Genomic DNA, 57,671 nt, shown 5'->3' with positions numbered 1-57,671 from the left:
GGCTGGGCACCGGAGACCCTGCTCGACAGCTACCACGACGAACGGCACGCCGCCGCACTGGAGAACATCGACGTCACCGGCACCACCATGCGTTTCCTCGTCCCCCAGGACGAAACGCAATGGCGCAGCCGCCGTCGCATGCTCGAAGCCGCGGCCACCGAGCCGGAACTTCAGTCCAAAATAGACTCAGGCCGGTTCGCCGAACCGTTCTGGTACCCCGGTTCGCCCCTCACCACCCCCGATCCGGTCCGTCCCTTCGCCGGGAGGCCACCGCGCGGCCAGACGCCCTCACCAGGACCAGGAATCCTCATCCCGGACGCCCGCATATCCCCCGCAGGCAGGCTACGCGAACTGGTCCGTGACGGTTTGCTCATCCTCACAACGGAAAGCGTCGACAGGGCCGCTGTCGCCACGGCGGTCGAAGAGATCACTGAGGCACCGCAACGCGTGATCAGCCTCGCCGACATCGATCTCGACCCGGCCGTCCTCGGCGCCAAGGACGGCGAGGTGTGGCTGATCCGACCGGACGGCTACGTCGCCGCGGTCCTCCTCAGCCCGGCCCCGCAGGCCATCGCCGCGGCTGTCCGCCGTTCACTCGGGTTTCCCCAGGTCGCGAGCGTGGACAGGGTAGCGTGACGGAGACTTCCGGCCAACCAGACGCGGGCACCAGCACCGTTATGCGCCATCGCAGGATGCGCTGCACGGCAGCCACCCGATCCGCCTGGGACAGACGTGCTCCGCGTCCTCCCACTGGAGCCTGGGTGAGTAGCCGCCTCGTGTTCGACCCGTCCGCCAAAGGCTGTGACGAACAGATGCGGCAACGGCCCGGAAAATCCCCCGGAACTCAGTTCCGTAGGACGGCCTGGATCTCGAGGCTGATCGCGATCCTGTCGCCGACCGCGACACCGCCTGTGTCCATCGGGGTGGCCAGGTCGATGCCGAAGTCGCCGCGGCTGACCTGCGCGGTCGCGGAGAATCCGGCCCGCACGCCGCCGAACGGGTCCGGGCCGAACCCGTTGAGCTCAATGGCCAGCGGGACGTAGCGGGTGACGCCGTGCAGCGTCAGGTCACCGTCGACGACCCAGCCCTCGTCGGCCTGGCGCACGCCGGTGGAGCGGTAGGTCATCGTCGGGTACTTCTCGACCTCGAAGTAGTCAGCGGAACGCAGGTGGGCGTTGCGCCGCTCGTTGCCGGTCTCGATGGACGCCAGGTCGATCGACGCGGTGACCGACGAGGACAGCGGGTCCTCGCCCGTGACGATCGTGACGTCGAACTTGGTGAAGCGGCCACGCACCTTGCTGATCATGAGGTGCCGGACGGTGAAGGCGACCTCGGAGTTGTCCAGTTCGGCCGTCCAGGTGCCGGTCAGGTAGCCAGGGATCGCGAGTGCTGAATTCATGGTCATATCCAGGCGACGAACAAACGCCCGCCGTGGGGACGAGCCGATCAGAATTCTTCGAGTCGCTGTGTGAGGAACCGTTGCTCGGGGGTCGATGTGGCCAGGTCGAGCGCCCGGCTGTACGCCGCTCGGGCCTCGTCATCGCGGCCGAGACGTCGCAGCAGCTCGCCGCGCGCTGAGTGGAAGTAGAGGTAGCCGTCCAGGTCGAGACGGTCGATGGCCTGCAGCCCCGCATCGGGGTCGCCGGCCTGGGCGAGCGCGACGGCGCGGTTGAGCTCGACCACCGCCGAGCCGGTGAGTTCGACCAGCCGCCGGTACAGCTCGGCGACCTGCGGCCAGTCGATCTCCTCGGATGTCTGCAGGGACGCGATCGCGGCCTGCAGGACGTAGGCGCCGCGACCGCCCAGCGCGATCGCCTTGTCAAGCACCGCCTGTCCGGCCTCGATCTGGTGCGTGTCCCACAACGAACGGTCCTGGTCTTCGAGCAGCACGAGGTCCTCGCCGGAGAACCTGGCCCGCCGCCGGGCGTGATGGATCATCATCAACGCGAGCAGCCCGCGTACCTCCGGCTCGTCCGGCATGAGCGCGGCGAGCACCTGCCCCAGCCGGATGGCTTCGGCACCGAGGTCGACCCGGCCGCCGTAGCCCTCGTTGTAGATCAGGTAGATGACGGCCAGCACGGCGTCGACACGCTCGGGAAGCAGGTGGGCGGCGGGAACCGCGAACGGGATCCCGGTCGCTTTGATCTTGGTCTTGGCACGGGTCAGGCGGCGTTTCATCGTCTCCTCGGAGACCAGGAACGCCCTGGCGATCTCAGCGGTCTGCAAGCCGCCGAGGGCCCGCAGCGTGAGCGCCACCTGGCCGTCCAGCGGCAACGCCGGATGGCAGCAGGTGAAGATCAGCTCGAGCCGTTCGTCCTTGATGACAGTGTCGTCGAACTCGTCCATGGTGGCCTCGGGCACCGGCAGCAGGTGGATCTTCTCGGCCAGGGTGCGTTCCCGGCGGATCCGGTCGATCGCCCGGTTACGGGCCGTGGTCACGAGCCAGGCTCCCGGATTGGCCGGCTCGCCCGACACAGGCCAGCGCTCGGCCGCGATCGTGAACGCCTCCTGCGCGGCTTCCTCGGCCTTGTCGAAGTCGCCGAGGAACCCGACCAGCGAGGCCAGCACCCGGCCCCACTCGTCCCGGAAGACCTCCGCCAGCGCGGTCAGGGCTGGACCACCGGCCTGACCTCGACCGTGCCGCCGTGCCGTGCGGCCGGGATACGTGCGGCCAGTTCGATGGCCTCGTCCAGATTGGCCGCCTCGATCAGGTACAACCCGCCGAGCACCTCCTTGGTGTCCGCGAACGGGCCGTCGGTCATCAGCGTCCGGCCGCCGACCACACGCACGCTGGTGGCCGTCTCGGCGGGCTGCAACTGCGCACTGCCGATGCAGCGGTCATCGTCGGCCAACGCCCGATACTCGACCTGCGCCGCCGAGCGTTCCGAGTCGGGCAGCGTGTCCAGATAGCCGGGATCGGTGTAGATCATCAGGGCGTACTGCATGCAAACCTCCTGGACAAGTGGCTTTCGGCTACATGACGAACGAGCAGCCACGCAAGGGACACCAGGACCACGACAATTCTGCGACACGATGGGGAAGGCACCTCAACACGGGCCCAGCACAGTCGGCGCCATGACGCACGTTCAGTTGTCTACCGCGCGCCGGACGCATCTGCCCGCCTTGGACGGGTTGCGGGGTGTCGCGATCCTCGGGGTGCTGCTGTTTCACACCGGCTCCCTGCCCGGTGGTTTCCTCGGGGTGGACCTGTTCTTCGCCTTGTCGGGTTACCTCATCACCGATTTGCTGCTGCGTGAGATCGGCACGACCGGCACGGTATCGCTGGTCGCCTTCTGGGGCAGACGAATCCGCCGGCTGGTGCCCGCGTTGGCGGCCATGCTCGCCGGTGTCGCCGTGCTGGTCTGGGCGATAGGGCCGCCGGACATGGTGCGGACGACGCTCGCGGACGGCCCGTGGGTGCAGCTGAACCTGGTCAACTGGCATCTGCTCGCGGAGTCGGCGAGTTACTGGGACCAGTTCGGACCGGCCCGCGTATTCGGGCACCTGTGGAGCATCGCGGTCGAGGAACAGTTCTACTTGGTATGGCCGGTGCTCCTGCTGCTCATCGGCCGCACCGGGCACCGCGGGGTCGCTCTCACCGCCGCCTTGGCCTCAGTCGCCTCGTTGGTGTTGATGATCGCGCTCGTCACCTCGGCGGATCCGACCCGGGTCTACACCGGCACCGACACCCGAGCGTTCTCGCTGTTGCTGGGCGCCGCAGTCACCACCCAGCCAGTGCGTGCCATGCTCGCGGGCCGATGGACAGGTGCTGTGGCGGCGTTGCTGGCGGCTGGAATCGGCACGGCATGGTTCCTCGCCGATGGAGTGAATTCGTTGTGGCTGTTCACCGGCGGGCTTTTCGGCCACTCGCTGGCTTCCGCCTTGCTGATCGGGCTTTGCGTGCAGGCACCGGAAGGATCGCTGCTCACCAGAGTCCTTGCCTGGCAACCACTGCGGTGGTTCGGGTTGATCTCCTACAGTCTGTATTTGTGGCACTGGCCCGTTTTCGTGCTGCTCTCCGCCCACAGCGTCTGGGTCCAGTGGGCCGTGTCGATCGCCTTGGCAGCGCTGTCGAAGTACCTCGTCGAAGACCCGATCCGGTTCCGCGCCAAGTGGGCCAGAGGGCGAAGCGGGTTGTTCGCGTTCATCGCGCTCATGATCGCTCTCGCCGTGCTGTGGCTGGCACTGCCCGCTCCGGCCCCGGTCACGATCGACATCACCGAACTCACTTGATCAGCGGGCAGGTCCGAAGTTTGTCCGACTCCGGGGTGGGCTGCACGAATTGGAGCTGCACCTTCGTGCTCTTCGATCCGCCACCCTGGACGTGGACACCCAGCGCCGTGCACGCCATCTGGTCGATGCCCAACGGGGTCACGTCCTGGATCGTCAACGGCACCAGGATGTTGATCACGTCCGGGGTGGTGGTCACCACGACCTGTGTCGTCGTGTTCGGCGTGATCTCCGTGTGCAGGCCCGAGCGGCCAGGGCCCGTCAGCAGCAAGGACATCGCCTCTGTGATCGAGCCCAGACGCCCCCTTGCACGTGGCTGCGCCCGCAGTTCGCCACGCGCGTCGACGAAATACAGCGTCACCCCAGGCGCCACACCTGTCGGCGCTTCGCCGCCGTCGGTCACACCGGAAGGCTGGACACCACAGCCGGCAAGCAGCAAAACCGCTGCCACCAAACAGATCCGTTTCACAAACCCTCCCGCGGCAGCCGCAGCACGAACCGTGCACCGCCACCGCTGACGTTGCCCGCGGTGAGGTCGCCGCCATGCAGACGGGCATTCTCCAGCGCGATCGCCAGCCCTAGCCCGCTGCCCGGGGTGCGGGTGCGTGCGGCGTCGGCCTTGTAAAACCGGTCGAACACGTGCGGCAACGCACGCTCGGACAGGCCGGGTCCGTTGTCGGTGACCTCGATCCACACCTGCTCACGGGACACGGAGACGCGCACACGCACTGGCGGTCCGCCGTGCCGCAGGGCGTTTCCGGCCAGATTGGCCACGATGACGTCCAGCCTGCGCCGGTCCAGCCGCAACCGGATCCCGTCCGGGGCCACCAGTTCGACCTGGTCCAGCCAGCCCCGGGCACGCAGGCAGTCCCGCACGGCACCGGCCACGTCGACCTCCTCCACCCGCAGCCGCGCCGTACCGGCGTCGAAGCGGGACACCTCCATCAGGTCCTCCACGAGCCGGACCAGCCGATGGGTTTCGGTGATCGCCAGCTGCGCGGACTCCCGGGCGTCCGGTTCCATCTCGTCGGTCACCACCGCCAGCACCTCCACCACCGCCGTCAACGTGCTCAGCGGGGTGCGCAGCTCGTGGGAGACATCGGCGGCGAACCTCCGGGCGTCGGCTTGCATCCGCTGCATGGCCGCCATCGACGTCTGCACCGACTCGGCCATCTCATTGATGGTGACGGTCAGTTCGGCCAACTCGTCGGCGCCTTGTGGTGACGACCGCGCGCCGAGATCACCAGCGGCCAACCGGCGCGCGGTGTCACGGAGCCTCCGTACCGGGCGTAGCACGCTGCCCGCGGCCAACAGTGCCAGCACCACTGCCAGCGGCAACGCCAACGCGGCGGTGATGACCGCGGACCTGGTGAGGCCGTTGATCTGCTGCTCGACATCGGTGAGGTCGTGCACGGAGTACACCTCGATGCCGGAGGCAGTGCGGGTGCCGTCGGGCGCGGTGATCGTGATGGGCGTGCCGATCAGCAGCCATGGTTTGTCGTTGGCAGTGACTCGCTGCGTGACGAGCCGATTCTGGGAACGTACGGTCGCGCGCAGCGCATCGGTGACCAGGTCGGTTCCCGCGCCGGACACGGACCGCGAATTCTCGTAGGTGACCAGCGTGTTCGCGCCCACGGCCACGCGCACCCGGTCGAGTGCTGCCTGGTCCGGCGGGTACTTCAGCTCGGGGGTGATCGCGCTGATCTGGCTGGTGACGGTCTCGGTGAGCCGCTGTTGAGCCGAGGTGACCAGCGCGGTGCTCGCCGATTCGGCACTCGACCAAGCCGCCGCAGCCGCGCCGAGCACAGTCACCGACACGAAGGCGAGCAGCAAGCGACCGCGCAGCCCGGTCATACCGGTCCGAAGCGGTAGCCGAATCCACGCACGGTCTGCACGTACTCCGGGGTCGCCGGATTGGCCTCGATCTTTGCCCGCAGCCGTTGCACACAGTTGTCGACCAGCCGGGAATCACCGAGGTAGTCGTGCTCCCACACCTCTTCCAGCAGCTGTTGCCGGCTGAACACCCGGCCCGGTGCCCTCGACAAGGTCAGCAACAGCCGTAGCTCGGTCGGCGTCAGCATCACCTGCTCGCCATTCGACGACACCGTCAGAGCCGTGGTGTCGATGTGCAGGTCACGGTGCACCCGCATGCCGTCTGGGCCGCTCGTGCTGCGGCGCAAGACCGCGCGGATGCGCGCGTCCAGCACGGTGGGCTGTGCCGGTTTGATGACGTAGTCGTCCGCGCCCGCCTCCAGGCCGCCGACGACGTCGAAATCGTCGCCACGCGCGGTCAGCATGATCACAGGTGTCTCGCCGGACGCCCGGATGCGCCGGCACACCTCGAAACCGTCGATGCCGGGCAGCATCAGATCGAGCACCACCAGGTCAGGCGTGGCCGATCGGAACTGGCGCAGGCCGTCCTCGCCGGTGTCCGCGGTGCGGACGTCATGGCCGTGCCTGCCCAGCGCGAGCTGAAGCCCACGCCTGACCAGTGGATCGTCCTCAATGAGCAGAATCGCCGCCACCCGTCCAGTATCAACAAGGACAGCCGTGCCGGCCGGTCTTGCGACACAACCAGGACATGGCAGCGCAGATGCTGGGACACGGCAGCGGCACCGTCGAAGCCATGATCAAAACACGAAGTCTCGCCCTCGGCCTGCTGCTGCTGACCGCGGCGTGTTCCAGCCCGTCCACGGCCGCCGGGCCCGGACTGTCCACAGTGCTCTTCCTGGGTGACTCCATCGCGGCGGGCGAGGCGTTGCCGCTGGCTGCGGCGTTCAAGGCCAGTGGGACGGGGTTCCAGTCCATCGCCTCCGAGGGCGGCGGGAACGTCGTCGGACCGTTCTCCGACGAGAACTGGAAGAAGCTGCCCGAGCAGATCACCTCCGCCAAACCGGCCGTGGTCGTCTACCAGATCACCACCTACGACTGGGGCAACCAGCAGGAACAGCGTGCCGCCTACGACAAGCTGCTCACCACGGTGACCGGGGCAGGCGCGAAACTGGTCTTCGTCACCGCGCCACCGATCAGGCCCGACGACTTCTACCGGCCGCACATGGCCGACCTGGACCGCACTGCCGAAGTCGCCCGAACGGTCGCGGCAGGTTCTTCCGGCAAAGCCGGCGTGCTCGACGCCAACGCGGTCTGGGGCAGTACCTACCAGCAGACCAAGGACGGCAAAGCCGACCGCAGCGCCGACGGCATCCACACCTGCCCCCAGGGAGCCGCACGCTTCACAAACTGGCTGCTCGGCGAGCTGGCGAAGCAGTTCACCGGCTTCACCCCCGCGCCCGCACAGGACTGGGCCAACACCGGCTGGTCCGCTGACCAGCACTTCAAAGGCTGCTGATCAGCGGACCGGGGGTCGCTCAGCAGACGAGGTAGGCGCGGATCACGGTCTGGTCCACGGCAGTGCCGTCTTCAGCGGTGGCGACGACCCGTAGCGACACGGCCTGTTTCGACCGTAGTTCGGTGGGCAGTACGAGCCAGCGGCCGTGAACCTGCGTGGCCTTGAACTCCCGCCAGGTGGTGCCGTCGTCCGTCGACCCGAATACCTTGACCGTCTTCGCCTTCGCGCTTATCCAGAAAGGCACGTTGGCCGGGGCCGCGTTGTACTGGTCTACTGGCACGTCGTAGCCGACCTCCTGCAGAGCCACCGGGGTCTCGGCGGAGGTGCGCTCCGAACGGAACCGCCAGGTTGACGTGATCTCCGTGGACACGCGCCAGTACGGTTCGGCACGTTTCGCGGTCACGGCCAGCTCGTAGGTTCCCGCCGCCGCGGGCAGGCGTTCGAAGTAGCCGAACCCCGGCTGTGACGAAGCACCGATCACCGCTCCGTCCCGGCGCAGGGTGGTCGTTCCGCTGTCGGCGAGCAGATCGGGTGCCATCGGTCCAAAGTGGCCAGGACCGGACATCATCGGGATGCCCACGCGCAAAGTGTCCCCGGCCCGGCCGACAACCGGCCGCTGCGAGTCCAGTCGTGGCGCGAACACCCCTCGGTGGTGGGCGATCCGGTACGTACGACCCCGCTCGTAGACGACCGGGCTCGTGCGCTGGAGTCCGCCTTCGACGCTGCTGCCCAAGCTGGCCCAGTGCTGCCACTCGCCTGGCGTGTAGTACTCCACCCTGCGCATGGGAACCTGGGTCGGAATCGACTGCACGCCAACAAAGCCGATCACCGGTGTGGCCGGCAGCGACGCGCTGCTGCCGATGCCGGCCACACCGGCCGCCGCGTACTCAGTGTCCACTGTGCTCAGATCACGCCTGGTGGCCCGGTAGGTCCGACCGGCCGGAAGGCCACTGTCATCGGTGAACATGAGGTGGTAGACGAACGGACTGGCGCCCTGGTCCCGCACCCGGGCGGCGATGCCCGCACCGGTCAGCCGATCGAACTCCCAGCCCGCGACAAGCACCGGAATAGTGGACGCTTCCGAGAGGAAGATCCCGAATCGTTGCGGCGGATACACAACTGCTTTCGCGCCCGCCGCGGTCACGGCGGCAACCTGAAGCGTCGGATCGTCCTTCTCGCCCACGCGCAGCAGGACGATCTTGCCGCGCAGGTCCAGCCTCGCGATCTCTTCCGGTGTGCCCATTCCGCCGTCCACCACGGGTGCGGTCAGATCCTGCGCCCGGGCACTGTTGATGGCGTAGTCGACGGGAACTTCGAACCGTCCCGTCGTGACGAGTGAAACCTGTGGCCGCGCCCAGGTCGAGTGCGTGTAGTAGCGCAACTGCGGGTGCCGCGCGGGAATGGAGGAATACGGCAGCGGAGCCGGGTAGTCCACCTCGATCGCCGCGCTCCCGCCGTTGGTGAACACCATGCCCGTACCGTCGGCGCGCCTGATCTGCCTCGCCTCAGGTTCGCCGTCGACGGCTATGTTCACAGGCTGGGACTTGCGGGCGTCCAGCACCACTTCGGTAGCCGCGTTCACCTCGATATCCGGCTGGGCGGCGTTGATCACAGCCTTGGCACGGAACTGGTCATCCCGTTCGACGATGCTGCCCACAAGCGTGTACTTGCCCTTCGGCACACGGACAGTCGAGCCATCCGGCCCCACGACAGGGAAGTTGACGAAGCTGCCGTCCGAGTTGCCCAGAATCAGGTTCGGCAGACTGGCTGGTGTCCCGTCCCTGCCTAGGGTCCTGATGTGCAGGTTGTGGTGCTCGCCCTCGATGCTCGTCCCCAGAAGCACGCGCGGCCCGGGACGGCCGTCCACTCTCGACGAGACAGTGCCACCGAACAGACCCGGACGGCCTACGGACGGCGTGAGCGTGACGGTGACCTGTGCCGTTCCCCCGCCGGGAATCGTCAGTGATGAAGGGCTGATCGCGAACAGGCCGGCAGGCGCGTCCGTGACCTCGGTTGTGAGGCCCATTGTGAGCGGTGTGCTGCCGTTGTTCCTGTAGGTAATGGTCTTCTGCTGGACGGGCTGGCTGCTCGGCGGCCACGACAGCATGCCGAAGTTCACTGCGGCGACGTCCGGCAGGACCTGCGCGGACATCGCGGCGGGAACGTCCACAATGCCGCTTCCGAGCGCATAGACAGGCTGTCCGGCAGCAGGTTTGGCATTGGCGACGAGAGCGGACTTGAGTTCTCCCGCGCGCCAGCCGGGATTGCGCTGGGCGAGCAAGGCTGCAGCACCCGCGACATGTGGGGTCGCCATCGATGTTCCGGACAATGTTGTGTACGAGCCACTCCCGGCAGTGCCGGCCGCTCTGGCTGCCGTGATCGCGGTCCCCGGCGCAGCGATCTCCGGCTTGACGGCGTCGTCACCGATGCGCGGTCCGCGACTGGAGAAGTCGCTCAACGCGCCTTCCTTCGTCACGCTGCCCACAGCCAACGCCGCGTCCGCCGCTGCCGGTGCGCTGATCGAGCGATCCCGGCCGAAGTTGCCGGCGGCTACCACGAACAGGGCACCGGTCTTGGCAGTCAACTCGTTCACGGCTTGGCTGAGCGGATCCGTACCGTCGGACACGAAGTCGCTGCCGAGGCTCATGTTCACCACCCGCGCCCCGGAGTTCGCCGCCCACTCCATTCCGGCGATGATCGACGACGACATGCCCGAGCCGTCGTCCCCGAGCACCTTGCCGACCAGCAGGCTCGCCTCCGGCGCCACCCCGGTGTACTGGCCACCCCGCCCAGCGATCGTCGAGGCGACGTGCGTGCCGTGCCCGTGATGGTCCACGACGTCGGCATCACCCGCTTCGGTGAAGCCCTTGGCCTCGGTCACACCTGCGAGATCCGGATGAGTGGGGTCATAACCGGTGTCGAGCACAGCGATCTTGACACCGCTGCCCCGCACACCGCTCGCCCAGGCCTGCGGCGCGCCGATCATCGGCACACTGCGGTCCAGGGATGCCTTGACTTTCGCGTCCAGCCAGACCCGTTCCCCGGCCCGCACCGGCCACTTCTTATCCTTTTTGGACAGTTTGGTGGCGGCCAGACCGGACTTGCGCTGCGGGGAAGACACCAGCAACGGCAGATCCGCCCGCCGGGCGTCGTCGTACCCCTGGGCGATCAACCCGGAGACATCGAACAGCTTGCGGTCAAGCTGCCCCGAACCAAGCGCGGGCAACGCGTCGTCCGGGATGACCTGCACCCGGCCCTGCGCGTACTGGCGGTGGAAGACCATCCGCTCCCGGCCCGGAGCCGGAACGACATTGACCGCCGTCTGCCCACCCGCCGGAGTCAGGGTGACACGATCACCCGTGATGAGGGTGACCGTCGAACTTCGACCGGCCGCCGGGTCCACCGAGGGCGCCGCCGACGCCGAACCCGGATGACCGGCAGCCAGGAACACGGCCAGCACGGCCGCCACATTGCGTAACTTCACACCCTGCTTGTTTCCGCATCCCCGCAAAGCGCTGCCTAAGCCGGAGTAGCCTTGCTCGCCGGGCGTCACCTGAGTTTCCGTGGGGGAATCGTGAGCGACATATCCGTGACCACGAGGACGGCCAGTCCCGCCAGGGCAATCGGCGCCACCGTGGGATTCGCCGCCGTCGTCTGCGTCCTGTCACGGCTCCTGCTCGCGGGGCACGCGTTCGACCGAGTCTGGGCCGAAGACGGCGCCGTCTTCCTGGTCGACGCCCGCACGCACGGGTTCGGCTCCCTCATCGCCGAATACAGCGGATACGCGCATCTCGTACCCAGAATTCTCGCCCTCATCGGCTCCTGGTTACCCCTGGCCTACTATGCCTTGTTCACTGTCACCGTCTCAGCCGTCGTCGTCGGCTTACTTGCCTGGTACGTCTACGCCAGCGCACGACACACCACATCCAGCCCCACCTGGGCCCTCATCGCCGCACTGGCCCTGGCACTCGCGCCCGCCTACCGGGCCGAAGCACTCGGCAACCTCGCCAACCTGCAATGGTTCCTCTTACCCGCCGCGGCATGGGCGGTCATCGACACCCGCCGCACCCGCATCGCGCCCCTCGTCATCCTCGCCGCCGCAACCACCAGCCCACTAACAATCCTGTTGCTACCAGCCCTCTTGCTCACGCATGGCCGTACCGCCTTGCGCACCCCAGCAACCCTCGCCCTGGCCGCAGGACTCGGATTCCAAGCCGTCGTCCGGTTCGCCGGCATCCACTCCGTGGCCAATCCGGCACCCCGCTCCCCTGGCGTCTACCCAGCCATGGCCACCGAGATCCTCGAAAGCGTGGGCAGCACCCCCTGGGCACCCGCCATAGCTGGCATCATCCTCATCGTCCTCTGCCTCGCCGCATGGTTCGTCGGCGCACGAAAGAACCTGCCGGCAACCGCTTTTGTCGTCACATCAGCGTTATTCGTCGCAGTACCGACAGTCCTGAACGGCTCCGCGCAACCCCGCTACGTCGCCTGCGGCTTCGTCGCCCTTGTCTGGGCCGCCTGCCTCGCCGCCCCAGCACTCCGCCGCACCTTCGCCACCGGCCTGGCAGTCATCCTCGCGGCATCAGCTCTCCTCACATTCACCGCAGACCCCTACCGCGTATCCGGCCCCTCCTGGACCAGCGAAATCAACTCCCCTTGCGGCCCCGGCAAAACCCACCAAGCCGACCTCAGCCCCCAAGACTGGGGCGCTATCCCCCTACCCTGTTGATCACATCAGGTTGAGCGGCACGTCCCCCTCGGAACACGCAGTCAGTATCGCCGCTGCCGGAATTCGGCCATCAACCGGGCCGCGAGTTCTTCCGCCACTTCATCCGGGTGCCGAATGAACTGCTCTCCGGGCAACGAATCGTCAGGCAGAACACGAACCTCATTCCTCATACCAAGGCCGGATGCGCGATTGCGTGGCATGCGCTGCACACTGTCCTCGGTGACCATGATGGCCGGCTGAATACCGATGACCGGAACGATTCCCGGTGCGGGAGTCAGGTCGATTGCCGCAAGGATCTCCAGCAGCCGGCGGATCCGGGAGACGAGATCTGCCGGATCCAGCACTGCACCCATGCTGTCGCGTGGCAACGGCGTCCACCCGGACATCTGGCCGGAACGCAGCACCGCGATCCCGGCCGGGGAGGTTTCATATTCGGTGGTGTGGACCGCAGCACCCACTCCTGTCTGCCCTGACCACAGCTTTTCTGTGCCGTTGAACAGACCTAGGGTTCTCCCAAGCGAGTCAAGTTCGTCCGGCAACCGCTCCAAACGACGAACCTCAAGGCGTCGTGATGCATCCGCGGGAACCAGGTGCACTTCCAGGGCAGCCGGCCCAGAGTCCGCACCTCGGGCGAGATCCGAGCGCCACTGCACGTCCACCGGGGCGTCCAGAACCACCCAATCGAGACCTTGACTGCCAGCTGGCTTTCCGATCAGTTCCGCGACGAAGTCCATGGCGAAACCCGCGGCGTTCCGCGCAGCGACCAGCTGCGATCCCTTGCTGTCGGCCAAGTACTTGTTTCCGTCAGCACGGTCGCTGATTCCCCGGACAGTCAGGGTGGGCAGGCCTCGGTTGAAGTGAGCGGCCTGCGCGGTTCCCGCACTCTCCATTTCGATCGCCGCCGCGTCGTTGTAGTTGCGACGCAACTGATCCGCGAGCGGAGTCGTCTGCGAGTTCAGCACCACCTCGCCCGCGGCGATCGCTCTGAAGTGGACCTTTCCCTCGGCCTGGCGGTCGCGATTGACGAGCCGGGCAAGCTGGTCCAGCTCGTGCGAGACCTCCCACGCCCGCGGCCGGGCGTAGAACCCGTCGGCTTCGTCGAGGCCACCGTGGTAGGCGTAGATCTTCGTGCCGACAACAACATCGCCGAGTTCGATGTCCGTTGCCAAGGCGCCTGCGATCCCGACGAACAACAGGGCACGCGGATCGAATTCGGCGATCGCACGCTCGGCGAGCACGGCCGCGGACGCATTGCCCTGGCCCGTCACAGCAAGAACGATCTCCCCGCCACCGCCGGGCAGCCGCCCCACTTCGAACTGGGTACCGGCGTGATGCACGTGCCTGCGGATCTCCGTCAGGTGCGCGCGAACCGCGTTGTACTCGACGTCCAGGGCAGTCAGCACCACCACTGTCTGGTTTCCGTTCTTACGCATTCGGCGCGTCAGCCATTCCCTGCTTGATCAACCCGTTCGCCGAACACGCCGCCTCACACGCCGCCAGGTCCCAGTCGGTGTACGCGAGGAAATACACGACGCGCAGCCGAGTCTCCGGGACGGCCATGAAGTAGTCGACCGCGGCGGCGAGAAGTGTTTCAGCCGTCGACATCAGGTCGCCGCCGCCGTCACCGGTACCCAGCAGTGGGAACAGGATCGTCTCGACCGGCGGGGTCAACTGCATCCGGTCGGCGGCGGCCAGGGCGTTGGTCAGGCACCGGCCGATCTCCCTGACCTGCCGGTATCCGGCTCCTGGTTCGCCCTGGACGGACGCGACATGGATGATCTGGCGGACTGCGTTGCGGCTCAGCTCGCCCGGATCGGTGGTGATCACGGTCCCGGCCGGGACCGGCCGACGGCCGGCGATCTTGCGGTCGAGCTCGTCGGCGATGTGGTCGTCGACCACCTGGCCGAGGTCGTCGCGCCGCGAACCCTCGTACCGGATGATGCTGGAGATCGAGTGCTCCTCCACCCGGGCCATCCGCATCGCGGTGTTCTCCGAGTTCACCCAGACGTCCGCGCACCGCGCCCGGCGGATGTCCCCGGTGACCACACCGATCCTGCGCTCCGGCGGATCGGGCAGGCGAGGCAGCCGGTAGAGGTGGATGTGGCTGGACGGCAACGGTGTCGCATGTCCGGAACCGGTGACCGGACTGTCCGGCTCAGCCGGTGCGGAGGTCTCCGTCAGCCGCCGGTGGGCCGCCTGCCACTCGGCGATGTCGACTTCCGGCGCGTCGCCGCCGGCCAGCCGGACACACGCGGCCAGAAACGTGCGGACGAACTGCCATGACGGCGCGGAAACACCGCTGACCTTGTCACTGATCGTGGACCGGGGATACGGATCACCAAGCCTGGCGGTCATCCTTTCGATGTCCCGGATCGACGGGTTTCCGCATGACGCCTGAAGCAGGCGCAGCCGTGCCGCGAATTCCGGGACCTGCCCTCTTCGCTGTCGGGGTGCGGGTTCCGAGGCCACCCCACCAGCTTATGCCGCGCCGCTGAGCATCGGCGACCGGCCCGTCCGGGCATGTCCGGAAATGTGGCCGGACGTCGGCCCGGACAGCGACATTTTCCTTACACGTTCCCCACCCGGAAGGGAACACCGAAGAAATCCTCACCGGACGGACTTCATTCTCCGGTAAGGCGGGCGCAGCCCTCGAAATGGCTGGCAACGCGAAATTCCCCACCGGACTCAATGGCGGCGTGGGTACCGCCATGCCTGAAAGAGGACACCATCATGCAGACGGCCATCTTTTCCCGGATCACTTTCATGGACACCGTCGCACAGCGCGTGCGGGCCGCTCTCTTCGTCGCCGCGGCCGTGGCGGTCACCGCTGTGAACCTCCTGTCGGGCACCGCGACAAGCGCCCCGATCGACTCGTTCGACACCACGGAGATCGCGTTCGTCGTGCACGACGCGACGGTCAAGCCGGTTGCTGTGCGCTGCCCGAGCATCGGCTGCTAGCAATCCACTGACAAAGGGAGGGCCGGCGACCCCGGTCCTCCCTTCTCCATGTGCTCAGTGCAATGTTTCCAGGTCCGCGCGCACCTGATCGGCCTGGGGATGCCTGAGATGCTCGAGCAGGGCCAGCGCACTCTCCCAGGACGTGCGGGCAGTGTCCACATCGCCCACGGCACGGCATGCGTTTCCCAAGTGTGTCAACGCGACCGCCTGCTCGTAGCGGCTGCCCTGCTCGCGGTAGAGGGACAATCCCTTCCGATAGGCCGCGATCGCCTCGGCATGGTCACCGAGATGTTCGTGCGCGAACCCGATGCTGTCCCATGTCGCCGCCTCACCGACGCGATCGCCGAGCGAGTGCTGCACATCAAGCGCCTCATAGCAATGCGCAAGCGCTTCCCGGTGGTCGCCCAGCTGGCCGAGGTACCAGCCGATGTCGTTGAGTGCCGCGGCCTGACCGGCCAGGTGACCGCAGCTTCGGTACACCTCGAGCGCTGAGACGGCATGCCTGTGTGCTTCGGCCAGATCCCTTTCCTGCCAGTACGCCCACGCCAGTTCCAGATGGACATGAGCCAGCGCCGGAAGGTCATTGCTTTGCCGGTGCAATTCCAATGCCTCTTGCAGATGCTCGTGGGCGTCCCCGAATGCACCGAGCCGCACACACGCGTGCGCGACATTGCTCCGCATCAACGCCTGCGCGCTCGGATCATTCAACTGCTGGGCGGCGGTCAATGCGATACCTCCGCTCGCGGCCAGGTCGTGCCAGTGCCCGCCGCGTTGCAGGAACGTGGTCAGGCTCCACACGATCTGCCAGGCGTACCGGGACTGGCCCCAGCGGGCCGCTTCGGCGGCAACCGCCTGCAGGACAAGATGTTCGGCGGTCAGCCAGGCCAATGCCTGTTCGACATCGTCGAGTTGCACCGGCCGGACGTCATCGTCAGCGGACGGGGAGACAGCCCGATCGCGGTGCGGCGCCAGCAGCCGGTCCGCAGCGCAGGCCGTCGAAAGGTAGTGGCCGAACATCCGCCGGACCGCGTCGAACCGGTCGCTCGCGGTGTCAAGCTTGTTCGACAAGTCGAGTGAGTAGGACCGCAACAGGTCATGCAGCTCGAACCGATCGTTGGCGTACTGCTCGACCAGGTTCGCGCGGACGAGATGGCTCAGCACCCGACGTGCCACGATCACGTCGACACCGGCCAGGCTCGCCGCCGCGGCCACGGACAAGTCAGGGCCGGGATGCAACCCCAGCAGACGGAACATCCGTGCGTGTGGTTCATCCAGCCCGCGATACGACCACGAGAACACCGTGCGGACGCTGGCATCCGGGTCACCGGCCTCCAGCGCGTCCAGCCGGGTGTTCTCGTCACGCAGTTCGGCGGCCAGGGCACTCAGCGGCAGGCGCGGGTTGAGCGCCGCTCTGGCGGCCACAATGGACAGAGCAAGCGGCAGGCCGCCGCAGTATGCGACCAGTTCCGTCACCGCGTCCAGTTCGGCTGCCAGCCGTTGCGGGCCCAGATGCCCGGCCAGCAAGGACTCCGCCTCGGTCCGGCCGAGCGTGCCCAGGGTGAACGGGGACGCTCCCTCCTGCATCACCAGACCTGGCATCTGCACGCGGGTCGTGATCACGACAAAGCAGCTCGTACCGCCCGGAAGCAGCGGCCGGACCTGGTTGATGTCCTTGGCGTTGTCCAGCACGACCAGCACGCGCCGGTCGGCCATCAGCGTCCGGTACAGCGCGGCCTGAGCCTGCACACTTGCCGGGACCTTCTCGGCGGGGACCTCGAACGCGTCCAGGAATCCCCGGATGGCCTCGGCCGGGTGCATCGGCGTCCCGGCCGGGTCGAAGCCGCGGAGATTCACATACAGCTGCCCGTCGGGAAACCAGTCGGCCACCTGGCGCGCCCAGTGCACGGCAAGAGTCGTCTTGCCGATCCCCGCGGTGCCGTCGATGGCGGAGATCACGACCGCGCCGGTGTTGTGCACGACTTCGTCCAACATTTCGGTGAGCTGCCGCAATTCGTTCTGCCTGCCGACGAAATGCCGGCTGTGCGCGGGCAACTGACGCGGCACGGACGCGGTCTGGGGCTCGACGAGCCGGCTCTCCCGGACCGGATACGGGTGATCCGGCAGGCTGATCCACCCGACTCCAGTGGTCTCTTTGACCGTGACCTGAACCGGGCGGTACGAACCGGGAACCGCCGCCTGGCTCTGGCGCACCACGTCCTCGTAGAACCACGAGGACGTGATCAGCGCGAGCACACCGGGCGACGAGGCCAACGCCTTGCGCAATGGCGGCGCTTCGACCAGACGAAACGCCATGTTGACCGCCGCGCCGACGACGCCGTGCGGGTCGTAGTGCAGCTCCCCGGCGTGCAGTGCCATCCGCAGCCGAATCCATTCCTGGGGCGCGTGAGTTTTGTTGTGAGTCTGCAGGGCTTTCGCAAGTTCTCGCGGCAAGTTCGCCACGAACAGCGCTTTGGGCACATCCGGCGACGCGGTGACAAGCACGCCGTCACCACAGTCTTCCCGGTGGCAGTCCGCCTCGGGAATCCCGGCGTCGCGCAGGGCAGCGTCCAGCGCCCGGTAGACGCCCGCCCGCACGACCAGACGGTTCTCATTCGTCCGGCCCGCGTCGTTGAATCGCTCGACATCCACCACCAGAATCGTCCGGTGAACTGCCAGCGAGGTATTTCCCACCGCGCCCCGACTCCCTTGCTCAGCCGACAGCTTGGATGGTAACCGTCATCGCGGGCAGGATTTGGTACGCCGGGGCGACGATTTGAAGAAACCCGGTTCCCCGATCACCCGGGAATTGCCCACTGGCCGGGCAGCCAGGTGGCCCGGCCGCTACAGTCGGCGCCAGGCAACGACAACCGGCGACAGAAACAGCGGTGCCGCACGATGGGCTGGTTCACCGGCTTACGAAACAGGCGGCGCGCTGAGCAGCTTGTCGAACGCGCGGCCACGGCCTACTGGGCAGGCGGCCTCGACGAGGCAAGCGCGGACCTGACGGCCGCGCTGAACCTGCTCAGGCCAACCGGCCTGGACTCGCCCGGCTCGGCGGCGTGCCTGAACTGGCTCGGCCGGATCGCCACGGACCGCGGCCGGTTCGACGATGCCGAAACACTGCTACGTCAGTCCTACTTCGACCAGGCGCCGGCCGCCGCCCCGCCTGACGATCACATCACCATCGCGACATGCCTGAACAATCTGGCGATCATCCAGGCGGAGCAGGGCGACCTCGACGAGCAGTGGCGCCTGCTGACCCGCTCACTGGCACACTGCGAGGCCGGCCAGTTGGTCGTGCCGGGCATGAAAGTCCTGGCCAACATGGGCGCCAACCTGCTGGACGCCGGGCAGCCGGGTGACGCTCTCGGCTTGTTCGAACAGACGCTGCAGATTGCGCGAGCCGTCGCCGACGGATCGCCCATGGTCGCCGACCAGCACGGAAACCTGTGCCGTGCGCTCATCGCCCTGGGTGGTCTGGACCGTGCGCTCGAACATGCCCAGCTGGCTGTCGAGCTACACGAGCAAGCGCATCCCGGTTCGGCGGATCACGGCCGGATGCTGTCCGAGCGCGCGACGGTCCACCACCACCGGGGCGACCTGGCGAAGGCATTGGCCGATCACCGGCAGGCACTGCGAACCCACGAGGCCGTGGACGGCAGTGACGTCGCAGTCGCCATCGACCTCAACAACATCGGCACGGTACTGCGTGCCCAAGGAGACACCGACGCGGGCCTGACCCATTTCCAGGCCGCGCTTCAGATCGACCGGGCCATCGCGCCGCGGTCCCCGGCGACCGCCACCGATCTGTCCAATTTGGGCACACTGCACGCGGTCACAGGCGATCTGGCGACCGCCGCCCGACTGCACGCGGAGGCACTGGACATCAACCAGGAATGCGCGCCCGCATCCCCCTGTTCTTCGCTGGGGCGGACTGCGTGCTGCTCACCTTGTGGCCGGTGCTCGATCGGCCGACAGTCCGCGTCATGGCAGCGCTCTACCGCAACCTCGCCGCCGGTATGACCCCGGCCGAAGCGCTCGCCACGGCCAAGTCCGCGGTCCGCGGTCCGCGGTCCGCAAGAGCCATCCACGTCAGTACGCGGACCCGCGGACGTGGGCGCCGTTCGTCGTCATCGGCGCCGGTTGACCAAAGCCACCGAAAGTACTGTCAGCGCTCGATGTTCCAGATCCGGATGGTCATGTCGGCGCCACCGGCGGCGATCCGCTTGCCTTCGGGGTCGAACACCACGGAGTCCAGTTTGCCGGAGGCGCCGATCAGCACACCGCGCACTCGCCGGGACGCCACGTCCCAGAGCTGGATGATGTTGCCAAGGCCCCAGGCCGCGATCGTCTTGCCGTCCGGGCTGAACAGCACCGAGGTGAGGGTGACGTCCTTGGTCCGGTCGAAGGCCACCTGGCTTTCCCCGGTGGCCACCTCGTAGAGCCGCAGGCTGCGGGTCCCGTCGGCATCCGGGACCGCGAGCGTCTTCCCGTCGGGGGAAAACGTCACGTCGCTGCCGGTCGCGTCGGTGATGGTGCGGACCGTCCGGCCGGTCGCGGGGTCGGACAACCGGATTTCCTTGCCCTTGCCGGGGTTCGCGAGCAGTTTGCCGTCCGGGCTGAACACCACGTTGCGGAATCCGTTGCCGTCGGGCAGCCCGATCTTGACCTGGCGGCTCGCCACATCCCACAGCTTGACATCGCCGCCGTGGCTCACGCCGGCCACTGTCTTGCCGTCCGGGCTGAAGGCCAGGGACTTCATGATGGAACGGCTCTGCGGCAGCGGGCCGACGACCTGCCGGCTCGCCACGTCCCACAACCTGGTGCTGTCACCGAGGAAGTTGCCGCCCGCGGCCAGCAGCTTGCCGTCGGGGCTGAACGCCACCGCATTCGCCGAGGCCCCACCGGTGGCCGGTGGGCCTACGAGAGTGGCCAGCAGTTTCCCGTTCGCCGGGTCCCACAGCCGGGTTACCGGCCCGTCGCGGTTGAGGTCGCCGTCGCCGCTCGCGAGCAGCTTGCCGTCCGGGCTGAACGCCACGGATGTGATCGGGTTCTTGTGCCCGGCCAACTGGATGTGCTCAGTGAACTCGACAGGCTGGTCGGGCACGACCGGGGCGCTCTGCTCGGCCACACCGCTCTTGCCCGGACCGCCGTTGGAGTTGGCGTTCGGGTTGGCGACGTTCGAGTTCGCCGGGGTCGAATTCGAGGCATTGCCGGACGGCCGCCCGTTGTCGTCTGAATTATTCAAGATGAACCACACGGAGGAAGCGCCGATCGCCGCGAGCGCACCGCCGCCGGCGAGCAGCATCGTGCGCCGGCGCGTGCCACCTCGGCCGGTCTGCGGACCGCCGGCGGGCAGCATGACAGCGGGCGGGTACCCGGCCGCCTGATGTCTCTCTGTGGCCGCGCCGATATCGCCACCGGCCAGGAGATTTGCTGCCTGGTCGACAGTCACGCGCTCGGCCGGCTCCTTGCGCAGCAGGGCGTTGAGCAGCCCGGTCAGGCGGCCGGCACGCACGGGCGGCCGTGGCTCCTTGGTGAGCAACGCCGCCAACGTCGTCACGAAGTCGGTGCCTTCGAAGGGAGGTCTGCCTTCCAACGCCGCGTAAAGCGTGGCGCCCAACGACCACAGGTCGGACGCAGGCGTGACGGGCGCTCCAGTCCCCTGCTCGGGAGCCATGTACGCAGGCGTACCCACGATCACGCCCGAGGACGTCAACTGGACGTCGCCCATCAGCCGGGCGATCCCGAAGTCGGTGATCACCACCCGGTCGCCGGACAGCAACACGTTGGCGGGCTTGAGATCGCGATGCACGATCCCGGCCTGGTGGGCCACCCGCAGCGCGCCGAGCATCGCCATCCCGATGCGGGCGACCCGTTCCACGGGAAGACCACCCTGCGACTTGATGACGTCGTCCAGCGATCCGCCCCGCACCAGCTCCATCACGATCATCGGGGCGCCGTTGTACTCCACGACATCGTGGACAGTCACGATGCCCGGATGGTTGAGCCGGCCGGCTGCCTGCGCCTCACGCATCGCGCGCTGGCAGAGCATCACCCGCTGTTCTTCGTCGAGCCCGGGTGGCAGCAGCAGTTCCTTGATGGCCACCTCGCGGCCGATGAGTTCGTCATGGCCGAGCCAGACCCGGCCCATTCCTCCGGCACCGATCGCCTGCACCAAACGGTATCTTTGGGCGACCAGCCTTCCCGTCGCGTCGGTCACGGGGGCGGAGTTTAGGACCGGGCAACCACGATCTCGGCAAATCTCCCCAACGTCTGCCCCATCGTGCCGACGGAAGGGCAACTGCCCTTCGCCCAAGCCCGCGATCCCTGAATTTTACTAGCCCCCGCAGCGGCCTGTGAAGACGTCGGCTTTGCCGTCGCCGGTGAAATCAGCGATGGCAAGACTGTTCGCGGGACAGGACGCCGTGCGCAACCGGGTCCACGAAGTCCTGCCGCCCGAGGAGAAATACCAGGTGGTGCCGTCGGAACGGAACACATCGGTCCACCCGTCGCCGTCCAGGTCGCCGAACTTCAGGGACGAGGCCGCGGTGCCCGAGACCGCCAACGGCTGCCAGGCGCCGCTGCCGCCGGGCGAGAACTGCCAGCGGCCGCTGATCATGGCGAACACGTCGGTCTTCTTGTCGCCGTCGAAGTCGCCGAAGCCCAAAGACTCCACCGGCAGGTCCGAGCCGGCCAGCGGCGCCCACGAGGCACGTCCACCCGACGAGTAGAGCCACTTGCCGCCACTGTCGACCTTGAACACGTCGGTCTTGCCGTCCGCGTCGAAGTCACCGAACCGCAGGTCGGCCAGTGGCACGCCGGATGTTGCCAGCGGCTGCCACGAAGTGGTCGCGCCGGAGGAGAACTTCCACTGTTCACCGTCCACTGTGAACACATCCGACCGGCCGTCCCCGTCGAAGTCACCGAAGCGCAGGTTGTTCCTGGTAGTGCCGGCCAGCGCGCCGGGAACCCACCGGCCGGTGCCGCCCGGGGAGTAGTACCAGCGGGCACCCGTCGCGCGGAAAACATCCGTCTTGCCATCTCCGTCGAAGTCCCCGAAGCCGACCTCGGAGGTGTCGAAGGTGTACGGCGCGAGCGCGGTCCACGCGGCCGTTCCCCCATCTGACAGTTGCCACGCCACCGGTTTCGGTGAGCCGTGACAGACGGCCGTCGTGGTGTTGTAGGTGTTCGATCCGACGTTGAGGTTGCCGGTGAAGAGCGTCTGCTGGACGGCCGCGCCCGCCGAGCTGTGCGCGAAGCAGTTGCCGGAGACGTAGGCACCGGTGGCGGGCTTTCCCCGGACCTTGACCGCGGCTTCCACCTTGGACCGGAAGGTGTTGTGCTTGATGTGGATGACGTCGCCCGCGTACGGCGCGCCGTTGCCCAGCGCCTCGTCTTCGCCATGCATGTCGAACCCATGGCCTTTGGCGTTGTCGACCACCAGGTTGTACCTGGCTTCGTAGCGCAGAGTGCGGATGCCGTTGCCTGCAATGGCATGACGGTTCTGCGTGAAGGTGTTGTACTCGATGACCGCGCTCGAATTGTCGACCAGCACGATGCCGTAACCGAGGCCGGTCCGGCGGTTGTGGTGGACGTTGTTGCGGCTGTACCGGGCCTCGATGGTGTCACGGAGGACGACGGCGCCGTGCGACCAAGCGGAGAGCTCGTTGTTGTCCACAGTCAGATCTGACGCGGCGACCGCCTCGATCCCACGCGAATTGTCGTACTGGTAGGCGTTGTCCCTGATCTCCGAGTCCGGACCGCGCAGCCGCAGGCCGGTGATCCGGGTACCGCTGCCTGTCACCCTGAACTGCGCCCACGACTCGTTGTCCCCGAGGTCGAGCTCGGTGTTGTACAGCAGTGCGCCCGACGATCCGTTCGTGCCGCGGTCACTGGCGAGGGTCACCCCAGCGGGGATGGCTATTCGCTTGTGGCCGGTCAGGTTGATCGACGCCCCGCCCGCGACGAACACCGTGTCACCCGCGGTCGCGGCAGCCAGAGCCGCGATCAGCTCGTCCCGCGTATCGACCGTGACTGTGGCGGCCTGCGCCGGACTCGCGAGCGTGCCGATCGTCAGCAGCGCCGAACAGAAGACGCCAACGATTCGCATACATTTCCCCTCAGCTGGAAAGAACTCACGACATGTAACACGATGCCAACTGGATCGCACAACCATCTGAATGAGACTGTCACCGGACACGAACACTCGATCGTGTCACCCACTGCGCTCGAACGGACACAGTGACCGGGTGGTACGTCGACCTGGTCCGCGACACCGTGGTCGTGACGACGTACGGCGACGAAACCGCGGCTGCCGCCCTGGCCGGCACGTCCAACCTGATCCAGGTGGAACGCTCCGCCCAACGTCGAGGGGACCGGCGGCAAACTCCGCAGGGTCGAAGCCACGTCCTTTCCCGGCAACGACTACGGCATCATCCGCGTCACCAGTGACCGTGCGGACTCCACAGCCAGGATCTCCCGTCACGGCGACGGCGACGACGTGTTCGTCGAAGGCAGCGAAGCCGTCCCCGTCAACGGCCGTATCTGCCGCTCCGGCCAGACAACCGGCTGGCATTGCGGCGTCGTGACCACGTTCAAGCAAACCGTCAACTACGGAGACGGCGACATAGTCCGCGGCCTGACCCGCACCACAGTCTGTGCGGAACCCGGCGACTCAGGCGGCCCGTACGTCTCCGCCCCATCCAGCAAACGCCGCGTCCACGCCCAGGGCATGACCTCCGGCGGCTCAGGCAACTGTGACGAGGGAGGCGTCACCTTCTTCCAGCCCGTCAAGGAAGTCCTCAACGACTACGACCTGAAGCTCTACACCGACGACTGACCTTCACGACGACCGTCGTGGGTGGTCCGGACGGGACCACCCACGACGGTCGGCTATGCCTGCTGACTCACGACCTCGGCGAGTCCGCTCAGGGCCTGCGGCAACGGGTTCTGGTGCAGCACGCCGAGGCGTTGGGTGGCACGGGTGAGCGCGACATAGAGCTCGGCCGCGCCGCGTGGGCCGTCGGCCAGGATCCGTTCTGGTTCCACGACGAGGACAGCGTCGAACTCCAGGCCTTTGGTCTCCGACGCCGCAACCGTGCCGGGCACGTCCGGCGGCCCGATGACGACGCTGGTGCCTTCGCGACCGGCTTCGTCCCGGACGAATTCCTCAATGGCAGCAGGAAGTTCGTCCGCGGTGACCCGCTTGGACCACGGCTGGACGCCGCACGCGCGGACCGACTCCGGCGGCTGGACGCCGGGCGCGAACTCGGCGAGCAGCGCGGCGGCGACGGTCATGATCTCCGCCGGGGTGCGGTAGTTCACCGTCAGCGACCGGTAGACCCAGCGGCCGGGCACGTACGGCTCCATCATCGTGCCCCACGATGTCGCTCCGGCCGCCGAGCGGCGCTGGGCGAGATCGCCGACCACCGTGAAGGACCGGTTCGGGCAGCGCCGCATCAGCACTCGCCAGTCCATTTCGGACAGTTCTTGGGCCTCGTCGACCACGATGTGCCGGTAGGTCCAGTCCCGGTCCGCCATGGCGCGCTCGACGAGGTCACGGGTGTCGTGCTCGACGAAGCGGTCGGCGAGTTCCTGGGCGTAGATCAGGTTCTCGGCGTGCAGCAGGACGTCCTCGTCCATTTCCTCGCGGTCCAGCTTCATGATGTCCATGACGCCGGCGGCGTACTCGGCCTCGGCCTTCCGCTCCTGCTCAGCCGTCTGCTCCGCAGCCTTGTCAGCCGCCTTGTCACGGCCCAGCAGGTCGACCAGCTCGTCGAGCAGCGGTACGTCCGAGACCGTCCAAGCTTCGCCGTCGGCACGCCACAAAGCCTGGTCGGCGCCTGCTGCCCGCAGCCGTTCCTCGGATGTGTACAGCGGTGCCAGCAGTGTTTCCGGCGTCAGGATCGGCCAGAGTTCGTCGAGCGCGGCAGTGAACCTCTCGTCGTTCGCCAACTCCATGAGCAGGTCCGCCCGCATATCCTCCCATGCCTCACGGTCCTTGCGGGTCAGCCAGCCCTTGCCGATACGAGCAATCGCCCGTTCGGTGAGCACATACGTGACGATCTCGGTGAACACCGCACGGGCTTCGTTGTGCGGCAACCCACTCGCGCGCGCCTCCTCCCTGGCCCACTCCGCGGTCTCGGCGTCGATCCGTACCGTCACGTCCTTCAGTTCGAACGGCAGCGGCTCCTCCGGCAACCGCTGCCGATCGGCGATCGCCGCCTTGAGCATGTCCAGGACCTTCAACGAACCCTTGAACCGCGTGACCTCAGGGGTGTCCTCGGCGGTGACGTGCAGACCGGGCACAAGATCGCCCGGGGTCATGAAGACCACGTCGGACTCGCCCAGCGACGGCAGAACACGGCCGATGTGGTTCAGGAACGCCGGGTTGGGCCCGACCACGAGCACACCGTGGCGTTCCATCCGTTCCCGCTGGGTGTAGAGCAGGTAGGCGACGCGGTGCAGCGCCACCACGGTCTTCCCGGTGCCCGGACCGCCCTCGATCACCAGCACTCCCGGGTGATCGAGCCGGATGATCTCGTCCTGTTCGGCCTGGATCGTCGCCACGATGTCGCGCATGCCCTCGCCGCGAGGTGCGTTGACGGCCGCGAGCAGGGCGGCTTCGCCTCGCTCACCCGCGCCGGGACGGCCGAACACCTCGTCGGTGAAATCGACGACCTGACGCCCACGCGTGAGGAACTGACGCCGCCGGCTCATATTCTCCGGGTGCGCGCCGGTGGCGACGTAGAAGGCGCGCGACGCCGGCGCCCGCCAGTCGAGCAACACCGGTTCGTACTCGTTCTCCTCGTCGAAAATCCCGATCCGGCCGATGTAGGAATGTTCTCCCGTAAGGGTGTCCAACCGGCCGAAGCACAGCCCGTTGTCCGCCACGTCCAGCCGCTTGGCCTCCCTGGCCAGCGCGCGTACCTCGACGTCCCGTTCCATGGGCGCCATGCCCTTGCCCCCCAGCGCCGTGTCGAACTCGGCCTTCACTCGTGCACGCTGGGCATCGAGCCGCGTGTAGAGCCCGGCAACGTAGCCCTGCTCGGCCCGCAATTCGTCTTCGTACCCCTGAGTTGACACATGCCCCTCACAGCGTTTATTCTGGTATTAGGTTCGGCGAGTCCTCCATTGGATTATGGAAGGCGCGCCGATTTTTTATTGTCCCCCTCTTGTCAATCCCCCTCGTAAAACAGGCCTGTTCCAGGCCTTGAGCCGGTTTCGGTTCTGCGCGAAAGCGGGTGCCGCTCGCGCGCCGGGTTCTCGTGGATCGACGAAGACGCCCGCACCGACGCGCTGGGAGGCTCGAGTTCTTCGCACCGTGGACGTGATCCCGACAAGGAGAAACGTGATCGGAACAGTACTCAGACGCCTCAGCATGTCGATCGCCACGACCGCCCTCGTCGCCGCCTCGATCGTGACCGGAGGTTCGGCCGCCGCTGCCCAGCCGGTGGCCTCGCCGCAGGTCGCGGTCCAGGACGTGGGTGTCGCCGCCAGCCACCGCACCTGGGCGTGCACGGTCCCGTCCGGCTACACCTGGTCGGCCGTGCGAGCCAATCCCAACTGCGGGTTCCGCTATGAGTATTTCCTGCTCGACGCCGTGAACGTCAATCTGACCGGCCTGTGGGCCTGCGCGATCCCATCCGGCTACTCGTACACCGCCTCACGCCAGGGCACCAACTGCTCCGCCTCGCCCGGCTCCTCCCCCTACGAATACCGGCTCGTGCGACTCTGAGACACCGGAGAAGCCCTTCGCCGACAGGTGAAGGGCTTCTTTCATGCGTCCTTCAGCGGCCGCCCAGCACGCGTGACACGACCGTGCTCAGGATCCGGATCCCGTGGGTGCTGGCCGGATCGATCCCGGCCAGTTCCTGGACCCGTTGGAGCCGGTAGTCCAGGCTCCGGGGGTGGATGCACAGCGCCGCGGCCGCCCGTGGCCGGTTCAAGTCGTTGCGGTAGTACGCATCCAAGGTGTCCACCAGAACGGGACCGTCGGTCAGGCGCTGCGCGAGACTGTGCAGCCACCGGTCGATTTCGGGCAGTTCGGCGGCGCCGAGCTCGATGAACACGTCGGCCGCGGTGTACAGGTGACTGGGCGCGGTCTCGGCCCGTGTCAGCAGGCTGACCCGCCTTGCCAGCGCGAAGGCCTCGGCGAGTGCCGAAGCCGGGCCTTCGGCCGTGCCCACGGAGAACGGCCGCCCAATGATCTCAGCGAAATCACTGATCACCTTCGTGGCGTTCGTCTGCTGCTCGACCGGGACCAGCGCCACGAACTCGTCCTGCCCGAACCAGGTCGCCGGAACGCCGTACCGGCGCCAGACGGTATGGACGACCTCGGCCGCCGTTTCGACGTCCACGTCCGGGATTCGGGCAACGATCACCTGGTAGGACTCGGGCACGGCGATGCCCAGGTCCCGGCCGTTGGCCAGAGCGGCCGTCTCGCCCCCGAGCACCATCTCGGTGTACTGCCGGACCTGGGCGATGACCGGCAGGAAATGCTTCTGCCCCTTCAGGAAACCCAGGGTGTACGCCTGCTGGGCGATCGCTCCCTGCGGTCCCAGCCAGCCGAGCATCTGCATGGTCACGGGCAGGTCGTTGGGGCCGGACGCTTCCTGGATCTCGTTGAGCGTCGCACTGGCGTGCAACGTAAGCACACGACGCAGGACCGTCCGGGACATCCCGGTCTCACCACGTCGTTCCCCGGTGGCAGATACCACCGCGAGATCGTCGTCGGTCAGGGGCTCGTTGCCTGCGACGAGCTCGAGGGTGCGGCGCCGGATGAACACCGCGAAATCAAGCATGCCAGCGTATTCGCGCGGGTCGCCTGCAGCCGCGGCGTACTCCGGCTGGTCGTCCGCGCAGACCTCGACGACTCGTTTGGCGTTGGCGGGGATCTGTTTTGCCAGCAGACCGAGCAGATCGCTCACAGCGTTTCCCATCCGGCGAGGACACGGGTCACGGCGGTGCTCAGGATCCGGACACCCCGCACCGAAAGCGGATCCAGCCCGGTGAGGTCGTGGACACGTCGCAGCCGGTACTCCAGGGTCCGGGGATGGATGCCCAGCAGCGCGGCCGTCTGTGTCCTGGCCATGTCGTTGCGGTACAAGGCGTCGAGAGTCGCCACGAGGTCCGGGCCGGCGGCGAGCCGGTCGGCCACCTCACGTAACCACCGGTCGACCGGTGGCAGGCGCGCGGCGCTGATCTCGGGGAACAGATCGGTCAGGTAGTGCACGGCGCTCGGCGCGGACCTGACCGGCGCGGCCCAGCTGACCTGCCGTGCTCGCGCGAACGTCTCGGCCAGCTCACCGATCCGGCCTCGCGCGGCACCGACCGCGCACGGAAGTCCCACGCGGTCACCGAAATCCTGGACAACACCAAGATCTTGCGACCCGCCGTCCGGCACCAGCGCGACGAACTCGCCAGGTTCCTCCCAGCGCAGCGGTATCCAGTGGCGGCTCAGCAAATCCTGGAGAACATCCGTGCGATCCGGGTGTCCCGCAGGTATCCGCACAACCGTCACAACCCATTCGCCAGAAAGGCTCATCGCCAGACTGGCGGCCATGTCCGCGGCCACCGGATCGTCGGTGAGCAACATGTGCGCGAACTGCTGGACGCGATCCACGACTGGCAGAAACGCTTCCTGTCCGGCGAGGAATCCCCGTGTGTAAGCGGTTTGCGCGGCCAGTCCCAGCGGCGGCAACCAGGCCAGCGTGTGCATGACATCGTCAAGGTCGTGCGGATTGGCCGCCTCGTGCACCTCTTTCAAGGTGAGCGAGGTATGGATCTGCAGGGCGTGGCGCTGGGAAGCCAGCGAGAGGCCCCGTTCGGCACGACTGCGTCCGGCCGCCTCGACAAATGCCAGATCCACGTCGGTGAACGCCTTGTTCTCGGTCACGACGGCGACTGTCCGTTTCCGTATGAATACCGCGAAGTCCATCATCGCCGCCCGGGCCCGGGAATCGTCCGCGATCTTGCGGAAATCGGGAAGAGTCTGCGTGTAGACATCCAGCGCACGCCTGCTGTTTTCGTCAACGCGACCTCGCCACAGGGTGAAGAGATCAGCCACGTCATCTCCCTCGCCAGAGGTTCACCCAGAAGGACATCGTGCTGGGAGAACCTGGCAGGGAGTACCGCCAGGAGGACCATCGGCAGGTCGCCCGTTGGCGGGATGTCCTGCCGATGGCCGCTGGAAATGTCCGTTTCCCTACGTGACAACGGGTTCCGTCACAAGGATCACGCGATCAGCCGGCTCGCAACCGCCAGCCTTCGACTCTCGTCGGCGCGTTGGTGGCCTGCGGGTAGTAGCCCCACTCCTCGCATCGCTGGCCGGGGCCAGGCGACCAGCCACTGTACTGCCAGGCCTCGATCGCGTAGGTCACGTAATACCCTTCGACACCATATTCCGCGATCACCCGGCTCCGTGCCGGCACGACTGTCGAGACCTGGACGCCGATCTGAGTCGTACGGCTCGCCTCGATACTCGAACTGACCTTGGTCGTGAGGTATTCGCCCACCTTCGCGTCGACACCGACTGAGGCGGAAATCCTGAACGTCTGCTGAATCGACGAACTGACGGTGTAGGTGGCCGGACTGTCCAGCTGATTGTCGAGCAGCCTGCCGTCACTGACCATGAATATCGGGGTGACGCTGTAGGTCGTGTACCGATAGCCTTCCCATCGGTATCCGGCCCTGCCCAGGGAACGAACGACCCTCCATTCGGTAATCGTGTCAGGGCAGGGAACAATCGCGCCGGCACTCGCGACACCCGGCACAAGCACGACCAGCAAGGTGGAGAACACGCTGGTGATCGCGGTGAGCACGCCGAAACGCGCCCGCCACCGTCTGGCGCCTGAACCGTGGCGCACCACTCTCATCTGGACTCCAATCGACGCGGGGATCGAAGCCTCCCAACACACGGGAGCGGCGTCTTCGTCGATCCGCGAGAATCCGGCGCGAGCCTTGCCCCTGTTTTCGTAACGAACCGAAAGCCGCACGATCAGTGGATTCGGCGGCCATGGACGTCGGGGATGCCGGACTTCCGCCAGAAGTAGGTGTTCACCTGATCCCGCCATTCGGTCGCGCACCGTAACTGCTCGTTGAGCAGGCCGGTGACCCGGTCGAATGTCGCCGCTGGGACGTCCCCTTCAAGGGTGGCCCAGATTTCGGTCATGTGTGCCACTTCGTCGCGACCGGCGAAGTGGCTGTCGTAGATGTGCTGGATGACAGTGATTCCCGAGTGCAGGACATGGGTGTAGGGCACGTGATGGAAGAACAGCAGCAGTTCGTCCGGGCACATGTCGAGTGATTCGTAGATGTCACACCATGGCTTCGGATACTGACCGGTGAAGCCGGTTCCGGTCGCTCGCGTGCGGTCCACACCGACGCCGTCACGGTCAGCGAAATGGTAGGTCCCCCAAGGGGAGTACTCGTAGCCGTCGATGTCCGGGCCGTAGTGGGTTCCAGTGCGGACCATGAACCCGATGCCCAGCGGAGCTGTGTATCGCTCGTACGTATGCCACGAGTCGTCCATCAGTTCGTGCAATGCCTTGCGCACGGTCTGCGCATTCTCGAACGTCAGGGTGATCCACTCGTCGAGCACCTGCTCCGGCGTCAACCGTTCGTCCCACGCCAACCGGCCAAAGCCATACAAGTTCGCCTGTGCCAATGGGTGTCCAGTCCAGAACTCGTCCTCGCCTACATTGGACACCGCGACTATTCCGTCCACAGTGCACGAATTGAGGACCTCGCTCCACTGCGGAACCAGGTAGCACACATGTTTCTGCTGCCCGGTGTACTCCTGCGTCACCTGCAGTTCGACCGCCAGCCGGGTCTGCGGCATCGCGCTGAGCACAGGTGAGACCGGCTCACGGGCCTGGAAGTCGATCGGCCCGAACTTCACCTGCAGCACGACATTCTCGTCGAAGGTCCCGTCCAGCGGGACGAAGTGGTCGTACGCGGCCCGAGCGCGATCGGTCGACCTGTCGCGCCAATCCTGGCGATGGTTGTAGACGAACGCGCGCCAGAACACGATACCGCCGAACGGAGCAAGCGCTCGCGCTAGAAGATTCGCGCCATCGGCATGGTTGCGATCGTAGGCGAACGGCCCCGGCTGCCCCTCGGAGTCCGCCTTGACGATGTAGCCACCGAAATCGGGGATCGCGGCATAGACCTCGGCCGTGGTCCGGGCCCACCAGTCCTGGACGGCCGGATCGAGAGGATCGGCCGTGGGCAGGCCGCCGAGTGTCATCGGCGCGGCAAAACTCACCGAAAGATGCACCCTGATCCCGTGCGGCCGGAAAACATCGGCGAGCCGGGCCACGTCGGGCAACAGATCGGTGAGCAGCCGTGCCTCGGTGCGATGGACATTGACATTGTTCAGGCCCACCCGATTGATCCCGATTGATCCGAGCAGCCGTGCGTATGCACCGACCCGGGTGAGATCTGTCCGCACGACGCCGTTGTCATAGAAGATGGAACCGCCTGCGTACCCGCGCTCGACCTGCCCCATCACAGGGTGAACGTCGATGTTGTCCCAGTGGTCGAGCATACGGATCGGCTGACGCGGCGCGTGCCGTTGCGGCGCCAGAACACCTGAAAAAGCTGCTTCTCCCTGCCGGACAACATGATGAAAGCCGTAGAGCAGGCCAGCACCGCCGGTCGCACGGACGGTCGTGGTCGTCCCGGAACGCTCGACAGTGAACTTCTCCCCCACGTCACCCTCGCACACGAGGTCAAGATCCACCGGCCCTTCAGACACCAACACGCCGCCCGCGGCCGCAACCTCCCCGCGCACTGTGTCCACGAGCAGGCCGTCACCGACAATCCGCACGCGGCGAGCACCGACGGATCGGAACACGAATGCCGGCAACCAGGCCGGATCCACTGTAGACATCATCGGCAACGAACCACGAGAACATCCGCCGGTTCGAGCACCAACTCGTCCCCTGCGCTCAGATCCCGGCCGCTGAGCAGGTCATCTCCATCCACAGGGGACCTTGTGACGCGGGTTGCGCCTGTGTGATTGAGGACGAACAGGTATCGAGTCCCATCCGGGGAGACGCGTTCGACCGCCTCGACATCTCGGACATCAGCGAGCGGACCTGTCAGGTCGTGTTCGTCAAGTACCGTACGGATGATCGCTTCCACTCCGTCGTCATCGAGGAGAGTCCCGACATACCAAGCACTTCCCTGCCCTCGCCGAGCCCTGGTGACTGCGGGGGTACCAGCGTAGAAGTCGGCGCTATAGGTGCCGTGTACTTCCGTGGCCTCGTCGGGGATGATCACCTCGAAGACATGCCTGGAATCGGACACGCGCCCATCGGCGAGGGTCACCGGGTTGGTCACATCGGGTTGCTGGGCGTCAGTTTCCTCGACGCGAAGGCCGAGCAATGCAGCGAATGGACCGGGGACGTCGACGAGGAAAGCGTTGTCGTCCTCGTCGACCCGGCCGGAAAGCGCTGTGGTCACGAAAGAACCGCCACTCTCGACGAGCGCGGTCACCCGGTCCGCGAAGTCTCCCTTGACCATATGCAGCAATGGGGCGACAACGACGTCATATCCGGAGAGATCCGCGGTCACGGGGACAACATCGACCAAAGCGTTTGCCTGCCACAGGGTGCGGTGGTAAGCCGTCAGAACATTGATGTACCCGACGTTGCGGTTTGGACCATCGGACATTTCCAAAGCCCACCAACTGTCCCAGTCAACCAGCAGCGCCACACGAGCCGGTGTGCGGGCGCCCAGCAACATGTCGCCGACCTGATGGAACTCCCCGCCCAACGCTGCGACTTCCCGGAATACGCGGGTGTCGGTGCGCCCCGCATGGTCCAGCACGGCGCCGTGGTACTTCTCGCAAGCTCCACGAGCCTGACGCATCTGGAAGTACAGGACCGCGTCGGCCCCATGCGCAACCGACTGCCACGACCACAACCGCAATACGCCCGGTCGTTTGACCGAGTTGACATCGCGGCACGCGGTCACTGACGGAGTCTGTTCCATCACCCAGAAAGGGTCTCCGCCGCGAAGTCCGCGCACCAGCCCATGCGCCAAGGCCATCCGTGCGGCGGTACGGGACGCTGACGGATCTTCGGGTGGATAGTTGTCCCACGAAACGAAGTCCAGATGCGATGCCCAGCGGTGGTAGTCGATCGGCTGGTACAGCCCCATGAAGTTGGTCGTCACCGGGGTGTGCGGGACGTGCCCGCGAATCGCCGCCTTCTCCGCCACGAACCCATCGAGCAACGCGTCGGACATGAACCGCTTGTAGTCCAAGGTGATACCTTGGAACGCCGTGTGGCCTGGGCCGCGCCAGTGCTCGGAGAGCGCTGTCGGCGGCTGGATCTGGTCCCAGTCTGTGAACGTGTGCGACCAGAATGTGGTGTTCCACGCGGCGTTGAGCCGGTCGAAGCCGTCATAACGCTTCTTCAGCCAGTCACGAAACGCGGCAGCGCACTGCGGGCAATAGCACGCGCCGCCGTACTCGTTGCCGACGTGCCATGCGACGATCGCCGGAATGTCTCCGTACCGTTGCGCCAACTTGTCGGCCAGCTCGACCGCGAGCCTGCGGAAGTCTGGATTGGACGGACACGCGTTGTGCCGCTGGCCGTACACGTGCCGTCGTCCCTCGAAGTCCACCCGGCATGCTTCGGGATACTTGTGGGCCAGCCACGGTGGCATGGCCCCGCTGGGTGTAGCAAGCACGATGTTCTTGCCTTCGGCTGCCGCGCGTTCCACTGTCGCGTCCAGCATGGTGAAGTCGTACCGGTCCTCCGCGGGTTGCAAGTGCGCCCACGCGAACACGCCGACTGTCAGTGTGTTGATGTTCGCCAGCTCGAACGCGGCGTAGTCCTGATCCCACACTTCCCGAGGCCACTGCTCAGGGTTGTAGTCGCCGCCATAGCCGATGGACTTCATGCGGTGAACCTTTCGGTGGCGTCCCGCAACACCGGCTCGGCATTGCGCAGCAGGGCGAGGGTCATGGGAGAGGCGAGCGCGACGAGCATCCAGTCCGACCCGAGGTAGACGATTCCGCCAGAGCACACCAGAAGCGACAACACGCCTAGCGATCTAGCCGGACTTGCCGCGAGATAGTAGGCAGCAAGCCTCGCGATGTCCCGGGTGCGCAACGACAGCGTCGATGACAGCACCAATGCGTGCGAGGACCAGACCAAGACGCCTATCGCGATCACGATCAGCATGAGGCCGTACCCGGTGGGCACACCGGCCAGGCCCATGTTCGCCAGCGTGAAGCCGATGACCGTGAGCAACAGCAAGGCTGGTAGCCACCAACGCAGGGCATCCAGCCAGTTGAGCCGGTACCCACGCCAGAAGTGCCCGGCCGGAGACAGATCCCGATCAGTGAGGAACACCCGCCACGCGAAGACAGCAGCCGACAAGGCAGGCGCCACCGGCACGAAGCACAATCCGATGAGCAGCGCGTTTCCCGTTCCCCCGGCCAGGAACACAATCAGCACCAGTCCAGGACCGGCGGTCAGCAGCAACAACCCTTCAATGGCCACGAACCAGTACACGACCGAGGCGACGCGGGACAGAAACCCGGAGCCGATCTCGGACGCCGGATCAGATCGAGCCGGCACGGTCACCACCTCGCCACGAGCCGGTCATCCGAGACACCCAGCAACCGCCGGTCGTCCAACCCGGCATGCTCTTCGGTGTGCACTGGCAGCACCTCCACAAACGTCACCTCATGCCTCGCGAGCACAAGATCCAGCGCGACCATTCCATCCACTATGGACAGGCTTTGATGAGAGGCCACCGGCCGGGCACAGTCCCTCAGCAGATCGAACGTCTTCGTGTCAGGCGAACGCGGCCGTCCGAGCTCACGCCAGGCTGCGAACGCGTTGCCGTCGTGCTCGTTCACGCGCTCCCGGCGAACGAACGCACGCGGGCCAGACATCGGGACCGACAGCTTCACGCTGTGCCGGTCCTCCGCGTCTGGAGCGTCAGTTCCGCCAACCGGTTGCCACGCAAGGACCGTGACTCGGCCGTTGTCATCTTCGCAGACGAGATGGTCGTCGCCGCGTGCAAGGACCTGGCTGCCCATCCGTGCCATGAACGTGTAGAGGTGATACGCGGGTTTCGGGATCTGCCGGTGGGTCAGCAGACCGAAACCGCCGTGGAACACCGAGGTCGGCACGTTCTCCTCTTCGAAGACATCGCAGAACGTCCAGTAGGAGTAGGAGTCGACCAGGTCCGCACCGCCGACAAGCACAGGAGCCAGGTACGCAGCCTGGTAGGCAGTATCGTGGATCGCGTTGTCCGGTCGGTAGGAACTGTTGAACTCTGTGATATGCACAGGCAACGAGGCGAGTGCCGTGCTCGCCAGATATTTCCGAGGTGCCGCGAACTGGTCCAGAAGAGACTGAGGCGAAGCAAGCGTTTGGTAGGTGCCGAACGGCACATGCTGCGCTGGGCCAGACGCGTAGGCATGCCTGCTCACAAAGTCGACCGGCACATCGCGCCGGGCCACAAACTCCGCGAACGGCTCCCACCACTCGTCCGCACCCGGCGACAGCGACGGACCACCGACCTGCAACTGCGCGTCCACATCCTTGACAGCTCGGGCACTGGTCTCGTAGAGCCGAAAATACGCCTTTTGGTCAGCGTTCTTCCAGAACTGCGGCAGGTTCGGCTCATTCCACACCTCGATCGGCCACGTCCGCACCTCCTCGATCCCATACCGATCGACAAGATGCCGAACCACAGCACTCACCAGCGCCGCCCACTCACCCCAGTCCCGCGGCGGCGTGATGTTCCCCTTCCACCAGAAGACCGTCTCCGGCCCCGAGGCAAGCGCCGTCGGCATGAACCCAAGCTCGACGAACGGCCGGATCCCCAGCTCCAGGAACCGGTCGAAAACCTGGTCCACATAGGTGAACGAGTACCGCACATGCGCCTTGCTGTCCACAACAGACTGCCGGTACACCCCCATGTCGTCGGACAACAGCCCATGACCGCGGACATACCGGAAGCCGATATCCTTCTGCATCATCGCCAGCGACTCAAGGTAGTCCGCACGCAGGGCAAGGTTCAGCCTTCCCGTGCCCACACAGTAACGCCAGGAGTCAGACAGAATCTCGCTCACAGGCAATACACTCCACATCTACCAGGGCCTCCCGGCTTCCCACCGGACGAACCCGCTTCGACCTGGCCCAACCGTACGAACGGCACCACTCACAAATCTCGTTATCCACAGTCCGCTTCTTCCCAGCAACCAGGACCAGGTTCGCCACCAGGGCCACCAACCCGGCACGCCAGACCTTCAAACTCGGCAACCGGGCTCGCGTCCCGCTCAGGGCCGCTGACTGGAGCCGTCGGGTTTTGGTGTCGGTGATCTGTCTCGTGTCTGTGTTCACGCGACGGGGCCCTGTCTGTGGCTGGCTTTCGTGGTGAGGCGGGGGCTGGGGCCGGTCGCTCTGGCGGCGGGAGTGCGACCGGCCCGGCTTTCCTTTTCAGCCGTTCTTTTCTTTGTAGCGCTTGTGTGCGCCGTTGACCATTTCCATGTATTGAGGCATTCCCTTTGAGTCCAGTTCTTTTACGTAGGCGTCCCAGGTGGACAGGTCGCGCTTGCCTAGGATGAACTGGAGGGTGTTCTGTTGGACGTAGTCCTTCAGTGGGGCTTCCCAGAGGGTGGCTTTCTCGCGTTCGGCTTCGTTGAAGGGGGCGGGCGGCGGGAGTGGGACCACCTTTTTTGAGGCCATTTCTTCTTGGAACGTCACCTCTTCGGGGGTGTACATCGACCTGTACAGCTCTGTGCTTCCGCCGTAGGCGAAGACTCCGCCTTGGAAGCCGAAGTCTCTCTGCAGATTTTTGGGGGCGCCTGCGTTCATGCCGCCGAAGGCTATGTCGGACTTGAGGGTTCGTTTGCCTGCTGCGTCCTTGTCGTAGGTGACGCCTGGGACTCCCCATTTTGCGAACTCCATGCCTTCGGGGGAGTACCAGAGCCAGTCGATGAACTGCATCATCGCGACGAACTTGTCGTTCTGCAGGGCTTTGGCCGAGATCATCAGGCCGTTGTCCATCCGCGTTCCCCTCATGATGTCGCCCTTGGGGCCGGCTGGGACGCGGATCTTGGCCACTGTGGCGCCAGGGATCTTGGTGATGTTGGGCCGGTAGTCGTTGGCTATGTTCTGCGCGTTGCTGCTGATCGCGTAGGATTTGCCGCTGGCGAACTTCTGTTTGGCCTGGTCATCCTTCTGGGTGAAGCTCTCCGGGTCCATCAGGCCTTCGGCCACCAGCTTGTGGAAATACTCTATGAGCTGCCTGTACTCCGGGGTTGTGCCGGTGAAGTCGAAGGACTGCTTGTTCTCGTTCCAGCTGATGTTCTTGACGTAGCCCCAGTTGTCTCCGCCGTATGTGCCGAAGCCCTGTCCTACTTGATTGAGGATGCTCTTGCCTTCGAAGCGGTCGGAGAACGGGTAGACGTCCGGGTGCGCGGCCTTGATCGCCTTCAGCACTGTGTAGAACTCGTCCCAGGTTTTCGGGGCGGACAGGCCCAGGCGGGTCAGTTCGTCGGTACGGAACGCCACCGTGTAGTCCGGCTGGACTGTCTCAAGTACGCCGGGCAGGACATAGAACTTGCCGTCGTCCTGGCGCAGCGTGTTGAGTTCGGGCTGCAGCTTCCACTTCTCGATCTTGTCCTTGAGGTTGGGCATCAGGTCGATGTAGTCGCTGACCGGGAGGATCGCGCCGGAGGCGACAAAGGCCTCCTCCTGACCGGGGTAGGTCTTGGAGATGATCATCGGCGCGTTGCCTGAGCTGATGAGCAGGCCGCGCTTCTGGTCGTAGTCGCTGTAGGGCACGACCGTCGGCTCGATTTTCACGTTGGTGCGCTTGGTGATCTCCGACCACAGCAGCCAGTCGTTCTTGATCGGGTAGTGCGCCTGGTCGAGGTAGAGCAGGCTGACATTGATCGGTTCGGTCGCCTTGAACTGGCTTCCCGCCTTGTAGTCCGACATGGCCGCGACCCGTTTGCCGTCGAGATTGACGCCGCTTTCCGCCGAACCGTCGTCGCTGCACGCCGTTAACCCGGCGACGAGGCTGCCGGCCGCGAGGGCCAGCAGCACGCGCTTGCATTTCCTCATCATGCTCTCCTCAGTCGTCAACGTGCGGCGCGCTACTGCTTGACCGCGCCGAGCATCACGCCGGACACGAAATAGCGCTGGATGAACGGGTAGACCATGACGATCGGCAGCACTGTGAGCACCATCGTCACCGCCTTGATGTTGGCCGAGATGTGCACGGAGTCGGTCTCCACGGCACCGACGGATGTCGCGGAAGTGGCACCGTAGATCAGGTTCCGCAGGTACACCGTCACCGGGAACATGTCCGCCCGGTCGAGGTAGAGGAACGCGGAGAACCACGAGTTCCAGTTCGCGACCGCGTAGAACAGGATCATCGTCGCGAGCACGGCCTTGGACAACGGGAGCACGATCCGCAGCAGGATCCCGTAGCTGCTCAGCCCGTCGATCGCGGCGGCCTCCTCCAGTTCCTTGGGCAGGCTCTCGAAGAAGGACTTCATCACCAGCAGGTTGAACACGCTGATCGCGTTCGGCAGCACGACCGCCCAGATCGTGTTGGTCATCCCGAGGTTGTTGATCAGCACGTAGTTCGGGATCAGGCCGCCGTTGAAGAACATCGTGAACACCGCGATGCCCACGAGCAGGCCACGCCCTTTGAGATGGTGCTTCGACAACACGTAGGCGTAGATCGTGGTCAGCACGATCGAGATCGCCGTGGCCGTCACCGTGTAGAGAACTGTGTTGAAATAGCTGTTCCAGAAGGCCTCGTCGGACACCACCAGCTTGTATGTGTCCACATTGAACCCGCGTGGCCACAGGTTCACCTGCCCGGTACTGATGTAGTCCTCGCTGCTGAACGACTGCGCCACGATGTTGACGAACGGGTACAGCGTCACCACGACCACGGCGAGCAGCACGACGACGTTGACCGCGCGGAAGACCTTGTAGCCACGGGAGTCCTTCATCAGTGCCGAACGCCGAGGCTGCACCGGCCTGTCGAGCCGGGCCGCGAGGCTCTTGGGGTCGGTGGTCACCACAGGCTTGTCCCCACTGTTCGGCGCGAGATCGCGTTCGCGGACAGGATCAGCGCCAGTCCGATGACCGACTCGAACAGGCCGATCGCCGCGGCGTAGCTGAAGTTGTTGGACACCAGGCCGACCCGGTACAGATACGTCGAGATCACGTCCGCTGTCGGGTAGGTCAGCGGGTTGTACAGCAACAGGATCTTCTCGAACCCCACCGCCATGAACGTGCCGGTGTTCAGGATCAGCAGCGTGACCATGGTCGGGCGGATGCCGGGCAGCGTGATGTGCCACGTCTGCTGCCAGCGGTTGGCGCCGTCGATCCTGGCCGCCTCGTACAGTTCTGTGTCGATTGTGGTGAGCGCGGCCAGATACAGGATCGTGCCCCAGCCGACCGTCTGCCAGACCTCCGAGGACACATAGATCGTGCGGAACCAGTCCGGCTCCTGGATGAACGAGACCGGGCCGGCGCCGAAGGCCTTCACGATCTGGTTGACCGTGCCCTCCACCGAGGTCAGCTGCATCACCATGCCGGCCACGATCACCAACGAGATGAAGTGCGGCAGGTAGGACACCGTCTGGACGAACCGCTTGAAGTACCGCGAGCGGACCTCGTTGAGCAGCAACGCGAGCACGATCGGCAGCGGGAAGCAGAACAGCAGGGTCAGCGCACCCAGAATGAGCGTGTTGCCGAACACGTGCCAGAAGTTCGGGTCCACGATGAACATCTTGAAGTAGCGCAGGCCCACCCAGGTCTCGCCGAACAGGTCCCCGCCCGGCACGAACTTGCGGAACGCGATGACGTTGCCGGCCATCGGCAGGTAACGGAAGACGAGGAAGAACGCGAGCGGCGCGAGCGCGAGCGTGTAGAGCTGCCAGTCCCGCTTCAGTGCCTTACGCCAGGTGCGGCGCTTCCGCGTTTTCACGGGCCTTGCCACAGGTTCGTCCACACCCGGGCCCGGCTCCCGGACTGTGATCGTCATCTGCGCGGCACCTCCTCGTGCTGCGTGACAACGGTTGTGGTCACCCACTGCCTGGTGTGGTCAACCTCCCGCAACGGCCCGGCCAGCTTGAGGTCCACTGTGGAATGCACGTCGGCACTGGACCGAGACACACGCAATTGCACCGAGCCTGGCTCGACCACGCGTTGGCCGCCGATGCCGGTGAAGGACGTCACGTCAGCCGGGACCCGGAAGGTGATTGTGGCGGTCGCGTGGCCGTCCAGCCGGACCTTGGCGTACCCCACGAGCCGCACGACCGGACGGGTGACCTGCGCAACCGGGTCGTGCAGGTACAGCTGGACGACGTCCGCACCGGCCTGGGAACCAGGGTTGTGCACGTCCAGTTCGATCTCGATCTCGCCGTTGGTGTTCCAGTCCTCGTCGCTGTGACGCGGTTGCGACCATTCGAACGTCTCGTAGCCGAGTCCATGTCCAAACGGGAACGGCGACGTTGGATCTACATTGGACACACCGCTGCGATGCCCCAGCGGAGCCGACAGGTAAGTCCCAGGCTGACCGGATGGATGGGCCGGGATGCTGACCGGCAGCCGCCCGGACGGCGCGACCACGCCGGTCAGGACGTCGGCGATCGCCTGGCCGCCCAGCTGTCCAGGGAAGAAGGTCTGCACGGTCGCGGCCGCACGAGTCGCCAGATCGCCAATGGCGTATGGCCGGCCGGTGAGCAACAGCAGCACCACGGGCGTCCCGGCCGCGACCAGGAACCGGACAAGATCCTCCTGGACACCAGGTAACACGAGATCGGTCGCGTCGCACCCCTCCCCTGACGTCCCACGCCCGAACAGGCCAGCGATGTCACCCACCGCGACAACGCAGACATCAGCTTCCGTGGCCGCTTGGACGGCTTCACCGAAGCCCTCCTGCCCTGTTCCCATGACCTCGCAACCGCGGGCATAGCTGACGTTCTGCGAGCCGAGAGCCGCACGCAGCGCCGAGAGCACCGTCGGGATCTCCAGGCCCAGACCAGCCTCGGGATGGTGCACGCCGATGTGCGCGGGGAACGAATAACAGCCGAGCATCGCCATCGGATCGTCCGCCAACGGACCGATAACCGCGACCTTCGCTCCTGGTCTCAGCGGAAGAATCGCGTCCTTATTGGACAATAGAATCACTGACTCCCGCGCTAGCTTGAGCGCGACCTCGCGCGCTGGCGCCGTGTCCAGTTCCAGATCGTCAACGCCGTCAGGCAGCGGCGTCCAGCCCGGGTCCAGCAGGCCGAGCTCGATCTTCTGCCGGAGCACACGTCGCGCTGCCCGGTTGACCAGCTTTTCGTCGATATCGCCGCGCGTGACGGCATCCAGCAGCGGCGCGCCATAGCAACACACAGTGGGAAGTTCGACATCGACGCCCGCGGCGAGCGCGAGCGCGGCTGCGTCGGCCTCGTCCTCGGCCACCCCGTGCAAAGTCTGCAGGAACTTGACCGCGAAGTAGTCGGAGACAAGGGTTCCCTCGAAACCCCAGGTCCCCCGCAGCAGTTCGGTGAGCAGCCGGGGATCGGCCGCGGACGGCACACCGTCGATCTCCGAGTACGAATGCATGACCGACCGCACGTGCCCATCCCGGACCGCCATCTCGAACGGCGGCAGGATCACATCCGCGAGCTCGCGCGATCCCATCGACACCGGCGCGTGGTTGCGCCCGGCTCGCGACGCCGAATACCCCGCCAAATGCTTGAGGGTGGCCACAATGCCTGACTCCTGCAAACCCTGCACGTAGGCAGTACCGACTGTGCCAACGAGATAAGGGTCCTCGCCGATGGTCTCCTCGACACGGCCCCAGCGGTAGTCACGCGTGACGTCCAGAACGGGCGCCAAGCCCTGGTGCACCCCGGCGGCCCGCATCGAACTGCCGATCAGCGTGGCCATCTCGGCCACCAGCCCGGGATCGAAACCAGCGCCCCACGCGAGTGGAACCGGGTAGGCGGTGGCCTGCCACGCGGCGAAACCTGCCAGGCATTCCTCATGGACCAGAGCCGGAATGCCGAATCTGCCGGCGGCGACCACCTGTTCCTGCGACGCCGCGAGCGAGCGCGCCCCGGCCGCCGGGCCGACCGGTTTGGTACCGAACGGGCGGGTGAGCTGGCCGAGTCCGGAGGCGATCACATCGGCCCAGATCACGGGCTCTTCGGTCATGTCCGACTGGTGCGGGGCGACCCCCGCGCCCGACGGATCGGCGCCCACCCACACCCCCACCAGTTGGGCGAGCTTCTCGCGGAGCGTCATCGCGGCGATGAGCGCGTCCACCCGCTCGTCGACCGGCAGGCGCACGTCACGCCAGACAGGAACTGCCGGCTGGGCGTTCGTCGTCCCGTTCGTCATCGAGCAGGCGCCTCCGCTTCACGTCCTCGTGAGAGCCGAAACTATCGCAACACGTTCCGATAGACGGCCCGGTCTGTGAGACCGTAAGCTCATCAACACACTGCGTCAACATCTAGTTTTCCCGGGCCCACACGAATCCGCTGGCGTCACAACATCGAAAGACCTACGCCCAGCGCCCGAAACTTTAGGAAAGAGGGGGCGTTGTGACCATGTCATCGGAGCCCGGCGAGCGGAAAGGCCAGGTCTCCATCGCGTCGATCGCGGCCGAGGCGGGCGTGTCGATCCCGACCGTCTCGAAGGTGCTCAACGGCAGGCCGCACGTTGCCCCAGACACTCGTGCCCGGGTCGAAAGCGTCATCGAGCAGCACCAGTACCGTCGCAGGCGGGCACGCCAGTCATCCCGGCCGGCCTTGATCGACCTCGTCTTCCACGAAATGCACTCCGCATGGGCAACCGAGATCATCCGTGGGGTCGAGCAGGCGGCCGCCACCCAACGCGCGGCGGTCGTGCTGTCCGAGCTCGGCGGTGAGCACCGGCCACGCCGGGAGTGGTTCGAAGACCTGCTCGCCCGCCGCCCTCTTGGCGTCATCCTGGTCCTGGCCGAGCTGGACGCCGAACAGCGCCACCAGTTGACCACGCGCAACATCCCGTTCGTTCTCGTTGACACAGCAGGAGAACAGCCACCAGGCGTACCCACGGTCGGGTCGGCGAACTGGGCAGGCGGCCTGGCGGCCACCCGCCACCTGCTCAGCCTCGGGCACCGCCGGATCGCGGTCATCTCCGGGCCGACCGACATGCTGTGCAGCCGGGCCAGAGTCGACGGCTACCGCAGCGCACTGGAGGAGGCGAGCGTCGCGATCGCCCCGGATTTCGTGCGCTACGGCGACTTCTACGTGCACGGCGGGTACAGCCACGGGCTCGACCTGCTCAGGCGCGCGGACCGGCCGACAGCCATCTTCGCCGGATCGGATTTCCAGGCGCTCGGGGTCATGCGCGCGGCACGTGAACTGGGTCTGTCCATTCCGGACGATCTGTCCATCGTGGGCTACGACGACCTGCCGGTCACCGAATGGATCGGCCCGCCGTTGACCACCGTGCGCCAGCCGTTGCGCGAGATGGCGACCACGGCCGCCCAGATGGTGTTCACCCTGGCGAACGGCGAACGCCCGGCCAACGAACGGATCGACCTCGCCACCGAACTGATCGTGCGAGCGAGCACAAGCGCGCCTCGCGCCTGACCCTGCCGGTGAAGGCCACCTCGAAACTGCCCGAGGTGGCCTTCACCGAATCCAGGACCTACTCCCTGACGTGACGGCGGCGGCTGGCGAAGATCAGCACGCCACCTCCGCCCAGGAGCAGAACCGCCAAGTGTGATCAGGCCCCCGACGGCCGCACCCGTGTGCGACAGCCACCCCGGCTTGGGCGGGGCAGGTGGCTCGTGGCCACCGACGTAACCGGCATCGAGCGTGAAGTCCTCCCGATGGCCCGGGCCCAGTTCAGCCGGACGGGTGCAGCCAGTGGTCGTGTCGGCCGCGGAGTCCTTTCCATTGTGGCCGGCGGCGTCGGCCTTGGTGAGCGTGTATCCGGCGTACTCGTCCGGCAGGTCCTTCACCGGGAAGCACAGGCCCTGCGCAGGACGCGCTCCGACGGGGAGCGAAAGGAACCCGGAGAGCAGGCCGCGATGTGAAGAAGCCCGAACGGGTATCCACGACAACACTGTCCCAAACCAACAGTGCCGACTGTTCACCGTTTCGGGTCAATCCGCCCACAAAGGATGATCACCTAGCGGCGTTTCCGGCAGCCTTTCCCTGGCGCCCACATCCCGGAATCACCCTTCCGGGAAACAGGTCACCCACCGGGCGAATTCCACTAAAGTCCTATCCGGACAGTTGGGGCATCGCGCTGAACGGGGCCGCTCCAGGCGTGAAGCCGAACGAAGCGTCGGCCTCGGCGGCACCGATCCGGGCCTCGACCTGTCGCAGATCACCACTGCCGGCCACCCAGTAACGCAGGCGCGGCCCCGCCTTGCCCGCGGCCCGCGGTCCTTCGAAGACGTCGACCGGCGTACCGTCCACTGTGTCCGACCGAAGCCAGCGCGCACCGCTTTGCCGGAGTATCTGGGCGTTGTCAGGGCGGTCGTTGCCAAGGTCGAGCAGGAGCGCCAGCGCCGTGTCGAGTTCTCCGCCGGTCGCCTGGATCGGGCGCAGCCGCCATTGACCCGCAGGCGGCGGATCACTCGCTTCGGTCGCACCGGCCAGGAAGGCCAGCCCACGCCGGCTCCACTGCAGGACACCAGCCGAGCCGTAGCCGACACCTCCGTCCGTGCGCAATGTGCCGTAACCGATGCCCCGGAGGTAGTCGATCCGGCCCGCCAGTTCGAGCGTGCCGGCGGCGGAGGGAAGCCGGCCTCGGAACGCGACGACCTGGTGGTCGTGGTTGGTGAACCGGACCACCGCCAGGAGCTCGGCCTGCTCCTGGGTCAGCGGATGCGGCTCGGGAGCCGACGTGCACCCCGTCAGTATCAGCACCGATGCGGCAAGCGCCGCCTGAAACGTCCTCATCGGACGGCCAGCAGGTTCGTCCCGGGCACACCGATCGCGGCCACGTCCACCGGTCCGGGCAACCCGGCCGCGGACGAAGGCGGAGCATGCTCGGCGCCTGGCATACCCGGCTGGGGCGGCGGCGCCGCGACGGCCGGAAACGGCACCCCTCGTGGCGGGTTCATCCGCGGCAGAGGCGCCGACGGCTGTGCGCCGGCAGGAACCGGACAGACCTGAATCAGTCCATTCGGGACAAGAGTGGCAAGGATGTTGTCCTGAAGACAGTTCCCGTCACGCGGGGCTCGCGCGGACGCGGCGAAAGCCACATCGATACCGTTACCGGCGAGAACGTTGCCGATCAGGCGGTTGCGTAGCGGTGGAAGGTCGATGGCCGAGCCGAGCACGATCCCGGCAGCCGGGTTGCCCTCGACCCGGTTGCGGGCGACGAGGTCGTCCGTACCGCCGGCGATCCCGATACCGATCCCGAACCCGCCCTCGGCCTGCGCGGGCGACTCGGGCTCGGCGTTGCCGGACAGCAGGTTGCCGACCACCGTCGCACCGCTCTGCGGCACCAGCGCCTCCTGGTAGTCCGAATTGGACGTCAGCCCGACACGGTTGCCGGAGAACCTGTTGCGCAGGACGTACAGGTCACCCGAGGCATTCGTGGCCTCGTAGCCGACAGCGTTGCGTTCGGCGATGTTGTCCCGGACTGCGATGTCGCACGGACGGCACTGGCCGACGTAGATCCCGGAGTCCGCACTGCCCGAGGCGTAGCTCCGCTCGATCACGCCGTGCTGCGCGTCGAAGGCGTAGATGCCGTAGAGGCCGTTGTTCGCGGCAGTCACATAGGACACCCTGAACCCCTGCAAGGGCGGGAACTTCTCGGGGTCCAGCCTGGTGTACTCGTTACTGCCCTTGGCCAGCCCGTCGCCACCGTCGGACATCCCGGTGACCAGGACCCCGTTGAGCGTGTTGGCCTGCACAGTGAGGTTCTCGACCGACACACCGGGCGCGCTCACCACGACACCGTTGGCGCGGCGGATCTCCCCGTCGATCACCACCGCGTTACGGTCGGTCCCGCGCAGGGTGACCCCGGCCGTCCTGAGCCGCACGGTCTCGGTGTACCGGCCCGGAGAGACCAGGATCAGGTCACCGGGCTCCGCCGCCTCCGCGGCGCCGGATATCGCGGCGTAGTTCTGCGGAACCCGCAGCGTCGAGGGACCGGCGCCCTCCGGCACACCGCACCCGGCCAGACCGGCACAGGTAAGCAGGACAACGAGCGCAAGGGGAGGAACGCGGAGCACGGCACACAGCGTGCCGCACTCCGCGACCCTGAACTCCGGCGTTCCCCCAGCCAGGTATACAAATTCGCTCTTTCAGGGGGCGTGCGGACGCGAGGCACAGCAGATGGGCATCATGGCCGCCATGGTCTCCTCTGCCGGCCTGTCGCGCCGCCGCCTTCTGGCCGCCGGGACCGCGTCAACAGCGGGCCTGCTCGCCGGGCCTTGCATCCCGGCCGCGTCCGCACCGGGCGCGATCAGCGAACCGGACGACGTCGTAGCGGCCCACGGCGAGCACCAGGCCGGAATCGTCCGGCCACGCATATCCCAGCGACACTGCGCGGTCGTGGTCTGCGATCTGTCTACTTCGGACGTCCGGGCCATGCTCGCGGTGCTGAAGCCGGGGTCAGGCCGGTCGGCTGGTCCAAGTGGAGGAGTGTCCTGCGGCGCGCCACCGGCTACAGTGCGATCCTGGGAGCGCTCCCAGAACAGGAGCGTAGCCTCGCGCACTCGTCATGACACCTCAACGAGGAGGCCGGGATGACGCCGCGAATCATGCCCCGCGTTGCATTGGCAACGGTTGTCGCCCTTGTGGTGGTGATCGCGGGCTCCGTGTCGCCACGGCCCTGGATCTCGGCAGCCGCGACACTGACAGGCAATGCCACCCATTTCGACGGACTCGGCGCACCCTATGGCGGCTGCGGACTGCCCCAAGCGGTCCTGGACTCGCAGGATTTCGTGGCGCTCAACGTGTACAACACACCTCGCGACTACAGCTTCTATCCCCGGCCACTGCCTGCCTCACAGGCCAGCAAGATCGGCCTGTGGGACAACGGTCGCAACTGCGGGCGGTTCATACAGGTGACGATCGGCGACTACTGCACGGGCACCAATGACGGTGCGCCCGGACAACCGTTCTGCCGCAACGGGTCCTGGATCAGTGACAAGTACAACGACGCGACGCTGACCATGGTGGTGGCCGACAGTTGCGGCGACGCCAACGCATGGTGCCGCGACGACCCGAACCACCTCGATCTGGTCACCTCGTCGCTCAACAGGTTCACCAAGAACGGCGTCCCGGTCGGCGATCTCAACCCAGGACACTGGAACAACCGCCACGTCTCCTGGTCTTTTGTGCCGAGCCCGAACTACACCGGCGACCTGCGGCTGGGCTTCCTGCAGGGTGCGCAGCGGTACTGGCCGGCCATCGCGGTCTCCCATCTGCCCAACGGCATCCACAGCGTGGAGTACCTCGGCGCGAACGGCACCTGGCAGCAGGCCAAGCCCAACAGCGACATGGGCCAGGCGTTCATCATCGGCCCCACCACCAGCGCCGGGACCTCCTACCAGATCCGGGTGCGAGACGCTTCGGACGCGTTGCTCAACAACGGCCGTGTCTACAGTTTCACGTTGCCGAGCCAGTGCGCGAACAGCTGTTCCGCGGCGTACACGAGCGTCGGCTACACCACCGGCAGCAGCCACTGATTGACACCCAAACGTCGTAAATGCTATGCCTATCTGGGAGCGCTCCCAGATTCCTTCACCCTGCGACCACAAAGATGAAGGAGAGATCTCTTGCGACAACGACGCAACGGCGCGTCCCTTGCCGCTGTGATGGGTTTGGTCGTGGCCGGCGCCGTACTGGCCCTGCCACCCACCACCGCACAGGCGCACGGCGGAATGACGTTCCCCTCCACCCGGACCCATGCCTGCTATGTCGACGGGAAAGCGGGTGGTGGCGGTGATCTGAATCCGCAGAACCCGGCGTGCAAGGCCGCGGTCGCCATCGGCGGCAAGCAGCCGTTGTGGGACTGGTTCGGCAACCTGATCAGCAACGCGGGCGGCCGGCACCGCGAGATCATTCCGGACGGCAAGCTGTGTGGCCCGACAGCCAAGTACGACGGCTACAACCTGGCCCGCACGGACTGGCCGACCACTCAACTGCTGTCCGGCGCAGCGATCACATTCCGGTACAACGCCTGGGCGCCCCACCCCGGCACCTGGAGCCAGTACGTCACCCGGGACGGCTGGAACCCCAACCAGCCGTTGAAGTGGTCGGACCTGGAATCGCTGCCCTTCAACAGCGTCACCAACCCGCCGATCAACGGCAGCGGCCCGGAAGGCGCCGAGTACACGTGGGCGGGCACCCTGCCGGTCAAGTCCGGCAGGCACATCATCTACTCGATCTGGCAGCGGTCCGACAGCCCCGAGGCGTTCTACAACTGCTCCGACGTGAACTTCGGCGGCGGCAGCGGACCACCTGACACCCAGCCGCCCGGTGCCCCCGGAACGCCGGCCGTCAGCAACATCACCGGCACATCGGCCACACTGAACTGGGCCGCCGCAACCGACAACATCGGCGTCGTCGGGTATGACGTGTACCGCAGGACCGGCACCACCGACACGCTCGTCTCTTCGACCGGCAGCACGACATCCGCCCTCAGCGGACTGTCGCCGTCGACCGCGTACAGCTACTTCGTCGTGGCCAAGGACGCCGCCGGAAACCGCTCCCAACCGTCCACAGTGGTCAATTTCACCACCACGTCGACCCCACCGGCAGGAAACTGCCGCGTCGGCTACACCACGCCCAGCCAGTGGCCCAGTGGCTTCACCGCGAGCGTGAAGATCACCAACACCGGCTCGGCCGCCATCGACGGCTGGACGTTGAAGTGGACCTACGCCGACGGGCAGAAGGTGACCAGCGCGTGGAACGCCCAGGTCACCCAGCCGACGACCGAGGTCACGGCACAGAACTCCAACTCCAACCGTGTCATCGCCGCGAACGCGACCGTCGAGTTCGGATTCAACGGATCGTTCTCCACGGCGAACACCGCACCAACCGCGTTCACGCTCAACGGAACGAGTTGCACCACCTCCTGACGGACGACCTGTGGGCTGGGCATGCCAAGGCGTGCCCAGCCCGAAGGAAGGATCGACATGTGGCGGTTCCTCGTCGCCGTGGCGGCTGTATCCCTGCTGGCCGGCTGCTCCGGTGAGCCGCAGCACGGCAACCATCATGCCGCACCGGGCAGTTCCGGCACCGCGGCACTTGGCCGGCATCTCACCTCGTTGAACGATGTGTCCACATGGGTGCAACAGTCCACCGACGAATGCGACAACGTCGAACCGGCGTCCAAAGAGGAACTCGCCGACTATCTCGGTCCGCAGCGGTACTCCTGGTACGAGCCGTTCGTCGCGGAGTGGGCGACGTGCTCGGTGAAGCCGTACGCCAAGCTGGGCCTGGTCGTGTTCAAACCGGGCCGGCAGCGGGCTCTGCAGGAGTTCTGGCAACGTGGAATGTCGGCCGGGCAGCTGTCGGACAACCCGGACTGGGCCTTCGGCAACGGATTCGCGGTCACCGCGGGGGAACTCGGCATCGAACGCCTCGGCCTGCGCTACCTGTGGTGCAGGCCGGTCGACATCCCCAATGCCGACACGGTGGCAGCTGACGTCGATGGTTGTACCTTCGTCACCTGGAATCACCACTGAATAGGCCTGCCGTCCACTGAGGACGGCAGGCGCTTGTTCGTCTAGCGGCAGCCTGCGTCGTTCAAAGCGAACGCCGCAGGCGGGGTATTGGGTCCGTTGCGCGACGCGATGAACCCGAAGTTCACCGACTTGCCTGCCTCGATGACCGCGTTCCAGTTCGCGTTGGCGGCCGAGACCGTCGAACCGTCCTGGGTCACAGTGGCATTCCACGCGCTGGTGACCTTCTGCCCGTCCGCGTACGCCCACCGCAGCCGCCAGCCATTGATCGGCGTGGTGCTGTTGTTGGTGATCGTGACCGACGCGGTGAATCCGTAGCCCCACTCGGACTGCACCTGGTAGCTGACAGTACAGTTCAGCTTGCGTGCGAAGCCGACTTTGTGCAGCTGCCCGGGCAGATCGTTGACCAGGTAGATCTCTCCGGCGGCATCCGTGCCGAAACCCGTCACCTGGATGGGGAGCTCGCCGATCCTGGCCTGTGCGTACGTTCCGTCGGAGTTCTTGCGCAACGCCCACGCCGGGTTGGTGCAATAGTCCGAGGCGAGATACGTACCGGCAGCCACATCGGCGTAACGCGACCCCCGATAGACGACCCCGCCGATCACCGCGCACCCGTCGACAGAGGTGGGATAGGTGAACACCGGGTCGGTGTACACGGTTGCAGGCGTGCACCGGCTGGCATCGAAGACCTGCCGGCCTTCCCGGCAGGACCACCCGAAGTTCGCACCACCCGCACCGGCCGCCAGGTGGTCGATCTCTTCGACCGCGCCCTGACCGACATCCCCGATCCACAACGACCCATCGGCCGGATCCACTGAGAACTTCCACGCGTTGCGCAGGCCGTACGCCCAGATCTCCCCTCGCGCACCCGCCGTGCTGACGAACGGGTTCGTCGGCGGTATGCAGTACGGAAGCGCACCACACGTGCGGCTGACATCCAGCCGAAGAATCTTGCCCAGCAACGTATCCAGACGCTGGCCACTACGGAACGGATCGCCCGCGTCCCCGCCGTCACCGATCGACCAGTAGAGCAGGCCATCGGACCCGAACGCCAGCTGGCCACCGTTATGGTTCCAGTACGTGGCGTGTTCCTGAGTCAGCAACTCCTCGACTCGCCCGTCCGTCAACCGGTATCGGGCCAATGTGACCGCACTGTCAGGAACCCGGGTGTAGGCCAGATAGAGCGACTGATCCTGTGTGAAGGCCGGGGACACAGCGATTCCCAGCAGCCCTCGCTCGTTCCCGGTCTCACTCACCCGGTCCTGGATGCTGAACAGCGGCGCCGTCGCCAGCCCGGTATCCGGATGGAAAACCCTTACCGTGCCGGACTTCTCAGTGATGAACAGCCGTCCGCTACCGTCCTTCGGTGCCACGATCGCCGTCGGCCGGCGCAGTCCGAAGGCCACCTGAGTAGTCGTGACGGTGATCTGGTCCAGCGATGGAGGCGCCGCCACCACAGCACTTCGCGCCTCGGCCGGTGCTTGCGCGCAGCCGAGCAGCACGGCCGCGACGATCATGCCTCGACAACTTCGTTGATGTCGCCACATGGTTCACTCCCATACTCGCAGGGACTCCCCAAACTTTCTGGGAGCGCTCCCAGACTGGCTCGGTGCCGCACCGCTTGTCAATCATGGTTCGGCCCTGGGGCGGACTCGCTGTGGCTCTTCCGGCTCATCACCGATAGGCCGGACAACGCAACCATGGCCCGGACAGTGTCGTTGCCGGGTCAGGCGGCCCACGATAGCCGCATGGCCAAACCTTCTGTGATCCGGCGATTAGCCGGGCTTTGCATGGCCGCTGTCGCGGCACTTGCCCTGACCATGATCACTACAATCCCCGCCAGTGCTCAGAGCACGGCGCCACAATTGACTGCCAGTGCACTGAGCGTGGTCAATCCTGGCAATCAGCGGTTCGTCGAGTTCGATCCGGTCCGCCTTCAGATCACGGCGACCGGCGGTGCACCGGCGTACACGTGGTCGGCGACCGGACTGAGCCGGTGGCTGGGTATCAACGCGTCGACGGGCGTGATCTCCGGAATCGCGTCGGCCGGCATCTACACCGTGACAGTCACCGCGACGGACACAGCCGGGTCGTCGAGCAGTGCGACCTTCACCATCCAGGTGCCCCGGGAGTGCCGTACCTGCTGAGCAGGCGCGCGATCAGTACGAACTGACCGCGCGCCGCGCCCTCGGTGTTTTCTAGCTGAGCGTCAGAGCCGTGTCGTCGACGACGAACGACGTCTGCAGTGAGCTGTCCTCAGTGCCGTTGAACTTGATGGTGACGGTCTGACCGGCGAACGCGGAGACGTCGAACGTCTTCTGCGAGTAACCGGCGGCCTTGTTCAGGTTCGAATACGTCGCCAGGGTTGTGCTACCCGCGGTGACGGTCAGTTTGTCGTACTGGATCGACGAAGTGGTTTCCGCCGTGTCGATGTGCAGGAAGAACGTCAGGCTCGCCTTGCAGCCGGACGGAATGCTCACCGACTGCGACAACGAAGCCGTCCCCGTGCGACCGGAACCATTGAGCCAGGCGTTCCACGTGCCGCCGTGAGTCGGTTGTGCGGCACGGTTCTGACCGATCACGCCGGTGGTCGCGGTCCACACTGTATTGCCGGACTCGAAGCCGGGATTGCCCAGTTTCTGGCCGGAGCAGTTACCTATATCGCCGATGGACCACGTGAACGACGCGGAACCGCTGCGGTTGGCGCTGTCTGTCGCGGTGGCTGTCACGTTGAACGTGCCCGTGGCCGACGGCGTCCCGGAGATCAGGCCGGACGAGGAGATCGTCGTTCCAGTAGGCAGGCCCGTTGCGGTCCAGGTGTACGGCGTGGTGCCGCCGGTCGCAGCGAGCTGCAGGTTGACCGCGGAGCCGACCGTGCCCGACTGGTTGCCCGGGTTGGTCACCGAAACCGTTGTACCGCTTGGAGTACAGGTCGGGTCGGCGGACTGCGCGGGCACGCTCACCGCGTCCCACGCGGCCTTGACGGTGTTGAACTCCGCGCAGCTGCCGGGGTACAGGTTCTTGGCCGCGGTCAGCGTCCACGTCCGGTAGCGCAGGTACGAGCTGGCGGTGGTCTTGATCAGCATGGCGTTGTAGAAGATCTTCAGCGCCTTCTGGATGCCGATGCCGGTCACCGTGCTGTTGTTGCAGGTCGAGCTGGCAGGCTGGCCGTTGGTCGGCTTGCTGCCCTCGGCAAGCAGGTAGAACCAGTGGTTGCCGGGCCCGGCCGCGGCGTGCACCTCGGTGGACGGGATGGAGCTGGAGTAGCAGTTCGGGTGGTTGAGGGCCGACGGGTTGTACATGTTGCGGATCGGGCCGTTGCCGACCAGGTTGATGCGCTCGCCGATGGTGTAGTCCGGGCCGTCGAACTGGGACGGCTCGTTGGCGAACCACTCGGTCGCGGTGCCGAACACGTCGGCCACGAACTCCTGCGTGCCCGCACCGGAAATGCCGCCGGGAGTGTGGTCGTCGATGCCGTGGCCGTGCTCGTGGGCGACGACGTCGATCGAGCTGATCCACTGGTTGGCGTTGTTGTGGCCGATCTGGACCTGGCTGCCGTCGTAGTACGCGTTCACGTCGTTGAGGCCGACCCGGATCGGCCAGCCGCCGCCGTTGCCGTCAAAACCGTTACGGCCCAGCCACTGCGACAGCATCTTGCTCTCGGTCTGCGCGGCGAACAACGCGTCCGCGCAAGCGGTCTCCCGGTCGGTCGGGTTCCCGTTGCCCCACAAGTCGTCCGGGCCGCTGAACACGGAGTTGCCGGACGCGTTCTGGCAGCTGACATTGGTCAGTGCGGGGTCACGCAAGGAGTACGTGCTGCCGGAGTGCGTGGTGTCGATGTGCACCGGGCTCGGGCCGTTCCAGCCACTGGTGGCGTCACCGTTGAAGATGCGCTCCTGGGTGTGCAGGACGGTCCCGTTCAGCGCGTCGACGATGACGCTGAGCTTGCTCGGGCCTTCCGCGTCCCGGCCGGAAACCGTGCTCTCCCAGGCAAGCCGGGGCGTGCCGAGGGCGTACGTGATCAGCGTCGCGCCACCCACATTGTCCACGGTGGACAGCTGCGCGCGGGCGATCGACTCGGCCTTGGCTTTCGTGACCACCGGCGTCGTGCTGGCCAGATTGATCGAGGTTTCCTGCGCGACCGACGTGTTCAGCACCTGGCCCGCGTCATTCGTGACCACCACGAAGTCGCCGCCGTAAACCGGCAGACCCTTGTAAGTACGGTCATACTGGACATACTTCAACCCAGCGGACGAAATAACCTTGCGCTGGACAAAAGCGTCATCCTGACTGGCATACAGAACCGGCGAACGTCCGGCGACCAACGCTTCCACACTACTGGACGGCGGCGCGGCCTGTGCGGTCGCCGCGGTGACCGAGGCAACGGCAAGCGCGCCCGCCACGGCTAAGACGGCAGGTCTCAACAGCATTGATTCGTCTCCTAGAGCAGGGCGGATAACGAAAACGAGAGATCAAGCTTCGCCGCCCGTTGTCCATCGGACAAGCAATGGACTTCATTAACGTATAACCATAATTGAATTACGACATTTCCGGAGACAAAAAGGACAATCAACCCGAAACAAAGGCCCGGAAACCATCCGATGGATTCTTGACAACCGCCGGCGTTCCTAACCGGACAAACGGTGGCCGGAAAGGGCTTCCAGTTCTTGCCGGACGCCGTCCTCGTCATCGGCTCGCCGCTGGGCCTGATAAAGCTCGAGAGCCTGCCGCCAGGCCGCGACTGCCATGTCGTGGTGCCCGAGAGCATGGTGCGCGTGACCGATGCGAAGCAGGGTGTCGGCTTCGTGGTGGTCGTGGCCCAGGTCGCGGAGCAGGCCGAGTGCCTGCCAGTAGTAGTCGAGAGCCTGACTGTGACAGCCGGTGTTGTGCGCGATATGACCAAGACTGTCCAATGTGGTCGCTTCCAGTTCGCGGTCGCGATGGCGGCGGGCCAGTGTCAGGGCGGCCTCGCAATGAGCGCGCGCCTGCTGGTAATCCCCCACTTGGGCCTGGTGCCAGCCCACCTGGGTGTGCGCCCAGGCCTCCCACACCGGCAAGTCGAGCTCCTGGAACAGGCGTAACGCGGGGATGGCGTGTTCCAGTGCCCGCCGGTCGTCGCCCCAGTCGTCCCAAAGGGCGGCAGTAAGGTGATGGGCGTGGGCCTGTCCGGAGACGTCGCCCGTCTGTCGGCTGACCGTGAGAGCCTGCTGAAGGTGCCGCAGGGCTTCGGAATGAAGTCCCAATCCACCGCAGGCATTGCCGAGGCTTCTCCGGGCAAGAGTTTGAGCCGCACCGTCACCCGAGTTGTCCGCTGCGGCCACGCCTGCCCGCCACACCGCGACGGCATCGTGATAGTCGCCCCGCCGCCGGAAGAACGTGTTCAGCGTCCAGGCCAAATGCCAGACCGTGGCATGCCGGCCGTGCCCGGCAGCCAGTTTCTGAACGGCGAGCAGGTTCGGGAGCTCGGTGGCCAGCCACGCCATCGCGGCCGGCTCGTCCTCGAATTCATGCGGGGTACAGCCTTTGGCGGGGATCCCGATCCAGATCGGCTCACGGTGTGGATCCAACCGTCGCTCAGCGGCGAACGCGGTGTGCACGTAGAAATCGACCAATCGCCGCAGCGCCGCAGGCGACTTGTCGTGGCGGGCACGTTCGCCCGCGTACAGCCGGACGAGGTCATGCATCCGGTAGCGACCTGGGGCGTGTTGGTCGACCAGGTGCGCCTGTTCCAGTTCGCGTAGACAGGCACGGACGCGGGCGGTGGGCAGCGCGGTGAGGCTCACGATCGCGGGTAAGCCGATGTCCGCGCCCGGGGCGAGACCAAGTGCACCGAACACGTCGGCTGCCTCAGCGGACAATGCTTGGTAGGACCACGAGAACACGGCCCGGAGGTTCACCAGATTGTCGCCGGTGTCCAGAGCATCCAGCCGACCGGTCTGGTCACGCAGTTCATCGGCGAGTACAGACAGCGAGAAGCCTCGGTGCATTGTGGCCCTCGCGGCCACAATGCTGATCGCCAGTGGCAGACCCGCACAGCAATCCAGCAGTTCAGTCGCCACACCGGGTTCGGCGGCCAGCCGGTCCGCACCGAGATGCCGGGCCAGCAGCCGGTAAGCCTCGTCGTCGGTCAACCGGTCCAGGTTCACCGAACGCGTGCCATGCGCGGCAATCAGGCCACTGAGGTGCCGACGGCTGGTGATCAGCACGACACACGTCGGGCTCCCTGGCAGCAGGGAAGCCACCTGGGTGCTGTCGGCGGCGTTGTCCAGGAATATCAGCATCCGTTTGCCCGCGACCAGACTGCGATACAGCCCGACCTGCGCGTCCACGTCAAACGGAACGGAGGCGGGAACAACACCAAGCGCATCAAGGAAACCGCGAACCGCGGTCGCCGCGGACATCGGTTGCCCGGTGGGGTCGAAACCGCGCAGGTTGACATAGAGCTGGCCATCGGGAAACCGATCGAGATGCTGGTACGCCCAGTGCAACGCCAGCCACGTCTTGCCTATCCCACCGATTCCGCTGACAGTCACGGTGTTTTCCAGTGCCAGCGTGGTATCAAGGCCAGCCAGGTCGCAAGTCCTACCCGTGAACAGGCGTGGCTGGGCCGGCAGTTGGTGCGGTACCGCCATTGCGGCGGCCTGCACCGTGGGAGCCGTAAGCGCCGGGTCAGTCGCGAGGATCTGCTCGTGCAGGCGTTGCAGCGGCGAACTCGGGTCAGTCCCGAGCTCGTCAGCCAACCGGCAGCGCACCTGTTGGTAGTGGTCCAACGCGTCGGCCGGGCGGCCACTGCGGTACAGAGCGACCATGAGCTGACACGCCAGGCGTTCGTCCAACGGATTCTTGCCCACCCAAGCCAGCAGATCAGGCAGCAGGGCGGCATGCTCGCCGAGCCGAAGCCGAACATCAACAAGATCAAGCCGGGCCGCATGCCGATGCTGAATCAGCGTGGCGCGCACAGATTCCAGCCAAGCAGTGCCCAACCCGGCGAACGGTTCCCCACGCCACAACTTCAACGCCTGATCAAGCAGCACAGCAGCCTGACCGTCATCATCAGCCGCCCTACCATCCCTGATCAGCCGGCGAAACCGATGCAGATCAACCGCCTCAGGGTCAACCGTGAGTTGATAGCCAGCCGACTTCCGAGCGATCGTCACTCCCTCAGCGGGAGCCAAAGCACTGCGAAGCAGAGTCATACTGTGCTGAACCGCGGCGCGCGGACTACGGGGAAGACGCCGATCTCCCCAGACCCGATCAACCAGCTGATCAACCGAGACCGCATGATTCGCCTCAACCAGCAGCACCACCAACACACACCGCAGCTGTGCATAACCAATCGCGATCGGCCGATCGCCGACATGCACCTCGACATCACCAAGCAGACGGAACTGCACCGTCATCCGGCTTCCTCCCTGCGCCCCGGAAGACCATGCTTACCGGGTCCGATCAACCCGCTCAAGCACTGCCCGCACGCAGCGAACGTTCGGGCTAAACCGATGCAGCCCTGTCGGCGTAGGGAGACTCTGATATGTCTGGGCTTCCGCCAGGCGGCGCGGGATGCGGTTTGCTCGCTGATCCGCCCAGCCCTGCTGCGAGATCGGCGAGGTAGTGAAAATCGGCTGGCGCGTAGGGAACGAGGGCACTAACGTGCGCGCGTGAATCTTGAAGGGGGAAGGCCGTGCCCGCCGCGCCCGT

The 57,671-nt window shown here is 66.1% G+C and carries 45 protein-coding genes and 1 pseudogene (2 of these 46 only partly in view); 16 read left to right on the top strand and 30 right to left on the bottom strand.

The window, feature by feature from the left end; genetic code table 11:
* Positions 1–636: the 3' end of an FAD-dependent monooxygenase gene (locus JOF56_RS26465; RefSeq protein WP_209642205.1), read on the top strand. The gene continues 957 nt to the left of window position 1, outside the view; only the last 636 of its 1,593 coding nucleotides appear in the window; its start codon lies beyond the left edge, outside the window; its stop codon occupies positions 634–636.
* 208 nt (positions 637–844) lie between these two features.
* Here the strand turns inward: JOF56_RS26465 and JOF56_RS26460 are convergent, their stop codons facing one another.
* Genes JOF56_RS26460 through JOF56_RS26450 form a run of 3 tightly spaced genes read right to left on the bottom strand, consistent with a single transcriptional unit; the run spans position 845 to position 2,945 of the window.
* Complete coding sequence (locus JOF56_RS26460; RefSeq protein WP_245378410.1) at positions 845–1,399, bottom strand: YceI family protein; 555 nt, start codon at positions 1,397–1,399, stop codon at positions 845–847.
* A gap of 47 nt (positions 1,400–1,446) precedes the next feature.
* A complete protein-coding gene (locus JOF56_RS26455) occupies positions 1,447–2,568 on the bottom strand; it encodes an RNA polymerase sigma factor (protein WP_307855267.1) in 1,122 nt (373 codons plus the stop codon).
* A gap of 38 nt (positions 2,569–2,606) precedes the next feature.
* Entirely contained in the window at positions 2,607–2,945 is a 339-nt protein-coding gene (locus JOF56_RS26450) for a YciI family protein (protein ID WP_245378409.1), read from the bottom strand.
* A 130-nt stretch (positions 2,946–3,075) separates the two neighbouring features.
* Here JOF56_RS26450 and JOF56_RS26445 point away from each other — a divergent pair, with 130 nt between their 5' ends.
* Positions 3,076–4,233 carry an acyltransferase family protein gene (locus JOF56_RS26445; RefSeq protein WP_209642203.1) on the top strand — a complete coding sequence of 386 codons (1,158 nt, stop codon included), beginning with the start codon at positions 3,076–3,078 and terminating at the stop codon, positions 4,231–4,233.
* Here JOF56_RS26445 and JOF56_RS26440 read toward each other — a convergent pair.
* Genes JOF56_RS26440 through JOF56_RS26430 form a run of 3 tightly spaced genes read right to left on the bottom strand, consistent with a single transcriptional unit; the run spans position 4,226 to position 6,755 of the window.
* The gene (locus JOF56_RS26440; RefSeq protein ID WP_307855266.1) at positions 4,226–4,681 is read right to left on the bottom strand and encodes a hypothetical protein; all 456 of its coding nucleotides are present in this window, start codon (positions 4,679–4,681) and stop codon (positions 4,226–4,228) included. The genes JOF56_RS26445 and JOF56_RS26440 overlap by 8 nt on opposite strands.
* 14 nt (positions 4,682–4,695) lie before the next feature.
* Positions 4,696–6,084 carry an ATP-binding protein gene (locus tag JOF56_RS26435; RefSeq protein WP_209642201.1) on the bottom strand — a complete coding sequence of 463 codons (1,389 nt, stop codon included), beginning with the start codon at positions 6,082–6,084 and terminating at the stop codon, positions 4,696–4,698.
* Positions 6,081–6,755: a response regulator gene (locus JOF56_RS26430; protein ID WP_209642200.1), complete on the bottom strand. Its 675-nt coding sequence runs from the start codon at positions 6,753–6,755 to the stop codon at positions 6,081–6,083. Before JOF56_RS26430 ends, JOF56_RS26435 begins: the two co-directional genes overlap by 4 nt.
* Before the next feature lie 56 nt (positions 6,756–6,811).
* Between JOF56_RS26430 and JOF56_RS26425 the strand changes: the two genes are divergently transcribed.
* Positions 6,812–7,579, top strand: coding sequence for an SGNH/GDSL hydrolase family protein (locus JOF56_RS26425; RefSeq protein WP_209642199.1), 768 nt, complete (start codon positions 6,812–6,814; stop codon positions 7,577–7,579).
* 19 nt (positions 7,580–7,598) lie between these two features.
* On the opposite strand, the gene JOF56_RS26420 is transcribed toward JOF56_RS26425, so the two are convergent.
* A complete protein-coding gene (locus JOF56_RS26420; protein ID WP_209642198.1) occupies positions 7,599–11,063 on the bottom strand; it encodes a S8 family peptidase in 3,465 nt (1,154 codons plus the stop codon).
* A 90-nt stretch (positions 11,064–11,153) separates the two neighbouring features.
* On the opposite strand from JOF56_RS26420, the gene JOF56_RS59590 reads away from it, so the two are divergent.
* Complete coding sequence (locus tag JOF56_RS59590) at positions 11,154–12,308, top strand: hypothetical protein (protein ID WP_209642197.1); 1,155 nt, start codon at positions 11,154–11,156, stop codon at positions 12,306–12,308.
* A 41-nt stretch (positions 12,309–12,349) separates the two neighbouring features.
* Here the strand turns inward: JOF56_RS59590 and JOF56_RS26410 are convergent, their stop codons facing one another.
* Complete coding sequence (locus JOF56_RS26410; RefSeq protein WP_209642196.1) at positions 12,350–13,741, bottom strand: 5'-methylthioadenosine/S-adenosylhomocysteine nucleosidase; 1,392 nt, start codon at positions 13,739–13,741, stop codon at positions 12,350–12,352.
* Positions 13,734–14,777 carry a macro domain-containing protein gene (locus tag JOF56_RS60225; protein WP_209642195.1) on the bottom strand — a complete coding sequence of 348 codons (1,044 nt, stop codon included), beginning with the start codon at positions 14,775–14,777 and terminating at the stop codon, positions 13,734–13,736. Before JOF56_RS60225 ends, JOF56_RS26410 begins: the two co-directional genes overlap by 8 nt.
* Positions 14,778–15,038: 261 nt before the next feature.
* On the opposite strand from JOF56_RS60225, the gene JOF56_RS26400 reads away from it, so the two are divergent.
* Positions 15,039–15,266 (top strand): hypothetical protein, encoded by a 228-nt coding sequence (locus tag JOF56_RS26400; RefSeq protein ID WP_209642194.1) that lies wholly within the window; start codon positions 15,039–15,041, stop codon positions 15,264–15,266.
* A gap of 54 nt (positions 15,267–15,320) precedes the next feature.
* Here the strand turns inward: JOF56_RS26400 and JOF56_RS26395 are convergent, their stop codons facing one another.
* Positions 15,321–17,915 (bottom strand): tetratricopeptide repeat protein, encoded by a 2,595-nt coding sequence (locus JOF56_RS26395; RefSeq protein ID WP_209642193.1) that lies wholly within the window; start codon positions 17,913–17,915, stop codon positions 15,321–15,323.
* A gap of 246 nt (positions 17,916–18,161) precedes the next feature.
* Here JOF56_RS26395 and JOF56_RS26390 point away from each other — a divergent pair, with 246 nt between their 5' ends.
* On the top strand, positions 18,162–19,289 hold the full coding sequence (locus tag JOF56_RS26390; protein ID WP_209642192.1) for a tetratricopeptide repeat protein: 1,128 nt from the start codon (positions 18,162–18,164) through the stop codon (positions 19,287–19,289).
* A gap of 145 nt (positions 19,290–19,434) precedes the next feature.
* Here JOF56_RS26390 and JOF56_RS26385 read toward each other — a convergent pair whose 3' ends face one another.
* Positions 19,435–21,489: a WD40 repeat domain-containing serine/threonine protein kinase gene (locus tag JOF56_RS26385; protein WP_209642191.1), complete on the bottom strand. Its 2,055-nt coding sequence runs from the start codon at positions 21,487–21,489 to the stop codon at positions 19,435–19,437.
* A gap of 117 nt (positions 21,490–21,606) precedes the next feature.
* The gene (locus JOF56_RS26380; RefSeq protein WP_209642190.1) at positions 21,607–23,379 is read right to left on the bottom strand and encodes an FG-GAP-like repeat-containing protein; all 1,773 of its coding nucleotides are present in this window, start codon (positions 23,377–23,379) and stop codon (positions 21,607–21,609) included.
* A 101-nt stretch (positions 23,380–23,480) separates the two neighbouring features.
* Here JOF56_RS26380 and JOF56_RS26375 point away from each other — a divergent pair.
* Positions 23,481–23,720 (top strand): annotated as a pseudogene (locus tag JOF56_RS26375) (S1 family peptidase); the annotation flags it as partial.
* Positions 23,701–24,108: a S1 family peptidase gene (locus tag JOF56_RS26370; protein WP_209648492.1), complete on the top strand. Its 408-nt coding sequence runs from the start codon at positions 23,701–23,703 to the stop codon at positions 24,106–24,108. The pseudogene JOF56_RS26375 and the gene JOF56_RS26370, both read left to right, overlap by 20 nt.
* A 53-nt stretch (positions 24,109–24,161) precedes the next feature.
* On the opposite strand, the gene helR is transcribed toward JOF56_RS26370, so the two are convergent.
* Complete coding sequence (helR, locus tag JOF56_RS26365) at positions 24,162–26,354, bottom strand: RNA polymerase recycling motor ATPase HelR (RefSeq protein WP_209642189.1); 2,193 nt, start codon at positions 26,352–26,354, stop codon at positions 24,162–24,164.
* A 265-nt stretch (positions 26,355–26,619) separates the two neighbouring features.
* Between helR and JOF56_RS26360 the strand changes: the two genes are divergently transcribed.
* Positions 26,620–27,006, top strand: coding sequence for a hypothetical protein (locus JOF56_RS26360; RefSeq protein WP_209642188.1), 387 nt, complete (start codon positions 26,620–26,622; stop codon positions 27,004–27,006).
* A gap of 52 nt (positions 27,007–27,058) precedes the next feature.
* On the opposite strand, the gene JOF56_RS26355 is transcribed toward JOF56_RS26360, so the two are convergent.
* The 11 genes from JOF56_RS26355 to JOF56_RS26305 form a co-directional block, all read right to left on the bottom strand.
* Complete coding sequence (locus tag JOF56_RS26355; protein WP_209642187.1) at positions 27,059–28,210, bottom strand: PucR family transcriptional regulator; 1,152 nt, start codon at positions 28,208–28,210, stop codon at positions 27,059–27,061.
* A complete protein-coding gene (locus JOF56_RS26350; protein WP_209642186.1) occupies positions 28,195–29,337 on the bottom strand; it encodes a PucR family transcriptional regulator in 1,143 nt (380 codons plus the stop codon). The genes JOF56_RS26355 and JOF56_RS26350 overlap by 16 nt, the downstream gene beginning before the upstream one ends.
* 175 nt (positions 29,338–29,512) lie before the next feature.
* On the bottom strand, positions 29,513–30,145 hold the full coding sequence (locus JOF56_RS26345) for a hypothetical protein (RefSeq protein ID WP_209642185.1): 633 nt from the start codon (positions 30,143–30,145) through the stop codon (positions 29,513–29,515).
* A 122-nt stretch (positions 30,146–30,267) separates the two neighbouring features.
* Positions 30,268–32,166 (bottom strand): alpha-glucuronidase, encoded by a 1,899-nt coding sequence (locus tag JOF56_RS26340; protein WP_209642184.1) that lies wholly within the window; start codon positions 32,164–32,166, stop codon positions 30,268–30,270.
* Positions 32,163–34,184 (bottom strand): beta-galactosidase, encoded by a 2,022-nt coding sequence (locus JOF56_RS26335; RefSeq protein ID WP_209642183.1) that lies wholly within the window; start codon positions 34,182–34,184, stop codon positions 32,163–32,165. The genes JOF56_RS26340 and JOF56_RS26335 overlap by 4 nt, the downstream gene beginning before the upstream one ends.
* Positions 34,181–34,867, bottom strand: coding sequence for a DUF624 domain-containing protein (locus JOF56_RS26330; RefSeq protein ID WP_209642182.1), 687 nt, complete (start codon positions 34,865–34,867; stop codon positions 34,181–34,183). Before JOF56_RS26330 ends, JOF56_RS26335 begins: the two co-directional genes overlap by 4 nt.
* 2 nt (positions 34,868–34,869) lie before the next feature.
* Positions 34,870–36,375, bottom strand: coding sequence for a GH39 family glycosyl hydrolase (locus tag JOF56_RS26325; protein ID WP_307855265.1), 1,506 nt, complete (start codon positions 36,373–36,375; stop codon positions 34,870–34,872).
* 367 nt (positions 36,376–36,742) lie between these two features.
* Positions 36,743–38,374, bottom strand: a complete 1,632-nt coding sequence (locus JOF56_RS26320) for an ABC transporter substrate-binding protein (RefSeq protein WP_245378408.1) — start codon at positions 38,372–38,374, stop codon at positions 36,743–36,745.
* A gap of 32 nt (positions 38,375–38,406) precedes the next feature.
* Complete coding sequence (locus tag JOF56_RS26315; protein ID WP_307855264.1) at positions 38,407–39,348, bottom strand: carbohydrate ABC transporter permease; 942 nt, start codon at positions 39,346–39,348, stop codon at positions 38,407–38,409.
* A complete protein-coding gene (locus JOF56_RS26310; protein ID WP_209642179.1) occupies positions 39,342–40,316 on the bottom strand; it encodes an ABC transporter permease in 975 nt (324 codons plus the stop codon). Before JOF56_RS26310 ends, JOF56_RS26315 begins: the two co-directional genes overlap by 7 nt.
* Positions 40,313–42,670: a beta-xylosidase/alpha-l-arabinosidase gene (locus JOF56_RS26305; RefSeq protein ID WP_209642178.1), complete on the bottom strand. Its 2,358-nt coding sequence runs from the start codon at positions 42,668–42,670 to the stop codon at positions 40,313–40,315. Before JOF56_RS26305 ends, JOF56_RS26310 begins: the two co-directional genes overlap by 4 nt.
* Positions 42,671–42,879: 209 nt before the next feature.
* Here JOF56_RS26305 and JOF56_RS26300 point away from each other — a divergent pair, with 209 nt between their 5' ends.
* A complete protein-coding gene (locus JOF56_RS26300; RefSeq protein ID WP_209648490.1) occupies positions 42,880–43,908 on the top strand; it encodes a LacI family DNA-binding transcriptional regulator in 1,029 nt (342 codons plus the stop codon).
* A 200-nt stretch (positions 43,909–44,108) separates the two neighbouring features.
* Positions 44,109–44,357 (top strand): hypothetical protein, encoded by a 249-nt coding sequence (locus tag JOF56_RS26295; protein ID WP_209642177.1) that lies wholly within the window; start codon positions 44,109–44,111, stop codon positions 44,355–44,357.
* 190 nt (positions 44,358–44,547) lie between these two features.
* Here JOF56_RS26295 and JOF56_RS26290 read toward each other — a convergent pair whose 3' ends face one another.
* From JOF56_RS26290 to JOF56_RS26280, 3 genes are all read right to left on the bottom strand, one after another.
* The gene (locus JOF56_RS26290; protein WP_209642176.1) at positions 44,548–45,231 is read right to left on the bottom strand and encodes a hypothetical protein; all 684 of its coding nucleotides are present in this window, start codon (positions 45,229–45,231) and stop codon (positions 44,548–44,550) included.
* A complete protein-coding gene (locus JOF56_RS26285; RefSeq protein ID WP_209642175.1) occupies positions 45,228–46,514 on the bottom strand; it encodes a NosD domain-containing protein in 1,287 nt (428 codons plus the stop codon). Before JOF56_RS26285 ends, JOF56_RS26290 begins: the two co-directional genes overlap by 4 nt.
* Positions 46,515–46,586: 72 nt before the next feature.
* On the bottom strand, positions 46,587–47,000 hold the full coding sequence (locus JOF56_RS26280; protein WP_209642174.1) for a hypothetical protein: 414 nt from the start codon (positions 46,998–47,000) through the stop codon (positions 46,587–46,589).
* 30 nt (positions 47,001–47,030) lie between these two features.
* Here JOF56_RS26280 and JOF56_RS26275 point away from each other — a divergent pair, with 30 nt between their 5' ends.
* The 3 genes from JOF56_RS26275 to JOF56_RS26265 all read left to right on the top strand — a co-directional run bounded on the left by JOF56_RS26275 (position 47,031) and on the right by JOF56_RS26265 (position 49,979).
* The gene (locus JOF56_RS26275; RefSeq protein WP_245378407.1) at positions 47,031–47,975 is read left to right on the top strand and encodes an RlpA-like double-psi beta-barrel domain-containing protein; all 945 of its coding nucleotides are present in this window, start codon (positions 47,031–47,033) and stop codon (positions 47,973–47,975) included.
* 90 nt (positions 47,976–48,065) lie between these two features.
* Positions 48,066–49,370, top strand: coding sequence for a lytic polysaccharide monooxygenase (locus tag JOF56_RS26270; RefSeq protein ID WP_245378406.1), 1,305 nt, complete (start codon positions 48,066–48,068; stop codon positions 49,368–49,370).
* A 57-nt stretch (positions 49,371–49,427) separates the two neighbouring features.
* Entirely contained in the window at positions 49,428–49,979 is a 552-nt protein-coding gene (locus JOF56_RS26265) for a hypothetical protein (RefSeq protein ID WP_209642173.1), read from the top strand.
* Positions 49,980–50,020: 41 nt separating this feature from the next.
* Here JOF56_RS26265 and JOF56_RS26260 read toward each other — a convergent pair whose 3' ends face one another.
* Complete coding sequence (locus tag JOF56_RS26260; protein ID WP_245378405.1) at positions 50,021–51,493, bottom strand: PQQ-dependent sugar dehydrogenase; 1,473 nt, start codon at positions 51,491–51,493, stop codon at positions 50,021–50,023.
* A gap of 231 nt (positions 51,494–51,724) precedes the next feature.
* Between JOF56_RS26260 and JOF56_RS26255 the strand changes: the two genes are divergently transcribed.
* Positions 51,725–52,123 carry an Ig domain-containing protein gene (locus tag JOF56_RS26255; RefSeq protein ID WP_245378404.1) on the top strand — a complete coding sequence of 133 codons (399 nt, stop codon included), beginning with the start codon at positions 51,725–51,727 and terminating at the stop codon, positions 52,121–52,123.
* A 51-nt stretch (positions 52,124–52,174) separates the two neighbouring features.
* On the opposite strand, the gene JOF56_RS26250 is transcribed toward JOF56_RS26255, so the two are convergent.
* The gene (locus JOF56_RS26250) at positions 52,175–54,406 is read right to left on the bottom strand and encodes a M4 family metallopeptidase (RefSeq protein WP_209642170.1); all 2,232 of its coding nucleotides are present in this window, start codon (positions 54,404–54,406) and stop codon (positions 52,175–52,177) included.
* 198 nt (positions 54,407–54,604) lie between these two features.
* Positions 54,605–57,376, bottom strand: a complete 2,772-nt coding sequence (locus JOF56_RS26245; protein ID WP_209642169.1) for an AfsR/SARP family transcriptional regulator — start codon at positions 57,374–57,376, stop codon at positions 54,605–54,607.
* A gap of 278 nt (positions 57,377–57,654) precedes the next feature.
* Between JOF56_RS26245 and JOF56_RS60220 the strand changes: the two genes are divergently transcribed.
* Positions 57,655–57,671, top strand: the beginning of a protein-coding gene (locus JOF56_RS60220) for an alpha/beta hydrolase family protein (protein ID WP_307855263.1). The gene runs 907 nt beyond the window's last position; 17 of the gene's 924 nt are visible here — the first part of the coding sequence; it begins with the start codon at positions 57,655–57,657; its stop codon lies off the right edge, out of view.

The organism is Kibdelosporangium banguiense (genome assembly GCF_017876405.1).
Classification (GTDB): domain Bacteria; phylum Actinomycetota; class Actinomycetes; order Mycobacteriales; family Pseudonocardiaceae; genus Kibdelosporangium; species Kibdelosporangium banguiense.
Note: the sequence above shows the minus strand (reverse complement) of the source record. Positions and strands in the feature narration are given on the sequence as shown.

What these genes read in the sequence shown, in the direction of transcription:
- JOF56_RS26460 (WP_245378410.1), bottom strand. Translation starts at nt 1,399, where the DNA reads ATGAATTCAGCACTCGCGATCCCTGGCTACCTGACCGGCACCTGGACG.
- JOF56_RS26450 (WP_245378409.1), bottom strand. Translation starts at nt 2,945, where the DNA reads ATGCAGTACGCCCTGATGATCTACACCGATCCCGGCTATCTGGACACG.
- JOF56_RS26445 (WP_209642203.1), top strand. Translation starts at nt 3,076, where the DNA reads ATGACGCACGTTCAGTTGTCTACCGCGCGCCGGACGCATCTGCCCGCC.
- JOF56_RS26435 (WP_209642201.1), bottom strand. Translation starts at nt 6,084, where the DNA reads ATGACCGGGCTGCGCGGTCGCTTGCTGCTCGCCTTCGTGTCGGTGACT.
- JOF56_RS26425 (WP_209642199.1), top strand. Translation starts at nt 6,812, where the DNA reads ATGGCAGCGCAGATGCTGGGACACGGCAGCGGCACCGTCGAAGCCATG.
- JOF56_RS26410 (WP_209642196.1), bottom strand. Translation starts at nt 13,741, where the DNA reads ATGCGTAAGAACGGAAACCAGACAGTGGTGGTGCTGACTGCCCTGGAC.
- JOF56_RS26400 (WP_209642194.1), top strand. Translation starts at nt 15,039, where the DNA reads ATGCAGACGGCCATCTTTTCCCGGATCACTTTCATGGACACCGTCGCA.
- JOF56_RS26390 (WP_209642192.1), top strand. Translation starts at nt 18,162, where the DNA reads ATGGGCTGGTTCACCGGCTTACGAAACAGGCGGCGCGCTGAGCAGCTT.
- JOF56_RS26380 (WP_209642190.1), bottom strand. Translation starts at nt 23,379, where the DNA reads ATGCGAATCGTTGGCGTCTTCTGTTCGGCGCTGCTGACGATCGGCACG.
- JOF56_RS26355 (WP_209642187.1), bottom strand. Translation starts at nt 28,210, where the DNA reads ATGGGAAACGCTGTGAGCGATCTGCTCGGTCTGCTGGCAAAACAGATC.
- JOF56_RS26345 (WP_209642185.1), bottom strand. Translation starts at nt 30,145, where the DNA reads ATGAGAGTGGTGCGCCACGGTTCAGGCGCCAGACGGTGGCGGGCGCGT.
- JOF56_RS26340 (WP_209642184.1), bottom strand. Translation starts at nt 32,166, where the DNA reads ATGATGTCTACAGTGGATCCGGCCTGGTTGCCGGCATTCGTGTTCCGA.
- JOF56_RS26335 (WP_209642183.1), bottom strand. Translation starts at nt 34,184, where the DNA reads ATGAAGTCCATCGGCTATGGCGGCGACTACAACCCTGAGCAGTGGCCT.
- JOF56_RS26320 (WP_245378408.1), bottom strand. Translation starts at nt 38,374, where the DNA reads ATGAGGAAATGCAAGCGCGTGCTGCTGGCCCTCGCGGCCGGCAGCCTC.
- JOF56_RS26310 (WP_209642179.1), bottom strand. Translation starts at nt 40,316, where the DNA reads ATGACGATCACAGTCCGGGAGCCGGGCCCGGGTGTGGACGAACCTGTG.
- JOF56_RS26305 (WP_209642178.1), bottom strand. Translation starts at nt 42,670, where the DNA reads ATGACGAACGGGACGACGAACGCCCAGCCGGCAGTTCCTGTCTGGCGT.
- JOF56_RS26300 (WP_209648490.1), top strand. Translation starts at nt 42,880, where the DNA reads ATGTCATCGGAGCCCGGCGAGCGGAAAGGCCAGGTCTCCATCGCGTCG.
- JOF56_RS26290 (WP_209642176.1), bottom strand. Translation starts at nt 45,231, where the DNA reads ATGAGGACGTTTCAGGCGGCGCTTGCCGCATCGGTGCTGATACTGACG.
- JOF56_RS26275 (WP_245378407.1), top strand. Translation starts at nt 47,031, where the DNA reads ATGACGCCGCGAATCATGCCCCGCGTTGCATTGGCAACGGTTGTCGCC.
- JOF56_RS26265 (WP_209642173.1), top strand. Translation starts at nt 49,428, where the DNA reads ATGTGGCGGTTCCTCGTCGCCGTGGCGGCTGTATCCCTGCTGGCCGGC.
- JOF56_RS26260 (WP_245378405.1), bottom strand. Translation starts at nt 51,493, where the DNA reads ATGATCGTCGCGGCCGTGCTGCTCGGCTGCGCGCAAGCACCGGCCGAG.
- JOF56_RS26255 (WP_245378404.1), top strand. Translation starts at nt 51,725, where the DNA reads ATGGCCAAACCTTCTGTGATCCGGCGATTAGCCGGGCTTTGCATGGCC.
- JOF56_RS26250 (WP_209642170.1), bottom strand. Translation starts at nt 54,406, where the DNA reads ATGCTGTTGAGACCTGCCGTCTTAGCCGTGGCGGGCGCGCTTGCCGTT.
- JOF56_RS26245 (WP_209642169.1), bottom strand. Translation starts at nt 57,376, where the DNA reads ATGACGGTGCAGTTCCGTCTGCTTGGTGATGTCGAGGTGCATGTCGGC.